Annotated in this window: 47 protein-coding genes and 2 pseudogenes; 18 read left to right on the top strand and 31 right to left on the bottom strand. The window is 63.0% G+C overall.

Features of this window, described 5'->3' with window-relative positions; translation table 11 throughout:
* Positions 1-647, bottom strand: a 647-nt coding sequence (locus tag P1K30_RS22205; RefSeq protein ID WP_275634967.1) for a relaxase/mobilization nuclease domain-containing protein, incomplete at its 3' end; no start/stop codon positions are given.
* Positions 634-1,185, bottom strand: coding sequence for a plasmid mobilization relaxosome protein MobC (gene mobC / locus P1K30_RS22200; RefSeq protein WP_236016797.1), 552 nt, complete (start codon positions 1,183-1,185; stop codon positions 634-636). The genes P1K30_RS22205 and mobC, both read right to left, overlap by 14 nt.
* 588 nt (positions 1,186-1,773) lie before the next feature.
* On the opposite strand from mobC, the gene P1K30_RS22195 reads away from it, so the two are divergent.
* From P1K30_RS22195 to P1K30_RS22165, 7 genes are all read left to right on the top strand, one after another.
* A complete protein-coding gene (locus P1K30_RS22195; protein ID WP_066707426.1) occupies positions 1,774-2,493 on the top strand; it encodes a nucleotide-binding protein in 720 nt (239 codons plus the stop codon).
* 10 nt (positions 2,494-2,503) lie between these two features.
* Complete coding sequence (locus P1K30_RS22190) at positions 2,504-3,145, top strand: hypothetical protein (RefSeq protein WP_040545943.1); 642 nt, start codon at positions 2,504-2,506, stop codon at positions 3,143-3,145.
* A gap of 161 nt (positions 3,146-3,306) precedes the next feature.
* Positions 3,307-3,546: a hypothetical protein gene (locus tag P1K30_RS22185; RefSeq protein WP_074646433.1), complete on the top strand. Its 240-nt coding sequence runs from the start codon at positions 3,307-3,309 to the stop codon at positions 3,544-3,546.
* A gap of 120 nt (positions 3,547-3,666) precedes the next feature.
* Positions 3,667-4,779 carry a Fic family protein gene (locus P1K30_RS22180; protein ID WP_275634966.1) on the top strand — a complete coding sequence of 371 codons (1,113 nt, stop codon included), beginning with the start codon at positions 3,667-3,669 and terminating at the stop codon, positions 4,777-4,779.
* Positions 4,780-5,307: 528 nt separating this feature from the next.
* Positions 5,308-5,493 (top strand): hypothetical protein, encoded by a 186-nt coding sequence (locus P1K30_RS22175; RefSeq protein ID WP_207020689.1) that lies wholly within the window; start codon positions 5,308-5,310, stop codon positions 5,491-5,493.
* A 49-nt stretch (positions 5,494-5,542) separates the two neighbouring features.
* The gene (locus P1K30_RS22170) at positions 5,543-8,416 is read left to right on the top strand and encodes an HsdM family class I SAM-dependent methyltransferase (protein ID WP_207020688.1); all 2,874 of its coding nucleotides are present in this window, start codon (positions 5,543-5,545) and stop codon (positions 8,414-8,416) included.
* A 1-nt stretch (position 8,417) separates the two neighbouring features.
* Positions 8,418-9,134 carry a hypothetical protein gene (locus P1K30_RS22165; protein ID WP_207020687.1) on the top strand — a complete coding sequence of 239 codons (717 nt, stop codon included), beginning with the start codon at positions 8,418-8,420 and terminating at the stop codon, positions 9,132-9,134.
* Positions 9,135-9,198: 64 nt separating this feature from the next.
* On the opposite strand, the gene P1K30_RS22160 is transcribed toward P1K30_RS22165, so the two are convergent.
* The 4 genes from P1K30_RS22160 to P1K30_RS22145 form a co-directional block, all read right to left on the bottom strand.
* Positions 9,199-9,474 (bottom strand): WGR domain-containing protein, encoded by a 276-nt coding sequence (locus P1K30_RS22160; protein ID WP_207020686.1) that lies wholly within the window; start codon positions 9,472-9,474, stop codon positions 9,199-9,201.
* 82 nt (positions 9,475-9,556) lie between these two features.
* Positions 9,557-10,489, bottom strand: coding sequence for a DUF2493 domain-containing protein (locus tag P1K30_RS22155; protein WP_275634965.1), 933 nt, complete (start codon positions 10,487-10,489; stop codon positions 9,557-9,559).
* A 362-nt stretch (positions 10,490-10,851) separates the two neighbouring features.
* Positions 10,852-11,883, bottom strand: coding sequence for a DUF7146 domain-containing protein (locus P1K30_RS22150; RefSeq protein WP_275634964.1), 1,032 nt, complete (start codon positions 11,881-11,883; stop codon positions 10,852-10,854).
* 3 nt (positions 11,884-11,886) lie between these two features.
* Positions 11,887-16,263, bottom strand: coding sequence for a strawberry notch family protein (locus P1K30_RS22145; RefSeq protein WP_275634963.1), 4,377 nt, complete (start codon positions 16,261-16,263; stop codon positions 11,887-11,889).
* Between the two features lie 176 nt (positions 16,264-16,439).
* Between P1K30_RS22145 and P1K30_RS22140 the strand changes: the two genes are divergently transcribed.
* Positions 16,440-16,736 carry a hypothetical protein gene (locus P1K30_RS22140; RefSeq protein WP_275634962.1) on the top strand — a complete coding sequence of 99 codons (297 nt, stop codon included), beginning with the start codon at positions 16,440-16,442 and terminating at the stop codon, positions 16,734-16,736.
* Between the two features lie 22 nt (positions 16,737-16,758).
* Here the strand turns inward: P1K30_RS22140 and P1K30_RS22135 are convergent, their stop codons facing one another.
* From P1K30_RS22135 to P1K30_RS22090, 10 genes are all read right to left on the bottom strand, one after another.
* On the bottom strand, positions 16,759-17,781 hold the full coding sequence (locus P1K30_RS22135) for a nucleotidyl transferase AbiEii/AbiGii toxin family protein (RefSeq protein ID WP_275634961.1): 1,023 nt from the start codon (positions 17,779-17,781) through the stop codon (positions 16,759-16,761).
* Positions 17,774-18,367, bottom strand: a complete 594-nt coding sequence (locus tag P1K30_RS22130) for a DUF6088 family protein (protein ID WP_275634960.1) — start codon at positions 18,365-18,367, stop codon at positions 17,774-17,776. Before P1K30_RS22130 ends, P1K30_RS22135 begins: the two co-directional genes overlap by 8 nt.
* A gap of 57 nt (positions 18,368-18,424) precedes the next feature.
* On the bottom strand, positions 18,425-19,069 hold the full coding sequence (locus P1K30_RS22125) for an antitoxin of toxin-antitoxin stability system (RefSeq protein ID WP_275634959.1): 645 nt from the start codon (positions 19,067-19,069) through the stop codon (positions 18,425-18,427).
* The gene (locus tag P1K30_RS22120) at positions 19,062-19,481 is read right to left on the bottom strand and encodes a hypothetical protein (protein WP_275634958.1); all 420 of its coding nucleotides are present in this window, start codon (positions 19,479-19,481) and stop codon (positions 19,062-19,064) included. Before P1K30_RS22120 ends, P1K30_RS22125 begins: the two co-directional genes overlap by 8 nt.
* Before the next feature lie 74 nt (positions 19,482-19,555).
* Positions 19,556-19,753 (bottom strand): hypothetical protein, encoded by a 198-nt coding sequence (locus P1K30_RS22115; protein WP_275634957.1) that lies wholly within the window; start codon positions 19,751-19,753, stop codon positions 19,556-19,558.
* A 1-nt stretch (position 19,754) separates the two neighbouring features.
* Positions 19,755-20,132, bottom strand: a complete 378-nt coding sequence (locus P1K30_RS22110) for a DUF6915 family protein (protein ID WP_275634956.1) — start codon at positions 20,130-20,132, stop codon at positions 19,755-19,757.
* A 10-nt stretch (positions 20,133-20,142) separates the two neighbouring features.
* Positions 20,143-20,634 (bottom strand): DUF6878 family protein, encoded by a 492-nt coding sequence (locus tag P1K30_RS22105; protein ID WP_275634955.1) that lies wholly within the window; start codon positions 20,632-20,634, stop codon positions 20,143-20,145.
* A gap of 103 nt (positions 20,635-20,737) precedes the next feature.
* A complete protein-coding gene (locus P1K30_RS22100) occupies positions 20,738-21,256 on the bottom strand; it encodes a DNA repair protein RadC (RefSeq protein ID WP_275634954.1) in 519 nt (172 codons plus the stop codon).
* A gap of 109 nt (positions 21,257-21,365) precedes the next feature.
* Positions 21,366-21,806 (bottom strand): JAB domain-containing protein, encoded by a 441-nt coding sequence (locus P1K30_RS22095; protein WP_275634953.1) that lies wholly within the window; start codon positions 21,804-21,806, stop codon positions 21,366-21,368.
* Between the two features lie 125 nt (positions 21,807-21,931).
* A complete protein-coding gene (locus P1K30_RS22090; protein WP_275634952.1) occupies positions 21,932-23,131 on the bottom strand; it encodes a DUF932 domain-containing protein in 1,200 nt (399 codons plus the stop codon).
* Between the two features lie 301 nt (positions 23,132-23,432).
* On the opposite strand from P1K30_RS22090, the gene P1K30_RS22085 reads away from it, so the two are divergent.
* Both P1K30_RS22085 and acmB read left to right on the top strand, forming a co-directional pair.
* Positions 23,433-24,419 carry an AraC family transcriptional regulator gene (locus tag P1K30_RS22085; protein WP_275634951.1) on the top strand — a complete coding sequence of 329 codons (987 nt, stop codon included), beginning with the start codon at positions 23,433-23,435 and terminating at the stop codon, positions 24,417-24,419.
* A gap of 174 nt (positions 24,420-24,593) precedes the next feature.
* The gene (acmB, locus tag P1K30_RS22080) at positions 24,594-25,787 is read left to right on the top strand and encodes a methyl acetate hydrolase AcmB (protein ID WP_275634950.1); all 1,194 of its coding nucleotides are present in this window, start codon (positions 24,594-24,596) and stop codon (positions 25,785-25,787) included.
* A gap of 53 nt (positions 25,788-25,840) precedes the next feature.
* Here the strand turns inward: acmB and P1K30_RS22075 are convergent, their stop codons facing one another.
* Positions 25,841-26,245, bottom strand: a complete 405-nt coding sequence (locus P1K30_RS22075; protein WP_275634949.1) for a single-stranded DNA-binding protein — start codon at positions 26,243-26,245, stop codon at positions 25,841-25,843.
* A gap of 423 nt (positions 26,246-26,668) precedes the next feature.
* On the opposite strand from P1K30_RS22075, the gene P1K30_RS22070 reads away from it, so the two are divergent.
* Positions 26,669-26,986, top strand: coding sequence for an H-NS histone family protein (locus P1K30_RS22070; protein WP_275634948.1), 318 nt, complete (start codon positions 26,669-26,671; stop codon positions 26,984-26,986).
* A 29-nt stretch (positions 26,987-27,015) separates the two neighbouring features.
* Here the strand turns inward: P1K30_RS22070 and P1K30_RS22065 are convergent, their stop codons facing one another.
* The 7 genes from P1K30_RS22065 to repA all read right to left on the bottom strand — a co-directional run bounded on the left by P1K30_RS22065 (position 27,016) and on the right by repA (position 35,299).
* Positions 27,016-28,062: a hypothetical protein gene (locus P1K30_RS22065; RefSeq protein WP_275634947.1), complete on the bottom strand. Its 1,047-nt coding sequence runs from the start codon at positions 28,060-28,062 to the stop codon at positions 27,016-27,018.
* A gap of 185 nt (positions 28,063-28,247) precedes the next feature.
* Positions 28,248-28,412 (bottom strand): hypothetical protein, encoded by a 165-nt coding sequence (locus P1K30_RS22060; protein ID WP_167384016.1) that lies wholly within the window; start codon positions 28,410-28,412, stop codon positions 28,248-28,250.
* A gap of 389 nt (positions 28,413-28,801) precedes the next feature.
* Positions 28,802-29,275, bottom strand: a complete 474-nt coding sequence (locus P1K30_RS22055) for a hypothetical protein (protein ID WP_275634946.1) — start codon at positions 29,273-29,275, stop codon at positions 28,802-28,804.
* A 102-nt stretch (positions 29,276-29,377) separates the two neighbouring features.
* On the bottom strand, positions 29,378-31,549 hold the full coding sequence (locus P1K30_RS22050) for a ParB/RepB/Spo0J family partition protein (protein ID WP_275634945.1): 2,172 nt from the start codon (positions 31,547-31,549) through the stop codon (positions 29,378-29,380).
* 178 nt (positions 31,550-31,727) lie between these two features.
* Positions 31,728-32,939 carry a plasmid replication protein RepC gene (repC, locus tag P1K30_RS22045; protein WP_275634944.1) on the bottom strand — a complete coding sequence of 404 codons (1,212 nt, stop codon included), beginning with the start codon at positions 32,937-32,939 and terminating at the stop codon, positions 31,728-31,730.
* 183 nt (positions 32,940-33,122) lie between these two features.
* Positions 33,123-34,115, bottom strand: a complete 993-nt coding sequence (gene repB / locus P1K30_RS22040) for a plasmid partitioning protein RepB (RefSeq protein WP_275634943.1) — start codon at positions 34,113-34,115, stop codon at positions 33,123-33,125.
* Positions 34,115-35,299 carry a plasmid partitioning protein RepA gene (repA, locus tag P1K30_RS22035; RefSeq protein ID WP_275634942.1) on the bottom strand — a complete coding sequence of 395 codons (1,185 nt, stop codon included), beginning with the start codon at positions 35,297-35,299 and terminating at the stop codon, positions 34,115-34,117. Before repA ends, repB begins: the two co-directional genes overlap by 1 nt.
* Before the next feature lie 215 nt (positions 35,300-35,514).
* Here repA and P1K30_RS22030 point away from each other — a divergent pair, with 215 nt between their 5' ends.
* Positions 35,515-35,742 carry an AbrB/MazE/SpoVT family DNA-binding domain-containing protein gene (locus P1K30_RS22030; RefSeq protein WP_275634941.1) on the top strand — a complete coding sequence of 76 codons (228 nt, stop codon included), beginning with the start codon at positions 35,515-35,517 and terminating at the stop codon, positions 35,740-35,742.
* Between the two features lie 91 nt (positions 35,743-35,833).
* Here the strand turns inward: P1K30_RS22030 and P1K30_RS22025 are convergent, their stop codons facing one another.
* A complete protein-coding gene (locus tag P1K30_RS22025; RefSeq protein WP_275634940.1) occupies positions 35,834-36,997 on the bottom strand; it encodes an ATP-binding protein in 1,164 nt (387 codons plus the stop codon).
* A gap of 47 nt (positions 36,998-37,044) precedes the next feature.
* Positions 37,045-37,929: a recombinase family protein gene (locus P1K30_RS22020; protein WP_275634939.1), complete on the bottom strand. Its 885-nt coding sequence runs from the start codon at positions 37,927-37,929 to the stop codon at positions 37,045-37,047.
* 226 nt (positions 37,930-38,155) lie between these two features.
* On the opposite strand from P1K30_RS22020, the gene P1K30_RS22015 reads away from it, so the two are divergent.
* The 3 genes from P1K30_RS22015 to P1K30_RS22005 all read left to right on the top strand — a co-directional run bounded on the left by P1K30_RS22015 (position 38,156) and on the right by P1K30_RS22005 (position 40,403).
* Entirely contained in the window at positions 38,156-39,223 is a 1,068-nt protein-coding gene (locus tag P1K30_RS22015; RefSeq protein WP_007803223.1) for a helix-turn-helix domain-containing protein, read from the top strand.
* 149 nt (positions 39,224-39,372) lie between these two features.
* Positions 39,373-39,837: an excisionase family DNA-binding protein gene (locus P1K30_RS22010; RefSeq protein WP_007803221.1), complete on the top strand. Its 465-nt coding sequence runs from the start codon at positions 39,373-39,375 to the stop codon at positions 39,835-39,837.
* Positions 39,834-40,403, top strand: a complete 570-nt coding sequence (locus tag P1K30_RS22005; protein ID WP_007803220.1) for a PIN domain-containing protein — start codon at positions 39,834-39,836, stop codon at positions 40,401-40,403. The genes P1K30_RS22010 and P1K30_RS22005 overlap by 4 nt, the downstream gene beginning before the upstream one ends.
* A 58-nt stretch (positions 40,404-40,461) precedes the next feature.
* Here P1K30_RS22005 and P1K30_RS22000 read toward each other — a convergent pair whose 3' ends face one another.
* Together P1K30_RS22000 and P1K30_RS21995 are read right to left on the bottom strand one after the other, a co-directional pair.
* On the bottom strand, positions 40,462-41,304 hold the full coding sequence (locus P1K30_RS22000; protein ID WP_018065890.1) for a hypothetical protein: 843 nt from the start codon (positions 41,302-41,304) through the stop codon (positions 40,462-40,464).
* Between the two features lie 237 nt (positions 41,305-41,541).
* Positions 41,542-41,862, bottom strand: coding sequence for a hypothetical protein (locus P1K30_RS21995; protein WP_275634938.1), 321 nt, complete (start codon positions 41,860-41,862; stop codon positions 41,542-41,544).
* Between the two features lie 109 nt (positions 41,863-41,971).
* Between P1K30_RS21995 and P1K30_RS21990 the strand changes: the two genes are divergently transcribed.
* Positions 41,972-42,904, top strand: coding sequence for an IS5-like element ISRhba5 family transposase (locus tag P1K30_RS21990; RefSeq protein ID WP_007803217.1), 933 nt, complete (start codon positions 41,972-41,974; stop codon positions 42,902-42,904).
* Positions 42,905-43,334: 430 nt separating this feature from the next.
* Here P1K30_RS21990 and P1K30_RS21985 read toward each other — a convergent pair whose 3' ends face one another.
* From P1K30_RS21985 to P1K30_RS21975, 3 genes and pseudogenes are all read right to left on the bottom strand, one after another.
* The gene (locus P1K30_RS21985) at positions 43,335-44,846 is read right to left on the bottom strand and encodes a hypothetical protein (protein ID WP_235940238.1); all 1,512 of its coding nucleotides are present in this window, start codon (positions 44,844-44,846) and stop codon (positions 43,335-43,337) included.
* 78 nt (positions 44,847-44,924) lie between these two features.
* A pseudogene (locus P1K30_RS21980) lies at positions 44,925-45,856 on the bottom strand (IS5 family transposase).
* Positions 45,857-46,168: 312 nt separating this feature from the next.
* A pseudogene (locus P1K30_RS21975) lies at positions 46,169-47,196 on the bottom strand (IS110 family RNA-guided transposase).
* 433 nt (positions 47,197-47,629) lie between these two features.
* On the opposite strand from P1K30_RS21975, the gene P1K30_RS21970 reads away from it, so the two are divergent.
* Entirely contained in the window at positions 47,630-48,613 is a 984-nt protein-coding gene (locus P1K30_RS21970) for a TAXI family TRAP transporter solute-binding subunit (protein WP_018065884.1), read from the top strand.
* Positions 48,610-50,517: a TRAP transporter permease gene (locus P1K30_RS21965; protein WP_089849673.1), complete on the top strand. Its 1,908-nt coding sequence runs from the start codon at positions 48,610-48,612 to the stop codon at positions 50,515-50,517. The genes P1K30_RS21970 and P1K30_RS21965 overlap by 4 nt, the downstream gene beginning before the upstream one ends.
* Positions 50,518-50,841: the final 324 nt, after the last annotated feature.

Raw genomic sequence — 50,841 nt, 5'->3', positions numbered from 1 at the left:
CACCACCGCGTTTCAGACTTTCGCGGAGCTCGCGGCATAATTGTGTCCTCAGCTCGGGCTACTCCGCCATCCGGAAAAGTTTGCGACGGAACCTGATCCTTCCCGAGAAAGAACATTTCGCCATCCTTGCTGCGGCGGTTCAGAACGATATGCGCATGTGGATGCGCGCGATCTTGGTGTATTGCAGCAATATAGTCGAATTGCGAGCCATCACCTTGAAAGAACTTCTCGCAGACGGCCTGGGTGATATCGCGCACCTCTTCACCACTGGTCCCAACCGGGAATGCCATCAGTAGATGCGACGTATGGCCAAGCGTGGGGCTGTAGCGCTCGTTCCACTGGTTCTCGAACCGCCGCGCCACTCGGTTGATCTCGGCTTCCGAGAGCTGCTTCTTCCCGTCATGGGTGCCGCGGCTGTCGAGGATATGGGTCGACTTCGTCGTGAGATATGTGAGCTGCGCCCGTAGCTGCGCCCCGGTGTGGCAGCCCCCTTTCGAGATAGCCTTGAAGATCGCGGGCGAATAGCCGCGCGCGGCCCGAACCATCTGCGCGCCCTTGGAAAGCCCCTGCCAGGATCCCGAAACCCGGCTCCAGCCGCGGTCGAAGAGCGCCGGGTCGATGCCCCGGACCCGGTCACTCCGCACCATTCGCATCCCCCACGGCGAGGCCCGCCAGGGCGGAGCTGATCTCAAGGTCCAGCACGCTGCGCCGAGCACGCGACATCTCCTGGACCTGGTCGGCCAGATCGAAGACCAGACCGGCAAGTGCGCGGACGTCACGGTGACTTGAGGCCGGGTAGGACAGTCTTTCGCCCCGCACCTTGGCCTCGTTCAGACGTCGCGCGATCTGGTTCACGTTGTTGCCGACCCGGTTGAGCGCGGCGCCGAGGCTGCGCAACTCGTCACACATCTCGTCGTCGGGCAGGAAGACACCTTCGGCCGCCAGCATCAGGCGGCGCATGGCATCCGAGCGGTGCGCAATCCCACGCCGCGACAGCGCCGCGTCGAACCGGCGCAGGTCGTCGTCCGAGACCCGGATCCCCACAACCCGCGATCGGCTGCCGTTCGCTGTCTGACGCTCATCCCGGTGGTTCACCACGTTGTAGATCGTCTTCAGGCTGACATCGTAGCGCGCGGCCAATGACGCCGCGGAGACGCCGTTCCGGCGCTCCTGGGCGATGGTCAATCGCTCGATCTCTGACAGTCTGCGGCGGCGGGGCATTTTGAAGTTAACGTTCCTATTTCTTGCCAACTTCGTACAAGCCCGCCGACTCCCAACGCAAGTGAAGTCGGCCATAAGGGCTTGTACTCAATGTAGAAAATCGCCCTGTAGGGGCGATTTCCCGTCCTTAGTCAAATGGATCGCGCTTCGCGCTCATTGCACCACGCGATGCGGTCCCCGCATCGCGCATCGCGTCTTTTGCACCCCGTCTCTTGCACCCCGCAAGACGGGTTTTGCTGCGTGCTGACCGTCTCGCGTCACCCGCAGAACGACATACGCGAGACTGCCTCCCGTCGTCTGGCGCGCGCTATCCGTCACCTGCATTCCGTCCGCAGTACATCGCCGAGCGCATCCCGACATTTGGAGGGTGTGCGGTGCCCCGCGACGAATGCTGAAGGCGCCACGGCAGACGTCGCACGGTCATCGCACAACGCCGCCCGCTGCATGCCAAACGCGGGTCGCATCCCGACTTCTGCTTGACCCCTCCGCCTCATGCGTTTAGCGACATTTTGGTATTATCGTTGCGATTCACTATTTTTGCGGAGGATCAGAATGCCGAACGAAAATCTTGTGGTGGTCGCAGCGATGGCCCGGAAAGGGGGCAGTGGAAAAACGACGCTTTCGCGCGCCTTGATCAGTGCCGCGATCGCCGCCAGACGCAGAGTGATGTTGATCGACACGGACAGCACGAGGGTACTCGGGGCCTGGCATGCTCGGGCGGAAGCCGGTGGGCTGAGTTCGCCGCTTCTCTGCTCGGCCACCGTCGAAAGCGTGGCGGGTGTCGAGGATCAGATCGATCAGGTCTACATGGCAGGCACGGCAGACTTCATCTTCATCGATACCGCAGGGGTCGGTGCCGAATGGTCAGACGGCATCGCGGTGCTTGCGGACCACATCGTGACGCCCGTCATGCTGTCGACGTCTGATTTCGATGTCGGAGCGCAGACAGCTGATTGGTTTGAGAAACTGAAATCCCGTGTTGACGACCCCTCCAGCCTTCCGCGCCACCACGTCGTCCTCAACATGGTCGACCCGAAAACGACCCGTGCTGACGCCGCCCTGATTGAAGAAGCGCTCACCCGTTTTCCGGTGATTGAGACCGTCATGATGCGACGAAACACTTACAAGGAGATGGATCAGAAGGGGCTTCTCCACGCCTTGGCGCTGGAAAAGCAATCCGATCCGAACCCCCTTATGCGTCCACATGTACGTCATGTCGTCGAGGCGCTTGAGGAGGCGACGGACATTCTCAACAACATTCTTGCTGCGTGAGGACAGTCGATTGCGCAAGAAGATCCCGACCATCACTAGGCCCGACCCAGCCTACGCCGCCACCCTGCAACAGGGTGACCGCGAGGTTCCCGAGAAGGAGGAAGAGGTACAGGTCACAGCAACAAAGACAGGCACCCCAGTCGCTGACGTTGGCGCTGATCGGCACGAGTCAGAGCGTGCGCCGAAAAGTGCCGTGGCGCCGCACCAAGTCACCGCGGAAAGCTCTGACCCGCATACCAGCCTGAGAGCTCCCGTTTCGGCACGAGCTTTGAGCCCGACCCGGAAGATCGACATCAGGGTCAACGCACTCGAACGACAGGAAGCAGCGCTGGAAACTTGTGGTGTTGAGCCGGCACATGTGGTGCGTGCCGCCCTGCGCCGTGCAGTCAAAGGCTGGCAACTGTCGCCGGTCTTCGCGCCAATTGCTGAGGAGCGGCGCACTCGAAACACGCAGTGGCAGGCCCGGACATCACTGGCAGTCGATGCGGCCAGCCTGGGTATGCTCCTTCGGGACCACGACCCCCTCGACGTCTTGAGTAAATGGGCTCTGATCCGCGGCCAAGTGGAACCACGCATATGGGGCGAGATCGACAAAATCTTGGAAGAAATTGCCGTTCGCGCTGCATCGCCGCATGAGCAGCACACACCGTAAGAGACCTATCTGAAAAGATAACTTGCATTTCGCCGGTGGATTTTCGCCCAACGGCAGAAGCTCGCCTTGCAGTTGCGGAAAACGTGGCGCTAATGAGCGTCATATAGATTTTCAGACCTCAGTGGTGACGAGTTACGAGGTCCATTTAGGAGGAACGCATTATGAACACGAAGCCCCGCCTGACTGGCGAACCGATCATGCGCATCCTCTGCAAGACATCTGAAAATCTGGTTGGCTACCTTTACCAATGGAACAATGGTGACGTGCAGCCTGCCTGGTTCGACGGCGCCATGGCGGACGTTCGCTATGAACCATTCTTTCAAGCGCCGGAACAAAACCCCGCCGATCCGAAGGCCCCCAGACCGCGTCAGCAAGGTCTGACGCACCTTGAAAAGGCCTAGCTCAAGACCTCGCGTCGGTTTGTGGGTCGTCCCATCCCGCAGGTCCTTTGAGCGATAGAGTTGACCTCTATGCCTCAGAAGTGATCTAGATATGAGCTATAGAAAGGATGTCTATAACTCATGGCTTGGAACTGGACGCTGCCCGATTGGCCGGATTTCCGGTATGACGCCTCCGCTCTGGAGCCGTTTGAGCAGACGTTCCTGCTGTCGTCCGGAGAAATCCTCGGCGCGGTCCATCATGTCAGCCAGCCGGAACGCGAGCAACTCCGCATCGAACTGCTCAGCGAGGAAGCGATGCAGACGAGCGCCATCGAGGGTGAAATCCTCGATCGGCTCAGTGTGCAATCTTCGCTGCGCCGCCATCTGGGCCTCGATCCGGACAGCTACCCTGCCAAACCGCGCGAACAGGGCGTCGCGGAAATGATGGTCGACGTCTATTCCAGTTTTGCAGAGCCGCTGACCCATGAGACACTGTACCGCTGGCATCGAATGCTCCTGTCCCATGACCGCCGGTTGGAAACCATCGGGGCCTACCGACAACACGCCGAGGCGATGCAAATCGTGTCCGGCCGCCTTGACCGGCCCACGATCCATTTCGAAGCGCCGCCCTCGGAGCGGGTCATGCCTGAGATGGAGCGATACGCGGATTGGTTCAACAAGACCGGGCCGGGGGGAGCAGAGCTGCTTCCAGCGCTGACGCGCGCAGGGCTAAGCCACCTCTATTTCGAGAGCATCCACCCGTTCGAAGACGGTAACGGCCGCCTGGGTCGCGCCCTCGCTGAAAAGTCGCTGGCGCAGAACATTGGCCAGCCGACCCTCATCTCGCTCGCCTTCACCATCGAGAAGGAGCGCAGGGCCTACTACGACCAGCTCGAGCAGCATCAAAAAACGCTCGACGTGACCGATTGGCTCGTCTGGTTCGCAGAAGTTGTCTTGAAGGCCCAACAGGCAACACTCGACCGCGTAGGCCTCTTCATCAGCAAGGCACACTTCTACGATCGTCACAGAGACCACTTGAACGAACGCCAGGCCAAGGCCATCGCTCGAATGTTTCGGGAAGGCCTTGGCGGTTTCAAAGGCGGCCTCAGCGCCGACAACTATCTCAAGATCACCGGAACTTCACGCGCGACCGCGACCCGCGATCTGCAGGATCTGGTCGAGAAGGGCGTGCTCGCTCGAACCGGCGAGCGGCGGCACACGCGATACTGGTTGAAACTCGACTGGATTGAATAAAAATTGCACGAAAACAACAACTTATCAAAAATCCGATAATCCGTTTTATGTAAAATGTATTGGAAGCGGCCTTTCGCCGCGTAGCTGGCGAACATCCGGATTAAGGCCAGCTTAGGTCAGACTGCTTCGGAGAAGCCCATACTTGATGGCGTCGTTAACCAAGTGGTCTCCTTCCAGACCCAAACGTTCATTCACCAGCCGAGACTGAACGCAAGTCGCTCGACCGCAAAGATCACATCCTCTAAATGCATCGACGTATGCGCAGATAACGCGCTTGCCATACCTTGGCGCGCTATGAAACAGACTGACAGCGAGGGCATTTGTTCGATATTTGTTCTCGATGGAGTGCTCATCGGTGAACGTACTCTGCCGCCATAAGTCAGGAGAAGTCACGATCCAGAATTCATTATTTCTGGCTTTCCCAAAAGCTGCTACTCTGGCTTTCGGGCTTGCCAGAGAGTCGGAAATCTGTATTTCTGCCCTTGACTTTGCGACACGAGAGGTGGTCGCCATGCGAGGAAGTGTCCGATGGCCAGCCGGCAAACCAACGCGACCGAGCCAGAACCCGAAAGCGGAAAGGGCAAGACGCTCAACTTCAAGGTCGCTGAAGAATTTAAGCGCGAGTTCAAGGGCTTCGCGGCATCGCAAGGCCTCAGCATGACGGACCTCCTCAAGGAGGGCTTCGCGCTTTCGAAAAAGAAGCGGCAGAAATGATGCTTGTCCACTCTTGTCGACCGGTTGCATCCTCATTGAGGAGAAGGCGATGACGCTTCAAGGACCGAGCGATGGTTTCGATGGCGCGGAATGGCTTTTCGCGATTGGGGAGGGAGGCGATCTTCCGAGTGTAGATGGTCTCGTTGCCATCGCGGACTATGCTCGCAATGGGCGCCCGCCCGAGGAGGTCGCGCTCGTCGAGAAGGCGGCAGCTTACGGTGCCCGTGCGGTGTTCTTCGAGGCCGCGCGACATGGGCGAGCGCCTGTGGCGCAGGCGCTGGTCTTCGACATGGCGGAGCACGGCGATGATCGGCAGTTTGCCAACCTACACAAACGCCTATGGAGCTGGGGCGGTGTTCCAATCGTGTATCGTGTCGGGCCCGGTCGGATCCAACTATTCCGTTGCGCGCACGAGCCCGATTTTGTTGGCTCAAATGGCACCAACGTTTGCCGCCCCATCCGGACCCTGACGGTCGGCGCCGAGATCGCGGCGCAGGACGCATGGTGGGACGCGGACCGCATCCGCAACGGCGCAATCTGGGACGATCCGGACGCCTGCAGGCTTATGCTATCAGCGAAGAAATCAGCCCATCGCACACTCGTGGATGCGGTTCATGCGCTCTCCAATCAACTGAGCGAGCGGCGGCTGCTCGATTCAGGGTTACAGCGGCGGCTGCTCATTCTTTCGCTGCTGATCGCATATCTCGAAGAACGCTCGGTGCTTTTGCCGGACGATTTCGACCAGGCACTGCCAGGCGCTACACGATTCTTCCAAGTGCTGGGCAATGGTCCAGCGCTGGTCTCACTGCTGGAGTCGCTTGAAGAGCGATTCAACGGTCACGTCTTCAGGTTGAAGGATGCAGAGCGGTCCGCTCTCGCCGAAAGCGAAGCACTCGCCAGCTACGCTAGGCTGGTCGAGGGGTTCGAGGATGCGTCAGGGCAACTTAGCCTCTGGCGGCTCTACTCTTTCCGCGACCTACCGGTCGAGCTGATCAGCAACATATACCAGCTGTTTGTGAAGGACACGGCGAGCTCGATTTACACGCCACCGGCCTTGGTCCGTCTGATCCTAGAGGAAGTGCTCAGTTGGAAACGTATCGACGCGCTGATGGAGGGCGACGGAGTCATTCTCGATCCGGCTTGCGGTTCAGGTGTTTTCTTGGTCGAGGCATACAAGCGATTGGTGCTCCACTGGCGCTGGCGCAATGGCTGGGCGCGTCCTGGTGTCGAGGAGCTGCGACCGCTTCTTCAGCGGGTACATGGCATCGATCTCGAGGACGGCGCGGTAGAGCTTGCAGCGTTCAGCCTGTGCCTCAGCTTGTGCGACGCACTGGAGCCCGAGGACATCAGATCCAGTGTCAAGCTGTTCCCCCCACTCGGCAATCATACGCTTCACGGCAGTTGCTTCTTCGAGGCTAAAGAACGAGGCTTGGTGCAGGCACCGGTCGCGGTTGTCGTAGGCAATCCGCCTTTTGAGTCAGCACTGACAACTGACGGTGCCAAGCGAAGCTACACCGCCTACACCAAAATGCATGGCAGCTTGGCGGACAACCAGCTTGCCTATCTGTTCCTCCATGAGGCGATGGAACTGCTCGCGCCTGGAGGCGTCCTTGCGATGATTGAGCCTTCGGGCTTCCTCTACAACCAGAATGCGCTGGCCTTTCGGAGATCTTTTTTCACGCGCTGGAACGTGCGCGAGGTCTTGGACTTCGTCTCCGTGCGCGGCCTGTTCAAAAAGGGCAATGCCGACCCCAAGGTGGTTGTCGTCCTTGCGGAGTCGTCTAAGGGCAATGCCGAAAGCCGTCTGCTTCATGCCGTATTTCGACGTAGCGGTCGGGCTAGCGCCGAACAAGGTTTCGATATCGACTACTATGACATGCACTGGTTTCCCAACGCGGTCGCCGTCTCCTCGCGCGATATCTGGCGTGCGAACCTGCTTGGAGGCCACCGCGTCCTTGACCTGATCCAACGCCTGCGAACCTATCCCACGTTGCGCGACTTTGCACAGAAGCGGGAATGGGACTTCGGCGAAGGATATATCGCGGGTCAGAAGGGCATCTCGCGACCGGCCGATCATCTCATCGGCCAACCGTTGTTGCCGACGAGTTCCCTATCACACGATGGGCTCGACACGCGCTTTCTCGACATGGTCCCCGATAGGCCGATTAAGGATACCAAGACCGCGCGGCGCTTCACGCCACCGATGCTGCTGATCAAGGAGCATGAAGACCTTCCCCACGGTCTGTGGACGGACCACTATCTGACCTACAAACATGAAATCGTCGGCTTTGCAGCGCCGGCGCGCGATATGGAGCGGTTGGCGGCCATCGACGATTGGCTGCGGCGCGAAGCGACGGTGCTGCGGGCATATGTAGCTGGTATCAGCGCCCGCCTTTTCACCCAACGCGCGACGGCGATTTTGAACGCCGACGTCCTCTCCTTGCCATATCCCGAAGACGAAGATCTCGACCTGAGCGAGAACGAGCGAATTATCGCGGCGGATATCGTCGAGCATCAGCGAGAGTTCATCCGCCTCGGCGCTAGAGCAGCAGTAATGCGTCCGGCTCAGGGCGATGTCTTGACCGCGTTCGACACCGTTTTCGTGCGGCAGATCAACGCCATTTATACGCACAGCGCGTTGCGTCCTTTGCCCGCTCAGCGTTGGCCCGGAGCGATCTGTAAGGCCTATGTATTCGGCGAAGGTGAAGTTGACTGGTCGGGTGCCGATGAACTTCGTAAAAAGCTCGACGCTCTCCTTCACGAGCAACGTGGTTCGGGGCTAACGATCACTCGCATCACAAGGCTATATGACCAGGAGTTTATGTTTCTTTTAAAGCCGGACCGCCACCGCTTCTGGACTCGTTCGATTGCGCTGCGCGATGCTGACGACGTCCTTGCTGATTTGCGCGCGCAGGGCTTCTAAGATGCTGGCAGACGAAGGCGAAGGCTCAGGTCAGGCGGGCGCGCTCCGCAGCGGAATCCATCAGCCGGCCGAATGGCTCTCAGCTCTCGTCGACTTCATCGGTGACGCTCTACCGGGCTGGCGCGACGACCCGGCGCGCGAAATCACTGCCGGTGAGACCAAGCTCACGGCCCAACTTTGCGCTCGTCTCAATAGTGCATCGCGGCACGCGCCAGGCTGGGACTTCCTCCAGTTTCGCCGAGAGGAGCCCGACGAAGCGGACGGACGTCGCGCGATCGACCTTGCCGTCGCCCCCAGCGGCGAAGTGATCTGGATCGAAGGTCGCGAATACACCGAATACCGCACTTTGCTCCCGATCGAGTGCAAGCGACTGCCGACCCCGTCAAGCAGCGTTCGGGACGAGCGCGAATATCTGATCAGCCGCTTTAGTTCGACCGGCGGCGTGCAGCGGTTCAAGGCAGGCCATCATGGCGCTGGCCATGAACGTGTGGCGATGATCGGTTACATTCAAGCTTACGATATTACGCACTGGCACAGCGAGCTCGATATTTGGATCGACGGGATCGTCAAAGATTCGACTGAGAATTGGTCCGAGGCCGACAAGCTCACGATGGTTACGCACGATGCCACGCAGCGCGTCGCAGGGTTACGTTCCCAGCATCTCCGTCGTGCTGACCTCGGACCTGTACAAATCGACCATCTCTGGATCGAGATGTAGAGCCCACCTGGTCGCATGCGGGCGGACAAAGCGACGCGCTGCCGTCGGCGTCGGGCGACCGCTTCTAACCTTTACTGACAGACGACAGATACCCACGCCGCTTCTTCGTCGCCGATAGCTTCATCAAAGCGTTGACCGCCCTGCCCTCGTCCTCATGTTGTTCAATCAGCATCTGACCGCGGAATCCGATCCGGCCCCATTCTCGCACCAGGCTTACTCCGCCAAAAAGATCGGGCTGAACGCTCATCCTGTAGAAGCGCCGCATGTGGAGGGACGGGTCGATCCGTTTCAGATCGACCACTGTGGGAAACACGTCCAGTTGCTGCGATTCATCGAACATCTTGCGGTCACCTTTCACTCCTTAACAATATCAGGTAGCGGGCGTCGTTTCCACTATCATCTATGCCGAGTAGGTTGGGGGCTCACGCCCCCTTCTCGAACTTCATGACCGGGATGCCAAGCTTCTTGGCCTTGTCGGCGAGGTTTTCCTGGATACCGGTTCCGGGGAAGACAAGGACCCCGACCGGGAGCACATCCAGCATCGCGTCGTTGCGCTTGAAGGGCGCGGCCTTGGCGTGCTTGGTCCAGTCGGGCTTGAAGGCCACCTGCGTCACACCCCGGGCTTCAGCCCATTTGGCGGCGATGAGCTCTGCGCCCTTCGGGCTGCCACCGTGCAGAAGGACCATGTCGGAATACTTGGTCCGGACCTGGTCGAGCTTGCCCCAGATCAGGCGGTGATCGTTGAAATCAGTCCCGCCGGTGAGGGCGACCTTGGGGCCTGCGGGAAGCATTACCTCGGTCTCGGCGCGGCGCTTGGCGGCCAGGAAGTCGCGGCTGTCGATCAGGGCGGCGGTCATGTGCTGGCGGTTCACCATCGAGCCGGTGCGGGGGCGCCAAGTGGATCCCGTGTGATGAACAAACTCCGTGGCGGCGTGATCGCGCAACATGTCCATGCAGTTCCGCCGTTCGACGAGGGTCAAGCCTTCTGCCGTCAGGCGCTCGAGTTCGACGGATTTCACCTCGGAGCCGTCCTGCTCGCGCTGGAGGCGGCGCTGCGCCTGCTCGTTCTCATCGAGTGACCGCTCGATCCGTGCCGTGGCGCGGTGGAAGAGGTTGACCTGGCCCCAGAGCACTTCTTCGAGATCGGGTTCCATGCGGGTGTCTTCCAGGGTCGCGACGAGGGCGTCGAAGATGTCGGCGACGGCGACGGCGAGGCGATGCCCATCGGGCATCGGGCGCGGATCGGGCTCGTCAAAGGGACGATAGCCGTAGAGCTGGAGCTCGTCGAGCGCATGGGCGGTCTGGGATGCGCTATGGGCGGGTTCATACGCGTCGTCGTAGGTGTGGATCGTCATCGGTTTCTTGCCTCCGGGCCTGTCTCGTCCGCGCGTCATCCCGCGCGGCCTTCATGGGCAGACCCGAGCCGTCGGGGCGGTTGCCCCTTCACCCCGGCTTCACCGGGGCCGGAACAGCGTGGAGGAGGTCGGCAGGGAAGCTATTTGTCTCGCGATGCAAAGGCGGCTTTGCCGCCGGCGGAAATAGGTTCCCTGCCGACCTTGCAGGGGCAACCGCTTTGACGGCCTGCCCATCTCTTGAAGGCCGCTCGGGTGACGGGTGGATGCGCAAGGCCCGGGATGGGGTGAGGACGACGATCCAGAGCCACGACTGGGATGCAGCCCCCTGCCCCGCACTCCCAGCCCCCCCTGCACGATGCAGCTCAGCTGGGCAGGCGATGCCGATCCTCTGGCCCGATCTGACCTGCCAGATGCTGGCGCAGCGCGTCCTTGCCGTTCGCCCGAAGATCATCGTTGAAATCCCCGAGCCGCGGTTCCAGCACATGGCAACCAATTCCGGCCTCGGTTGCTCTGGCGCTCAACCTATCTGCCGCGCGGTGCCCTGCCGGATCGCGATCGATCGCGATGTAGAGGCGCTTCAGCCCCTCTGGCAGCTGGACCGCCCCGAGGTGACCCGAAGAGAGTGCCGCCCAGACGGGCAGACCTGGGATTGCCTCGGACAGGGACAGCATGGTCTCGATGCCTTCGCCGATGACGAGGATGTCATCCTGCGAGGTCAGCCTGACAGCATTGCCGAGGAGGTGACCCATAGCCCGACGCTCTGGATTCACTGCCGCCTTCCCCTGTCCGTCAGGCGCCAGCCAGGTGCGATGCACGCCCTGCACTGCCCCTGCCCCATCGGTAACCGCCGCGATCATCGCAGGTCTGGGGATGCTCCGGGTCTGCCCCTCTTCCCGATGCCAGCACTTCGGGTGGAAGCGTAGGGCACCGTTCGCGCCAAATTGGGTGATGCCTCGGGAACGGAGGTAGGTCTCGGCAAGCGTGCCTGTGATCGGGTTCGAGGCAGCAAACAAGCGCGCCGCCGCCACAGGAGTGCCACCGGGCGCCTTGGCCTTCCTCGGCTCTTGCCTATCCGGAACGACCGGCTGCGGACGGCCAAGATGCGCTCGGGCCTCGGCGAGAAGGTCGGGGAAGCGCGTGATCCCCGTCCGGGCGCGGATGATGTCCAAGAGATCGCCATGCTCGCCTGTGGCCCCATCCGTAAACTTGCCCGCTGCCCCTGGCCCCGACGTGGGCCCGGTCAACCGCACGAAGAGCGAGCGGCCAGGATTGTTTTGCAGGTCACCCACGATCCAGTAGGATCCTTCCCGCCGTCCGGCGGGAAGGTAGGCACGACAAACGCTTTCGGCATTTTCTGCCAGATCGCGCACGAGGTCTTCGGTCTCGGAATACATGGGTTAACAACCTCCGCGATCATGTAGCCTTGCGACAGGACAACGTGCAAGCAGACGATCCAGTATCTCGACACCATCGGCGTCGGTCGGGCAGAACAGCCGAAGCTTCCAACTGATGATCTCCGAGAAGAAGCCATCGGCCTTGAGCCGATCCTTGGCTGCCTCCGAGAAGCCCGACAGTTCGATCCGGTTCGCGCCCATGACGCGCGAGCGGTGCAATTCCATCCCTTCCGACAGGCGCACCACGGTCTTGCCCTCCAGAACGAGGGCATGGACCTGTGCGGCCGAGAGCTTGGGCGCATCGGCGGCCAGCGTGGTCGCGACCCAGGCAGGCGAGACGCGGCGGCCGATGATGCGCTGCCCGTCATCGGTCTGCAGGCGGTAGACGCGGGTTTCATCCTGGGGAAGCTGCTTCCAGATCGGCAGCAGCAGACCTGCCACGATGTGCAGCGTGGAGTCCGAAAACTCCGGCACCTCGGCCAGTTCCGCAGTCCACGCCGCTGTGAAGGCCGCGCGGTCGGCCTCGAGCCAGTGGGTGTCCTCCATGACCTTGGCCGGGACCGTGCTGGCATCAAGCGGGCGGATCAGGCGCAGGCGCGGCTCGATGGTCCCATCGTCCAGCATGTGACTGGTGGCGGAAACCTGCACGGCAGGCCGGCCCGAGCGGCTGTTGACCAGAAGACGCGCCTGCGGATCATCCAGCCAGTCGAGTGCATCTGCCAGCGAGGTCGGCGTGTTGCGCCGCTTTTCCGCGATGGTCAGGAGCTGGGTTTCGGCGCCGGAGCCAGGATGGGTGTAGATGACGCGTGCGTCGGCCACCCGGAAGCTCTCGGCACGGAGTGTCTCGAGCCCGAGATCATAGACCCCGGCGGCGATGGCGCCCTCAATTCTCTGATCGAGCAGCTCCTCGAAACCCGCGAACAGCACGGCCTGCATGTCGATCGTCAGCGCCAGCAGACGATTGAGGAAGGTCGTGATCGGCGGCAGGTCATCCTTCAGCCCGTTGTCATCGGTCAGGCTGAGCCCGGTCGCATCCTCGAAAGCCCCGAGCGAACATCCGGCCAGATCGCCGCGATAGATGCGGCGGTAAAGCTGGCGCAGGGCGTCGCGGGCGTAGGGCGACTCGAGGTTATCCTCGGGGCGGAACAGCCCTTGCCCGCCGGTCTGGCGCTGACCGCGCGTGATCGCGCCAAGCGTGTCGAGACGTCGCGCAATGGTCGACAGGAACCGCTTCTCCGCCTTCACATCGGTGGCCACTGGCCGGAAGAGCGGCGGCTGCGCCTGATTGGTGCGGTTGGTGCGCCCGAGGCCCTGAATCGCCGCATCTGCCTTCCAGCCGGGTTCCAAGAGGTAGTGGACCCGCAGGCGCTGGTTCTTCGCCCCGAGATCGGCGTGATAGCTGCGCCCGGTGCCGCCGGCATCCGAGAAGATCAGGATACGCTTTTCGTCATCCATGAAGGCTTGGGTTTCCGCGAGGTTCGCGGCTCCAGCCCGGTTCTCCACCACGAGCCGTGCCGAATGCCCTTCGCCCTTCCGCACGATGCGCCGCGAGCGCCCTGTGACTTCGGCCACAAGATCGGTGCCGAAGCGCTGGACGATCTGGTCGAGTGCACCCGGCACGGGCGGAAGCGAAGCCAGTTTCTCGATCAGCGCGTCACGACGCCGGACGGCTTCGCGGCACTCCACCGGTTGGCCGTCGCGCGTGACGGGGCGCGACGAAAGATTACCTTCGCTGTCGGTGAAAGGCTCGTAGAGCTGCACCGGGAAGGAATGGGCGAGGTAATCCAGGACATATTCCCTTGGCGTGATGTCACAGCGGATGTCGTTCCATTCGTCGGTTGGGATCTCCGACAGGCGGCGTTCCATCAGTGCCTCACCCGTCGAGACGATCTGGATGACCGCCGCATGACCCGCAGCCAGATCTGCATCGATGGATGTGATCAGCGTGGGGGTCTTCATCGAGGTGAGCAAATGGCCGAAGAAGCGCTGCTTGGCGCTCTCGAAGGCTGACCGCGCAGCGGATTTCGCCTGGCGGTTCAGCGTGCCGCTCTCACCGGAAATGTTCGCGGCCTCCAGTGCCGCGGTCAGGTTGTTGTGAATGATGGCGAAGGCCCCGGCATAGGCATCGTAAATGCCGCGCTGCTCGAGGCTGAGCGCGTGTTCCAGCATCTCGTATTCGACACCATCATAGGACAGCGACCGCGCCGTGTAGAGGCCGAGCGCCCGAAGGTCGCGGGCCAGAACCTCCATCGCCGCGACCCCGCCAGCCTCAATGGCTTCCACGAATTCCGACCGGGTCTGAAAGGGGAAATCCTCCCCGCCCCAGAGCCCGAGACGCTGAGCATAGGCAAGGTTGTGGACCGTCGTCGCGCCCGTGGCCGAGACATAGACTACGCGGGCATTCGGAAGTTTGTGCTGCAGGCGCAGACCCGCCCTGCCCTGCTGCGAGGCCATGGTATCGCCCCGCTCGCCTTTGCCGCCGGCCGCATTCGCCATGGCATGGCTTTCGTCAAAGAGGATCACCCCATCGAAATCCGCCCCGAGCCAGTCGACGATCTGGTCGACGCGGGATTTCTTGGCACCCCGTTCTTCCGAGCGCAGCGTCGCATAGGTGGTGAAGAGGATGCCCTCGGTCAGAGGGATTTCGCGCCCTTGTGCGAAACGCGACAGCGGCGTCACCAGAAGCCGCTCCTGGCCAAGCGCCGACCAGTCGCGCTGCGCGTCCTCGAGGAGCTTGTCGCTTTTCGATATCCAGAGCGCCTTGCGGCGGCCTTGGCACCAGTTGTCGAGCAGGATCCCAGCCGACTGGCGGCCCTTGCCCGCGCCGGTGCCATCACCGAGGAAGAAACCCCGGCGGAAGCGGACGGCGTCAGCGGCATCGTCGGGCGCGGCCGAGACCATGTCGCCGGTCTCATCGACGATCCAAGACCCTGCGAGATATGCGCCATGCGCCTCCCCCGCGTAGATGACGGTCTCGAGCTGCGCGTCGGACAGCAGGCCGTCGCGCAGGATGGTCGCCGGAAGCTTGGGGCGATAGGAGGTTTTCGGAGGTGCGACAGAGGCCATGGCCGCCGATTGCACAAGCTTGGTCGGGTGCGATGCGGCGTCTGGGATGTCGATAGCCTGCAGACGGAAGGTCTCGTAGATCGCGTCGGACAGCCGTGCGGCATCTTCGTCCTCGGCGGCGTCGCGGAGAGCGTAGTCCAGTTCCTCGGCCTCAATCTGGGTTTCAGGCTTCGCCGGATTGGCTGCAGAGATCGCGTGCGATCGGCTGGCGGGTTTGCGGGTGGTGAGGTGAGAATTTCCCGGAAAGGGGGAAGAATGGCCCTGCCCCGCAGCAGGAGCTGGATCCAGTTCGAGGCGCGGCGGAACCTCGGCAGTGACCCGGGACATCAGATGTGCCACGTCCGGGGATGTGGGTTGGCGCAGGTCTGCGGTGATGCCTCCCGGCTCGCCGCCGCGGCATTTATCGAAGACAGAAATCCGCGTCTCGAAGCTGGTGCCGTGCTTGGCGAAAGCTGCGCCCGACACCGCGCCGGTGAAGATGAGATGGGCCGTCTCGGTCAGACGGCCGAAGGTCTCGGCCCAGGCCGGCGCATCCGGCGCGAAACCGGCTCCGGTGATGGCGACGAGCCGTCCGCCGGGGGCCAGACGCGCGAGGGCCGAGCGCAGATGCCGCGCCGTCGCCTCGGTCGTCCGACCATCGACATGTGCAACCGCCGAGAAGGGCGGGTTCATCAGGATGACGCTCGGGCTTGAGCAGGCATCGAGATGATCGTCGATCTGCGCGGCATCGAACCGGGTGACCGGTCGGGCCGGGTACAGCAGGCGCAGAAGATCGGCGCGGGTGTCCGCCAACTCGTTCAGAGCCAGAGTGCCGCCGGCGATCTCGGCGAGGATCGCCAGAAGCCCGGTCCCGGCAGACGGCTCTAGGACAAGATCACGGGGCGTGATCTGTGCTGCCGCCACAGCCGCGAGCCCCATGGGCAGCGGCGTCGAGAATTGCTGAAAGCGCTCCATCTCTTCCGACCGCCGGGTGTGCGTGGGCAAGAGGCCTGCCACCTTGGCGAGGATCGGCAAGAGCGCCGCAGGCGAGCCGGCACGCGCAAGCAGCGCCCGACCGAACTTTCGCAGAAAGAGGATCAGCGCCACCTCGCCCGCCTCATAGGCGAGCTTCCAGTCCCAGGTACCGGTCGCATCGGAACCGCCAAAGGCATGTTCCATCTCGCGGCGCAGGCGCAGCGCGTCGATCTGAAGCCCTTGCGCCAGATCGGGCTGCAGCGCTTCGGCAACAGCAACGATCGCAGGGGCAGGATTTGCTGCCAACGGGACAATGGGCGCAGGCAAGGACGCCTGCGCAACAGGGGCAAGATGGGTCATCGGGAAACTCCGGAATGAAGGACAGGATCAGGCCCGTACACCCTCTCTCGGGCAGCCTCGGACCTGATCTTTCCCGGCCCCTCTCTCCCTCTCGCACCAAGTTGTTCCCGACGCTTGGCTTGATTATGTTCTTGTTATGTTCTATTTTCAGAACCAGCCAGAAAGGGAGTTTCCCAATGGAAAGCACCACGCACGCCCTGCCCGCGACGCCCAAGCAGATCGCCTATGCGCGGTCGCTCGCCCTGCGTAACCGGACGCTCCTGCCCTGGGAAGTTCAGCAAGACCGGCGATCTTTGAGCACGTGGATCGAGGCTCAGGCCCGGCTGAAGCCGGTATCGGACATGGACCGGCTGCCCACCTCCAAGCAGGTGGCCTTCGCTGAGAAACTCGCCCGGATCAAAAGGCGCGCCGTTCCGGACGAATGCTTCCGCGACAGGGGGCTGATGTCGAAATGGATCGACGGAAATAAGTAGCGGGAATCTTCCGAAAAGATGGTCAGTCAGGCTTGAACGCTGCATTGGCCCTACGCGCGATGCCCGCGCAACGGTCCATCAAGTCGCCAAAAGGCTCTGGTGTTGATGCAAGCAGGCCGTCCTCGACCATCCGGCCATAATCGTCAGCGAGAGCCTTGAGAGCATCGCCGCCTGGGACCAGTTGTAGATGCCCAGAGGTTGCGGTGCCGTAATCGATCCACGTGGCATCCGCCGCCTTCTCTGCAAAGAACATCGTCTTGTGCCGGGCGACAGCGGTCGCAAGCGCGCGATCTTCGATGGCCGCAGCGGCGATGCCTGCATCGTCCAACCGGGCGACATCATGCCAGTGGCGAGAAAAGCGATCCCCTCGCATACGGTTTTGCAAACAGAAGACGTGGATCGCTGTCGCCTTTTCCCAGAACGTCCGTTCCGCATGCATCACGCGCGGGCGGGCAGTGGGAAACTCCACGCCTTCGATCACCGACGCGGCATCGCAAACGATATCGCGTGGAGATGCGGGCTCTCCTGTAGAACGCGCGCCGAATTCCAGCATCACGCTCGGAGAAACGTATCCAGTGCCTTGGGCGAGGTGCGGGTAGTCGATGAACAGCTTGTCACCATCAATCCGAAGGCCGGCATCGATCCCTTCCCGATCCATCGCCTGCTGCAGGATCGGCTGGACGGTCCCGGCCACCCACTCAGGCAAGGCCTGTCGGACACGTTTCGACCAGCGCCGCTCTTCACTGGATGTGGCGGGCATCGCGTCTTCACGGCCCCCAAGCAGATCAGGGATCAGCGCCCGGATATCGAATGTCAGATCCACATCCTCGGAAAACCGGTCAATGACCTGGTAGGCCTTCGACAGCGAGGTGCCGCCCTTGAAGACGAGGTTTGTGCCGATGGGCGATCCAAACAATTGCTGGATCGCCCAGACCACCCAGACGTCCTTTTCGAGGAGATGGGCTGGTCGGCCGAGCCGATCGGCCGCGACACCAAGAGCATCCAGTCGGTCCTTACCGCTGAGGCGCAGGAATGCCTCAGCCATGGACCATCTCTCCGACTAATCGTGCCAGCCAAGTCGGAAACTGCGGCGCGGCGGACACGAGTTCGGTCTTTGCCGTCTCCGTGAGCTTGGATCGCAGGATTTGCAGAGCCTTGGGAGCCTCATCTGGCCCAAGCCATGCCAGAGCGCGGACAACCTGGCCGGATGTCTTGCTCCCAAGGGCCAACTGCCAACGCGGCGCATGACGCAGTTCGACCGCTTGCCGGCCAAGGTTCAGCACGCGGCTTCGCCCCGAGGTGAGGTAAACCGACTTGACCGGCACCTGCGTGGTCAGGCCCAAAGCGTTTGCCGCGGCAGCACCGCTCGGCACAATCGTCTCGCCCCGCTGCACTGCGAGCGCTTCAATCGCCTGTTCAGCGGACGGACTGCGCGGGCCAAAGCGTGTCTGGACGGGGCGCAGGTAGATGCCGCGTCCCGCACGGATCAACTCGCCGCGCGCGGCCAGACGCGACAGTGTCTGATCGACCGCCGCGCGCGAGCCAAGGTGCAAGAGCCCCTTCGCTGCCAAGGGCACCCCCTCCGGCAACGTCGTCGCGACATTCATAATGCTCTCGGCAATGCGCTCCATGATCGCTCCTTTGTCAGAAAAATACGCGGTTTTCTGACAGTTTTCAACCGTGCGCTCTCACCCGAAGCGACGCCCGGCTTCCGTGAAGGTGTACTCGTTCACGATGATCCCCTCCTCGATGGCCTCATCCGAGGTGAGGTGGTCGTATTCAGCCTCAAGCTGGCGGTAGAGCCAGCGGGCCAGATCGCGGAGCGCCTCGATCACGGTCTCCTCGGCGTCCTCGGTGGGCGGCTGCCAGGTCGGACTGTCGCGCGTGACGTCAACGGACATCGTGTATTCATGGTAGTAGCGCCCGCGGTGGTTGACCTCGGCGGCGAGCTGGTAGAAGTTGCGCCGCTGGATGGCCTGCAACCGCTCGGCGATGCCATGCAGCGTCGCGTCCGTGGGCGCATAGTCCCGGATGCGCGCTGCCACACCCTTGGCGTGGGACCAGTAGCCTTCGAAGCACGCCCCGTCACCCTGGCTCCAGAACCCTGAAAACCAGATGCAGGGCTTGGCCCGCGTCCCACCGCCCATCAGGCGGACGGGCGTGCTCTTCAGGCGGATGCCGAGGATTTCGCAGACCCGCTCGAAATCCTCATAGACCGCGTCCCACCAGTCGTCGTGTGGGCCGAGCTCGCGATACCAGCTGCGCGCCTTTTCCTTGGCCGCATCCGAGAGTTCGGGGAACTGGTAGACCGTGGTGCAGATGATCTCAGGCATGTGCGTCCTCCCCGTTCAGCGCGGCGGCCAACCATACCTGGCTGCTGGTCCAGCCGATGGATTTGCGTGAGCCGAGATCGATGACATGCGCGCCTCCACCGAAGGCATCGAGGCGCGGTCGGGAGCAGGTCAGGGCGTGCTGGAAGCCCCAGAGGCCGGTGAGGTCGAGCTCTTCCGCAAGGCGCAGGACGAAGCGGATGACGGCCTCGACATCGCCGTGGTCGTCGTCATGGATCCAGAGAGTGCTGCTCTCGGGCGCGTCCTGGTGCACGAGGTCGAAGCCTGCGACCTCCGGGTCATCGGCGTCCTGATCCGCAGCGCGCAAGCTCTGGAACAGCGCGAGCGCGCGGGCAGCCTTGTCGGGGGTGCCGACGTCGAGCAGGCACGAGAAATGGGTAAAGTAATCCGCCATGGGGACCTCCTGAATGGGGAAGACCCGGCCAAGAGGCCGGGTGCTGGATTGGGATGAGTGGCTGGATGGGGCAATCAGCCGGATGGCTCGTCGCCCGCCGCCTGTCGCGCGGCATGCGCGCAGAGCATCTGCTGGTAGAAGCGCTTGCGTGCGGCCCGGAAGCCGCGCACGGCGCGCGTGTCGGGGTGGAGCGCCCGGACCGCCGCGCGCAAGACAGTGAAGGGCGACGCCGTCACGGGCAGGCCGAGGCGCTGATAGGCCGGATCGGTCATGTCAGGTGACCTCGACCACGGCCGAAGCAAGATCTGGATCGACCAGCGCCTCGATCCGCGTGGTCCGGCCCATCCAGGGCTCGGGCCGGATGGCCTTCACCCAGTCGGCGAAACTCGGGATGAAGCCGAGATCTTCCTTCACATGCTGTTCGCCGACCCAGCGGGTCGGGATGACACGTCCGGTCGAGAGCGTGAGGGTCGGGCCGAAAATCCTCTCGGCCATGAAGATGCCCTCGGCATGGTGGCGCAAGGCCCGGTGCCGAAAATCTGCAGTGATCTCCTTGCTCTGGTCGAACCAGGCATGTACCGCCATGAAATCTTCGACCGAGCCGCCCCATTTCTTCACCGAGGACAGGGCGTGGTGATACGGATGTGCCATCGCCGCCCCCTCAGAAATCGTGCGTGTAAAGTTCGGACGAGGTGTACCGCTCGTTGAACTCGAGATGGATGCAGCGGGCCGCGGCGTCGAAGCAGAATTCGCCCCAGGCGCCGTCGTTGTTCTCCCAGCCGCCATGGGTGTCGGAGAGGAAGTCATAGGCCAGCTGCTCGACGACATCTTCCAGCGAGAGCTGCCGCATCTCGACCTCGGGGTCGTCCCAGGTGAGCGCGGCGTAGTCGATTTCGGTGGCGGGGAAATCGACGGCGGTTTCACCGGACCATGCGCCGATGCTTTCGATCTGGCCGCTGTCCCCAGCACCGTCGAAGGTCACGGTGACATGGGTGATGCCGGCGGCCGTGAGGCCGTCGAAGAGGCGATCCTTGTTGCCGGGGCGCAGCGCTTCGATCCGAGCGGCACGCTCGGCATGGGCCGCGAAGATGTGCGCCATGTCGACGGTCGAGGGCGCCATCGGGGGCGCGAGGGTGGGTTCACTCAGGGTCATCGGGTGTCTCCGGTAGAGGGAAGGGATCGGAGCCTAGCCGGGCGATCTCTCTCTCCCCCGGACGAGCTCCAAATCCCCCCTGCCCGCCTCCGCCTCTCGGGTCTCACGCGGCGACTTGTAGCGCCCGGGCGGCGAAGGCGCGCCAGAGCGGGTCGACGAGCCGCGCATCGAGAAGATCGGCGCGGTGGCGCAGCCGCTGCGCGAGATCGGGCTCACCCCAGGTTGCCGCGCGGCCCGCTTGCGCGCGCAGCTGGCTTGCCTCGGTCACCACGCCCCTTGCCTCGACCGCGCTTGTCACCGGGTGGCACCAGGCGACGGCGTGGTCGCTGGCGGCCCCGGCCAGAACAAGGCGCTCGTCGCGGTCGAGGATTGCCAGGAGCTGGGGCGCGGCATACGGGGTGATCCCCTCGGAATGGTCGATCGCGCCCTGCATGGCCTCGGCCAGCGTCGCGAAGCGGGCTAGCACTAGGGGCGCGGCGCGGCCCGACATCAGATCGGCCGGCGCGCGGCGCGACAGGGTCAGGGCGAAGGGATGATTGGAGTCGGTGTCGCCACTCGGAAAATGCGGCGGGATGCCACGCGCGTCGAGGGTCGCGTGGATCGGCAAGGGCAAGTCGAACATGGGAGTATCTCCGACGGCGCGGGAAGCCTCTCTCCCTGCCTCATCCGTCAATGGCCGAACCGCCGCTCTCTTCCTCGGAGTAGCGGCGGCGGCAGGTCTGCAGAGGCCGTCAGAGCTTGCCGAGCCCCCGCAGGCTCAGCTCCGTCCCGGCGCCGACGATGATGTGGTCGTGCAGCGTCAGCCCGAGGTACTTGCAGCCCTTCTGGATCTCCTTGGTCATGCTGAGATCGGCCTCCGAAGGCGTCGGATCGCCGGACGGGTGGTTGTGGATCAGGATCAGCGCGCTGGCGTTCAGCATCAGCGCCCGCTTGATCACCTCGCGCGGATAGACCGGGACATGGTCGACTGTGCCGGTCGAAAGAAGCTCATCGGAGATGATGCGGTTCTTTCGGTCGAGGTAGAGCACGTGGAAGCGCTCGATGGGACCGCGGACGGTGAGCGCACAATAGTCCATCAGCGCCTGCCAACTGCCAATCACCGGGTTCTGACTGAGGTAGCGGCCGAGGATGTCACGGGCGTCGAGGACGATGGTTTCTTCCTGGGGGGTCATGGGGGTCTCGCTGAAATGCGCAGGCCGAAGCCCCCTGCCCTCTCGGGACGGGGCCAGTGGCATGCATGTGGAAGGGGAAAGCGCGACCGCCGCGCGCGAGGGCGGTCGCGATGTCGAGCCCGGCGTCAGCCGACCCGGTCGAGAAGCTTCTTCGCGCGCCCTTCCATGTCGAGGCGGGCATCCTGCTGGGTCTTGTCGCGGGCAAGCCGCGTGATGCCCTGCACGAAGTCGAAGATGCTCTCGGGCGGGCGGCCCTCTTCCATCAGCACCTTCTCGATGATCTTGCCGGACTCGGCTTTCGAGAAGCCCCGCTTGCGCAGGAAGTCATCCCGGTCCTCGTCCGTCCGCGCGACGATCTGCTGCCGCGCGGCCTTGATGCCGTTTACGAACCCCTGCGGCGAGGAATTGGCAAACCGCGTCAGCGCCGGGGCCGCCTCATGGGCGAAGCGCGAAGCCGCGTATTTCGAGTGGCGGATCTTGATCTCCTGAAAATCCTCGACGCCCCAAAGGTTGCGGTTCTGGCAGACGGCCCGCAGGTAGAAGCTCGCCATGCCGAGGGTCTTGGCCCCGACCTCGGAGTTCCAGCAGTAGAAGCCCCGGAAGTAGAGATCGGGGGAGCCATCCGGCAGCTTTCCCGCCTCGATCGGGTTGTGATCGTCGACCAGGAACAGGAGGACATCGCGGTCCGAGGCATAGAGCGTGGTCGTGTCGCGGCTGATCTCGACATCGGGGTTGTAGACCCCGGTTGACCAGTCGAGCACGCCCGGCACCTTCCAGCGCGTGTCGCCGGTGCCGTTCCCCGCGATGCGCTGCACGGCCTCGACCAGCTCGTAGTCATGGATGCGGCCGTAGTCCGGCCCGGTGACCGCGCGCAGTTCGATGCGACCGTCTTCGGTCTCGAAGGTCTTCACCTGCTCGGCGCGGTGGTTGGTCAGGCCGTATTGCAGGTTGATCCCCGCCAGCGGCGCGGGCAGCTGCCGCAGGTAGGAGGCCGGTGCGCCGACGATGCTGGCAAGCTGGCCGAAAGCCCAGTGCGTGGGCGCGACCGGCTCGTGCGCTTTCGGCAGCATCAGGTGCAACCGCTCGGGGTTGTCGCGCGCCGCCTCGACGCGGATGTCCGCAGTCTGCACCACGCGACTGCGGCTGCGCTCGGACCGACCCTTCACATTGGCCCAGAGGTCATCGAGCGACAGATACCGCTCGTCATCCGGCCGGTTGAACCATTCGGACGACACTCGCCCGTTCCGCTCACCCCGGCTCACATCCACCTTCCAGCCACCAGCCCGCGCCGGCTGAACCGGATCCAGAACTTCCACAACGCCCATCGGCTATCTCCCGTGACAGGCGCCGGAAGCCACTCTCCCAGCCCTCAACCCGTCACCGGGAAACCGGCCAAACTCGGACTCTCAGACACAGGAAGCATATGTTTGTTTCATGGCCAAAATGGAAAACTCCTGTGCTTGCTGTCCAGCGTCAACCTTCACAGTGCGCGACTTGATGCTTTCGTCGCAACTGCCCATCGGCGGTCCCTAATCATAGACTTTCGGAGCCAATTGGACGAAAATTGAAGTTGAGGGGACGGTTTGGGTCTGAGGCAAAATGGGGAAGAGTATGCTCAGGAACGCTTTGCTGCTGGACGCCAAGGGAAACCCGATCCACCAGGATCACAAGGTGTTTTCCGACGACTGGGATGAGATCAAGGATTGGTCGAGCAAGGTCTACATGCCTTATGACGTTTCACCGACGGGGAAATTCGACCGGCCTGTTTCCACGATGCACTCAGCGATGATCGGCCGGATCACCGTCACACGCTTTGCCTATGGCATCCCGGTCAACATCCGCGACTGGTCGCAGGATGCCGGAAACGCCGTGGTGCTTACGACGATCGGGGGCACCGCGCGGCACTGGGTTGATACCGACAACGCGGTGGAAACACCGGTCGGCGGGTCGTTCGTAGTGGATTGCAGCCGCACCGACTACAACGTCGATTTCGATCCCGACCACCTGCAACTGAACCTGACGATCCCTCACCGGGTGCTGGAACAGGTCTGCAAAGACTGGTTCGGCTTTGTGCCCGGCGATGCACTCTGGCAGCACAAGTGCCGGATCGGCGGCGAGAATTCCAGTTGGCTGGCGCTGATGCACTATGTCGTGGCCTGCCTTGCCGAAGCGCCGGACCGCCTGGCGCATGACCGGGCCGGGCGGCATTTGGAACAGACGATCTGCATCCATCTGCTGAACGAATGGGCCGCGAGGGCCGGGCTTGGTCTGGACGATCCGGCCCAGACCCTGGCACCGAAGACTGTGCGTTTGGCCGAGCAATACATGACCGATCACGCGGCCAGCCTGCCGACCATGGGCGAGGTCGCCGCAGTGGCCGGCACGTCAATTCGCAGCCTGACGGCGGCCTTTCGCAAATTTCGTAACTATGCACCGTCAGACTTTCTGCGCGAACAGCGACTGCAAGGCGTGCGGCGCGACCTAATTTCGTCCGAGGCAGGGAAAACCGTCTCGATGGTTGCGTATCGCTGGGGCTACATTTCGCTCGGTGAATTCGCCAAAGCCTACAAGGCGCGGTTCGGGGAACGTCCTTCCGAAACCCTGCGTCGCTGAATATCTGCCGATGGCAGATAGGGCTTTCCGATGGCAGACAGACGGGCTGCCGTTCCCTTCCTAATTTTGGTGCATCCCGTCGAGGAGGACGGGCAAGCGCACTCTGCCATCTCGGCAGCCGACCAAAGCGTGGCGGCGAACATGATGGCTGAGTGGTCATTTGGGAGGATGAACATGAACACATCGCTGAAATCAGCCGCTGACGCGGTTCTGGCGCGGGCGGTTTCCGGCATACCCGGCGTTCCCGGCGTGGTTGCCGTTGCGACAGACGCAAAGGGCAACATCTATGAAGGTGCCGCCGGAAAACGGCACCTCGGCGGATCGGTTGACATGACGACTGACTCGGTCTGCGCCATCTTTTCCACCACCAAGGCCATCACCGGCACCGTCTGCCTGCAACTGGTCGAAGAGGGCAAGCTGGACCTTGACGCGCCGGCCAGCACCTATGCCCCCGAAATCGCCAAATGCCAGGTCATCACCGGGTTCGACGCGTCGGGCAATCCGACCTTCCGCCCGCCCAAGCGCGAAATCACCACGCGCATGTTGCTATTGCACACGGCCGGGTTTGCCTATGACTTCTTCAACGAAACCTATAACCGGTTGGCCACCGACCACGGGCAGCCGTCGGTCGTGACGGCATCGCGCGCGGCGATCACCACGCCCATCCTGTTCGATCCCGGCGAAGACTGGGAATATGGATCGAACATCGACTGGGCGGGACAGGTCGTCGAAGGTATCCTCGGCCAACGTCTGGGTGTCGCTATGCAAGACCGCGTGTTCGACAGGCTGGGCATGACCGACAGCGCCTTTGCGATGCGTCCCGACATGCGGGCGCGTATGGCAACCATGCACCAGCGCGATGCCGCAGGGGTGCTTTCGCCGCTGGTGGACTGGACCCTGCCGCAGCCGCCCGAGATCGACATGGGCGGGCACGGCTTGTATTCGACGGCGCTCGACTACGCCAAGTTCATCCGCATGTGGCTGAACGACGGCAATGGCCCAAACGGCCGCGTCCTGAAACCTGAAACCGTTGCGATGGCTGAAAAGAACGGCCTTGGCGAGTTGAAGATCAAGGGCTTGCCCGGCGTCATCCCTAGCCTGTCGAACTATGCCGAGTTCTTCCCCGGCATGCCGAAATCCTGGGCGCTGACCTTTATGGTGAACGAGGAAGACGCCCCGACCGGCCGCCCCGCAGGCGCGCTGGCGTGGGCGGGGCTGGCCAATCTCTACTACTGGATCGACCGCAAGAATGGCATTGGCGGCTTCTGGGCCACGCAGATCCTGCCCTTTGCCGACCCGGCGTCGGTCGGGGGCTATGTGGACTTCGAAACGGCCGTCTACCGCAACGCGATCAAGGCCGCAGCTTAATGAAATGAACCCGGCGGGTTTCCCCGCCGGGCCCAAGGGGGAGACCCCGTTCCTCAGAACGGGATCTCGTCGTCGCGATCGACCAGCTCGGGGCTTTCACCCTCGGCCGATTTCGGGCGGCTGAGGAAGTCGACCTTCTCGGCGATGATCTCGCAACCGTAGCGGTCAACGCCCGCCGCGTCGGTCCACTTCGTGTAGTGGATGCGACCGTGGACGAGGACCTTCATGCCCTTGTCGCAGTGCTCTGCGACGGTCTTGCCGAGACCGTTGAAGCAGGTGATGCGGTGCCATTCGGTGTCCATGACCCGGTAGCCGTTGTCGTCGCGCAGGACGCGACCTTCCGAGAGGCGCGGCCGCGAGGTGGCCAGGGTGAAGTTGGTGATCTTGGTACCGCTTTGGGTCGAGCGCACTTCGGGCTTTTGACCGATGTTGCCGGCGAGGATGACGATGTTCTGCATTTTGTAGCTCCTGTGTTTCCTGTCGCTGGGACCGTCCCTTCGACAAGACCCGGAAAAAGCCTGTCGGCTGAGGTGTGCACGGGAGACGGAACGTCGACCGGAAACCCCCAGAGGACCGGGGTGGAGCGGGCAGTCCCGAAGGGGCAACACGGCCCGGACTGACGCGGGGTTGCGCGCCAGAGGACGAACAGGCTTAGGGGATTGTCAGTCGAAGGGATGGCACCGGGGATAGGGGCGACCTGGGGCTCTCGCAGAACTCGACCTTCCTGGCCAAGGTAACGGGGTTGAAGCCCTTTCGAGAGCATCGACCCGGCGACTCAAGCCAACCTCATCCCCCTGCCCTATTGCGGTGACCTCCACGGGAGTTGCGATGCTGCAACCTGACGGCTATCCCGGACGCATCATTCAGGACACGAGGGCCCAATGGCTGATTTCAATCTCGAGGCACTGTCGCTCAAGGATCTGCGGCAAATGCAGAAAGACCTCGCCAAGGCGATTTCCACCTATGAGGACCGGCACAAGGCAGAAGCCCGTGCCAAGCTGGAAGCCATCGCCAAGGAGATGGGCTATTCCCTCGCCGAACTGATCGGTGTCGAGGTGAAAACAACCCGTGCGCCAGCCGTGGCGAAGTATCGTCACCCTGAGAACGCGGCTCTCACCTGGTCTGGCCGTGGCCGGAAACCGCAGTGGTTCGCGGATCACATCAATGCGGGCAGAGACCCAAGCGAGCTCGCGGTCTGAAATCGAACCCGAAAATCGCTGAGCCCATCTTACTTTGGTGACTCGGCAGGGGGAAACTCAAAAATGGCCGCATCCGACTTCGGCCCCATCACCCGTGTCGGCAGGTTGGGGTCAGGTGCTTGGCCCCGATGATGCCCCTTGACCAGAACGACTTTGCCGCTTCGGTAGTGCCGCTCATGCTCGGACACCCAATGACGGACAGGGCCGTTCCGCTCCTCAACTGTCTGCCGCTCGAATTCAAGGCGAGCGGTTCTCTCCGCCATATGCGCAGCAGCCTGCGGGCCGATCCGGATCGTCAGATGTGATTTCTGTGCCCCGAGAACCCACGACTTGCCAAACTTGCGGGCAGTCTTCGTGTCCTTGGCGGTGAAGGTTTCAGTTTCTGTCGGGATGATCCCGCCAAGATCCGGTGAGACCAGCATTGCGAACAGAACGTAGGGAATGAACAGGTCATAGCCGGTCTCAACCTGGTGCACCGTGCGGCGACCTTGGATCATTTCCATCGTATCGCCGCTCCGCACGCGGAAATCGACAACGGATCGGCTCAGCTCGACCTCGACGTCGTCATAGTTCAGCTGTCCGGTCGGTGTCCGCTTGACGAGCAGTGCGCAGATCGGATCGACGACACGCGAGTTCTCGTGGCGGTGGAACATCGTAATGCGCAGATGACCCTCGTTGCGGTCGTCCAGAAGGTAGCCGCGCAGGCCCGTGCCCAAAGGCTTTTCATCGTGCCTGGTCACAAGTGAAGCGCGCTCAAATCGCGCAACGCCCAGCTCGCGATCGTCGAACTCTACCCAAACGACGGGAGCGGGAAGCTTCACCTCACCGAGGATCGCCATGGCAGGCACCCCAGCTTCCTCAGCCTGTTTCGAGACGGCATCGTGAAGCGTGTCAGTGTAGGCGGCTGCCAGGTGATCGAGCAGGAATACCTTGGCCTGCTGTAGCGCATCGAGCGCGTAAACTCGGAACTGCCGCAGGTCGTCGGACGGTGTGAAGTGCCAGATCAAATCGTCTTTGGGAACCGACTTACCCGCGAGCGACGAACCGTATAATGAAATCAATGATTTATAGAGCATTCCATCGGCCCTCGAACCGTCCTGATCAGCTTCCGACGAACACCTTCGATGATCAAGCGACTTTCATGGACGCTGCGCCGACCACTTGTCGGCTCCTCCGATCGGTCGACCGGAACGGTTTACCGGCGAAAGGCCCAGATCGGGGCCACCGCCCCGATGCCGAGCCCTCGTCGGGGCCGTGGGCGTCATGCCCACGGATCGACCTCAGCGATCACTTGCACCTCGTCGCCGTCGATTTCATCGGCGGGGACGGCGCCGAAGGTTCCATCCCCGGCCTGGAAGACGACGATCGAGACCATGAGCGTGGCGGCGAGGGAGGCGGCGAAGGCGTGAGCATCTTTGCGGGACATCTGTTTGGCTCCTGTCTTGGCGGCGGGGGACCATCCCCCGCGCGACAGGACCCCGCAGGCCCGAAGACTGGCTGACATCACCGGGTGCGTTCGGCTTGCCCGAATCCGCCCGGCGGCACGGGCTCGCCCGTAGTCCGACCCCTCGCGGGTTGATCTCGAAGACGGGATTCGGGGCAAGGAAGGGAATGGCGAGCGGGGGATGGTGCCCCAACGTAAGGAGCCGATTGTCCCGTTGATGCTTGGAACGCCGCCAGCCTCCCGGGCAGGCTCTTGGTTCAAGACCTCCGTCTTTGGGGGATGGATCCTTTGGCGCCCCGCGATTTCGCGGGACGAGGGTCTGGTCGGTGAGAGGCCCGCCTTTCGGAAGGCCCCTCACGCATTGTCAGGGCTCAGGCGGCCAGGTCCGCGCCCCCTGCCCTGTCGCCGTCCTCGGCACCGACGATCTCGAGCCGCGCGTTTCGGTAGCCCTCCCGTGCGATCCAGAGCTCGGCCGCGGTGATCGATTCCGCCAGATGCAAGAGTTCGGTGTTGCCGCCGAAGTCCAGCAGCACGCGGACCTGCCCCAGGTGTGGTTCCTCGGCGACCTCGAAGACCAACCGGCTATCCGCCGAATGGCTGCGCATGATCGTGACGAGGATGACCCCGTCCGAAGAGAAGTTGCCCTCATGCAGCGTGAAGGAGGCCGGTGCCGTCCAGGTCGGATAGACCCGCGGCGGTTCCTTCTTCACAAGGCGGCCGACGCCGTTCGAACGCTCCCAGGCTGCCAGCTTCTTGGCGAAACGTGCCGGCGGTTTGGGACTGCCGTCGGTATAGCGGATCAGCGCCCCGAGTGAGGCTGTGTCGATGATGGTTGTTGCAGACATGATTCCTCATCCTGAATGCGAGCGGTCGCATTCATCATATTGATATTGCTGTATTTTGTGAGAAATAGGGGGCGGGTTACCCCGCCCCCCGGATGGCTCAGATCACTCCGCGGCCATCATCGACGCGTCGCCGTTCGGCAGATCGGCCGTCAGGAAGGCCGGGAGATCGATGTCTTCGGGCTCACCCACATCGTCCCCCTGCCCTTCGGCGAGACCCTCGCCGTCGTGCGCTGCCAGATCGGCCCGGCGCAGGACCTCGGGCAACCAACCGCTGCCCTTGAGGAGCCGTTCGGCTTCGCTCGCCATCTCGCCCTTCTTCAGGTGGTCGAGAAGCTGCGCAGTCCCCTCCCCCTTCGCCTCACGCACGGCCTCGAGGATCCGGGCCTTGGGCACGCGGTTGAGATAGCCATCGACCGTCGGCTCCCAGCCTGCCTCGACCATGTCGAGATCCACTGCGCGGGCCACGAGATCGGCATGGGCCATGCGACGAGTCAGGCCACTGGCGGAGATGCCCGCCCCATAGGGGTTCACCTTCTCATGGAGTGCGTTGATCCCGAAGCTGAGGCAATGCGCCAGCAGAGACAGACGGCTGCCCTGGTCGAGGACCGTCAGATACTCCCAGAGCGCCGCATCGTCGCCTAGGGGCAGATCGGCCTCCCAGGCCGCATGGCGCTCATCCACCAGCTTCGCCACGATGCTGTCCTTCAGATCGGGCGCCTGTGCCGACATGTAGACGTGGCGCACCGAGGCTTCGAGGCAGCTGCCCGAGGCCGAGGAGGTGCGGAAGGTGTCCGTCACCAGCTTCAGGAGCAGAAGCGTCAGCGCCACGTCAGGAGAACGCCCGACAGCCTCGCGCAGCGCGAGGGTCCGGTGGGCCGTCAGTTCCATGACCAGCCGCTCGGGCAACGGCTTGAGTGCGCCGTCGTCCTCATCGTCGGTCTGTTCAGAACCGATCGGCTGACCACCCGAAGTGATGACGGTGCCCCCAGCGGAGGTCGCCGACGGGTTCCAACTGGAAACACCGACCTCATCCCCCTGCCCCATGGCATCCGCGCCACCACCATCCTCAACCGTGGGCTCCTCGCGCGGCTCGTCCTCGGGTCGGACATAGCCGCGATAGACAGCCAGGCTGCCATCCCGATCAAGCGTGACGAAGACGCCCGCGCGCCCGACTTCGGCTGGATCGTAGATCAGCGGTCGCTGTTCGAGCGCTACCATCGCCATCTCGAGCTGACCGAGCCGGGCATCGATCTCTTCGGGGTATTCGTCCTGGCCGGAGTATTCCTCTTCCAGCGCACGATACTCGGCGAGGAGTAAAGCGTGGGCCGCGCTTTCCTCCTCGGTCATCGGCGCGGGATCACCGGCCAGACGCCGTAGACCGTGGCTGTAGCCATAGGGCAGGTCCGTCGCGACCTCTATCCACTTCCAGCCCTCGGTGGCCAGCGCCTCGGCTTCTGCCCGAAGCTTCTCGGCCACCAACCGGTCAAGAAGGGCAGGGTCCTCGAGCCAGCCACCGTCATCGCCCTGGAAGAGATCGCGCAGCACAGCACCGCCCGCCGCCTCATAGGCATCGACGCCGACGAAAACCGCGCGACGATCCGAGGCCCGGACAGAGGTCTCGGTCAGCATACGCCGGATGGCATAGGGCTCCTTATTCCAGGAGTTCTTCACCGCATCCCAGACCTGCACCTGACGCGCGTGATCCGGGTTCACCGTGAACGCCATCAGCTGTTCGAGCGTCATGCCATCCTCGGCATAGACCTCGAGCAGGGCAGGGGCCACGGAGGCGAGCTTCAGGCGCTGCTTGACGATCTGCGGCGTGACGAAGAAGGCCGCTGCGATCGCTTCCTCGCCCTGACCCTTTTCGCGCAGGGCCTGAAACGCGCGGAACTGGTCCAGCGGGTGCAGGGCGACGCGCTGCATGTTCTCCGCCAGCGAGTCGTCCTCGGCGAGGATCTCCGACGTCGCATCTCGCACGATGCAAGGGATCGGCGCGGTCTTGGTCAGCCGCTTCTGCTTCACCAGCAGCGACAGCGCCTGGAAACGACGGCCGCCGGCCGGGATCTCGAACATGCCGGTTTCGACACCATCGGCATCGAGCACCGGCCGGACGTTCAGACCCTGCAGCAGGCCGCGCCGCGCGATGTCTTCGGCCAGTTCCTCGATCGAGACGCCTGCCTTGATGCGCCGTACGTTGGACTGGCTCAGCACGAGCTTGTCGAAGGGGATGTCCCGCGAGGGGGACAGGATGACTTTCTGGGCTGCTTTTGACATCAGATCTTCTCCGCGACGGTCGCCGGAAGCCACTCTTCCGATCTCACTTCCCGTCACCCCTCAACCCACCAACCTTTTCCTCTATCTGCTGGTTGCTCATCAGACGGCGCAGAGAGTTCACAGCTGTGAACTTCATCGATTGGGGCGCCGACGGGGAGAATGTTCACAGCTGTGAACATCACGCCGCGCTTCGCCGGGACATCAGTGCCATGACCATCGGCCCGCAAGAGAACTCGCCCGCTGCAGCTTTGGAAGTGAGCGCGCGCAGGTACCCCCCGGGCGATCGGATGTTGGCAAAGCGTTCCAACATGGCGACGACGACGATCGACGCCTGCTCTGGGCCCATGAACCGCTGCGCTTCTTCCCAGGCGGATGCACTGATCCCCATGGCAGGCCGGACGTGGCACGCCGCGTCGAAAAGCTGGTGCCAGTGCCGGATATCGCCTTGGTAGAAAGTTTTGAGGGAAGGGCAGGCGGCAAGTACCAAGTGAAGCGGGATTTTTGGGACTGGTCGTGTGTCGGATTCTTCAACGTCAGCAACAGGTGCGTCCGTTTCATCATCTGGCACGCCGGCCGCCGCCCCGCCTTTTTCTAAGGCAGGTTCAAGATCTATAGATTCTTCATTTGAATTATGATGGTGACGCTCAAAACGGGCATCCTTGGTGTTCATTTCTTCTGTTTCAGGGCCGTCAATGACGTTGCGTGCATGATCGAGAAGAGCTTCGAGGTCGGCCTGATATGCGGAGAGCTCCTCTAGCGTAAGTTTGCGGCGAAGGGCGCGAGCCGTGAGGGCGGCCTTGTTGCGAAGCTGGTCCCAGAGGCCAAGGCCTGGCTGGATCTCCTCCCCGAACTCCGCCAGGGCGGCGAGGTCGCGCCGCATGAGGCTGACGACCTCCCTCAACCGCCTGACACGCTCCTCGGCCTCACGCACGGCCTCTGCGGCCCGCGCGATCTCCTCGGACCGGCAGTAGAGTGGCGAGAGGTCGAAGCCGAAAGCCACACGTTCTTCGCCGTGTTTGCGGACATAGCGCTTCCCGTTGGGACTGTCGCGTCGCATCAGCAAACCGGCGTCAACGAGGCGGGCCAGGTGACGGCGCATCGTGGAGCAGGGCATGCCATTCAGCCGCTCGCAGATCGCCTTGTTGGAGGGGAAGACGACCATCTCGGCGTTCCCGCCAAGCGCATCATCGGGAAAGAAGCTGAGCAACCCCTGCAGAACTGTCAGATCGCGCTCGGAAACCCCAAAGGCAGCTTGCGCCTTGGACAACTCACGCAAGAGCTCCCACTTGTTGACGGGCTTGCCCGGAACGGATGCCTCGGGCCGCTCGATCACGCGCAGATGGGCGTGAGAGATCGGCCGCATAAACGGCGAAATCGGTGTGTACTCCATGATGTCAGTTCACGAAGGCACAGAAAAACCGCTCCGCGAATCACATATGACTTGCGGTTTGCGCGCTGGCCCACTACCTTGAAGGTGCTAAGATCAAAGTTGGGGTCTCGTGGAGCGCAAGCTTTGCGGGACCTTTTCTTTAGCCTGTATCGTGCCTCCTTCTTGTTGCTGCTCTACCTCTCTTCATGTCTCGCGTTTCCAGCGGTCATGAAGCTCTTCGAGGACGTCCTGCGCACGGGCGTCGAGCCACTGCGCAAAGGCATCGTCCACATCCGTAAGATCCAGCCTTAACGCCCGGCCTGACCTCTTGATCGCTCCCACAGGCGCGCCATCGATAAGAAGCGCCGTCGCTTTTGGTCTAGGCTTCCGGCCAGGAGAAGAACCAGTGTTCCTCTTCAAATGACGGACAACGGCCTCAAATGCCGCGACCGAAGGATCAACCCGGGGCGCGTCGTCGGCCTGCTCGCTAGCAGCCGCTTTGCCACGGGCATCAATCGCAACCTGGCACAGCGCGTCCATGCCCATGCCTACGTTAGACAGGTCTTTCGCCAAGGACTCCCATCTGGGACGCCCGATGCCATGCGCCGGTCCGATCGCATGGGCCAAGGCAGTGCCGACCGCCTTGGCAACCGAGATCGACATCGAAACCGCAGAACGGGTCACGTTCAGCACTTCGGCAATCTGAGCCTGCGAACCAAAGCCGTTGTCGAGCAGTTCCTGCGCAAAGAGGGAGCGTTCGATATAGCTGAGGTCGCGCCTGCCGGTGTTTTCGGAAACTTGGGCGCGCAATGCGGCCGTATCGTCAAGGTTCGCGATGAGCGCTCGAACCTTCTTGACCTTGTCGGAGGCACGAATGGCCTCAAGACGTCGGCGTCCATAGACGAGGAGATAGCGATTGGCCTCGGTCGGGTGGCGCCTTACGAGGATGGGGACGGTCTGGCCGTTCTGCTCTATCGATGCGCGAAGGTCATGCACATCCTTGGGGTCGAGGCGATCCGAGTACCTTTCGTCCTCGATCTCAACCGGATCGAGTTCCCAGACATGGTGAGCATCCACGGCATCACGCGCAGAGCGGAGCGCCCGATTACTTGACATCATGCTGCCCGGGGCAGGGGGCGTGCCCGCCGCCGCCAAACTGTCGAGCATGGACATGCGCTTTTTCTTGCTGTCGGTCATTAGCGCCCCCACGTCTTCTGGATGAGCTGGGCGATCTCATCGTTGACGGCGTTCAGGCTTTCGATTGCCCGGTCATAGGTCGTCCGGGTGAAGGCGCTCCTTTCGACCTCGTACAGGGTCTGCTTGGTCAGGCCGGCATCCGAGATGGCCGTGGACTTAAGCATCGGAGCGTTCAATACCTTGTCTCCGTACATCGTCCGCAGGAATGCGACGATACGGTTCTGTGGCGCATCCGTCGGTTCGTAGCGGGTCAACAGATAGCGCATCCAGTCATGCGACATGTCGGCTCCGCTATCGGCGATGACATCCATGAGGTCGGCCGTCATTCTGAGGAACTGGCTCATCGACATCACGTCGAGCATCTCGGGATGGATCGTCACAAGAACGCCTGTCGCGGCCGATAGCGCGGACATCGTCAAGAACCCGAGTTGCGGAGGACAATCGATGACGACGACGTCATACTGATCGTCGACCTGTGCAAGCGCTTCCTTCACGCGGAAGAAGAACAAGCCTGCGTTGCCGCGAGAAAGTGCCCGGGGCGTTTCGTGCTCGAACTCCATGAGTTCGAGGTTTCCGGGAATCAAATCCAGGTTCGGTATGTAGGTCTTGCGGATGACCTCTGCGATCGGGACCGGATCTTCATACCGGATCGCATCGTAGAGTGTGCCACCATCAAGCAGGTCGAACTCTGGCTGAACCCCATGCAAGGCCGTAAGCGATGCCTGCGGATCAAGGTCGATTGCCAGGACACGGTACCCCTTCAGGGCCAACCGTTGAGCGAGATGCGCCGAGGAGGTCGTCTTGCCGGACCCACCCTTGAAGTTCATCACGCCAATGATCTGAAGATGGTCTCCAGCGCGGCGACCAGGCAAGTAATCGCCCGGCTTGCGAGCCGTTTTCTCCAACAGGATCCGCAAGTTATGGATGTCTTCTGCAGAGTAGTGCCGCCGGTTCCCTGATGAGACCTCTGGCGACGGTCCCTTGCCATCGAGGTGAAGTTTTCTGAGGTATGAGTCATTGACGCCCAGGAGTGCAGCAGCTTCACCCGAGGTGAATTTGCGCATAGTCTTGGAAGCGTCGGGCGGGAACAGGCTCTCACGCTGCGAATGCAGTTGGGCCGCCAATAACTCGGAATGCTGCCGGATGACGGCGTTCAAGTCTTCTGGTGTATCGACTTTGCTCATCTGCCCTCGCGCGTCCGTGGCGTGTTCACGGATTTCGGCGTTTAGCCGCCCTTTTCCGTGACTATTGCCGGAGGAGACAGATTCGCGCAAGCCTTTTCCACATCTAGTGTCTGAGCGTACAGAAAGCACAAGCACAGTGGGCCTCGCTGTCCAAGCTTTCTCTAGCGTTCACGGGGATGTAGCCTTCTCGACGTCAGGGGTCGCGGGAGGTCAGGATGAAGGTCGTGAGATGGGGCAACTCCCTGGCGGTGCGCCTGCCCGTGAAGCTGGTCAGAGAGCTCGGCCTCGTGGAAGGTGACCGCATCGCCTTGATCCGTGAGCATGATGTTCTGCGGGTTCATCGCTTGCCGCGCACCCACGAGGTGATGGACAGTTTGCGAAAGTTCCGCGGCCGACTTCCCGCCAACCAGCGCCTTGGCCGCGATGATGCTCAAAGCCGGTAAGGGCCACTTTCTGCAAGGGTGGGTGGGTTGTCCTTGGCTGAGTGAGACGCGGCGCAGCGTGGTAACGGGTCTTCAACGCACGTTGCGAACCCTAAAGATTGCGCAACTGCTCCACGGCGGTGGCCAAAGGCATTGCTCTCAGCCCGTCACCTGCCGGCACCTCCCGTTCACCGGCATAGACCAAGATCTTCCGGTCGGCCTTGATGTCATCGACCGACAGGTGGAAACCACGCGACACCTTGGGTGTTGTGGTGCGCTTGATCTCGATGGCCCAGATCGTATCACTGGGAAACCGCAGAACAAGGTCAAGCTCGGCCCCCGCCGAAGTTCGGTAGAAGAAGGGTTCGGTCCCAATCGGCGCGGCGGCGATCAGCGTTTCGATGCAGAACCCTTCCCAGCTTCCGCCGATCACCGGATGCCCCAGCACGCTTTCCAGCGAACCAAGGCCAAGCAAGGCATGGACGAGACCGCTATCCCTGACAAAGACCTTTGGCGACTTGACGAGGCGCTTGCCGGCATTCTCGTGCCTAGGCTGCAGGCGCCGCACCAGCATGAGATCGACGAGCAGATCGAGGTACCGTCCTACCGTCTGACCCGAGACACCCAGACCCTCGGCCAGTGCGGCTGCATTCAGCAGTCCACCCTGCGCATGCGCCAGCATCGTCCAGAAGCGGCGCAGCGTGGCGGCCGGGATGCGCGGCCCAAGGGCAGGGATATCCCGTTCGAGGTAGGTGCGCAGGAAGTCCTCGCGCCAGGCCAGGCTGTTCTGGTCACTATCTGCCTGGAAGCTGTCAGGGAAACCGCCTCTCAGCCACAGGTCGTTCATTCTGTCCTCGCCGACTTCGTCCAGCAGCAGCGGCGGCATTTCGATGTAGCGAACACGCCCGGCGAGGGACTCGGCCGATTGGTGCAGAAGCACATTCGATGCAGATCCAAGCAGGAGGAACTGCCCTGTGCGGGCCCCCTTGCGGCGGCGCATGTCGATCTGTCCGCGGAGGGTCTTGAACAGGTCCGGCATCTGCTGGACCTCATCAATGATGACGAGCTTGCCGACCTGTTCGTCCAGATACAGATCGGGCTCCGTCAGGACCCGTCGATCTGCGTCGCGTTCCAGATCAAGGTACACGGATGGGCGTTGTCCAGCTATCTCGAGGGCGAGGGTGGTCTTGCCAACCTGCCGAGGCCCCAAGAGGACGACAGCCGATTGAGCGTCGAGGGCGGATTGAACGGTCTGAGTAGCATGACGGTGATACATACCTTGCAATTACTCTACGTCATGGAAGATTTACAAGGTTAATGTGCTCAACCCAGCAAGCCAAGCCTCTCGGCGCGCTCTAGGAGCATCTTCACCGATGAGGGTTGCCAGCTTGTCCGCCCACGGGGCGTGCGCTCCCGCATCGCTTCAAGCCGGGTACAGATCGCCTGAAGCGTGATGTCGGGGTCCGCGCCCCTGATGGCGGCGACGATTGCGGGTAGGCGGTCGTCGGTCTCGCGGCGGCCGGCGCGCGCGAGCACAGTCTCGGGCAGAAAGCCGTCGCGCACATAGGCTTTCACGGCACGAAGCAAGCGACTTTGCGTCCATTGGCGCTCGCGGGGCAGGGGGCCGTTGACGATGCGCAGCACGTCCTCCCAGGCCATGTCGGGCCGCAGGCGGCGGACATGGGGCACCCAGTCCTGCGCCGTCTCGTTCAGCCTCTCCATATAGCCGTCCTGCCGCGCCAGCCTCACCTTGCGCAGCGCCGCCGGATCCCGCGCGCGCAGGCCCGGGTTGCCGCCGACCCTGCCTTTGGTTCGTGCGCTGGCCAGGCCGGCCTTCGTGCGTTCGCGGATCAGGGCGCGCTCAAACTCAGCTGCGGCGCCGAGGACCTGGAGGGTGAACTTACCCTGCGGGGAGGACGTGTCGATCGGATCGGTGAGCGATCGGAAGAAGGCGCCCTTCGCCTCCAGCCGTTCGATCACCTCGAGGAGGTGGGAGAGCGACCGCGCCAGACGGTCGATGCGCACCACCACCAGCGTGTCTCCCTTGCCGATCCGCTCCAGCACCCGCGCCAGCACGGGCCGCGCGCGGTTTCCGCCCGAGGCCTGCTCCTCGTGGATCTCGACGCAGCCTGCGGATTTCAGGGCCTGCGACTGGGGCAGGGGGGTCTGATCCTCCGTCGAGACGCGCGCATAGCCGATCAGGGACATCAAAACAGGCCGTTTGCAGTTTCATATACCAGCAATAAACGACCGTTTGTAAATGAATGCAAGGGCGCGCTCTGTGGCGCTGTTCATCAGAAAGCCCTTGGTTTCCATACGCAGAGCGCGATCAGGGAGGTCTCGCGGACCATCGCGCGCGCGTGCTATGTAAGGTGTACAAACGCACTCTGATAAAACCCTTGGGTAAAGCTCAAAATAGCTGTATTTTGCGCATATGAGGCCTGGAACCCCCGCATTGTATGATGAATCCGACGCGCTCGGCATTTATGCTGAGGAGGTCGAACAGGCGTCTGAGGACGACCTGTGGTTTCTGCCCGGTCCGATGGACGACGAGCCGGACTATTTGCCGCCGGGACCACGGGCCGAACCGCGTGAAACCGAGGTCCTCGACGAATGGCGGAAGGCAGAGGGCGGGCAGGCCGCGCGTCTTGCCCGTGTGGCCGGTCGCGTCGGCGCGCTGGACGACCGGTTGAAGCGCGGACCGGAAGGATGGCGGCATCGGCTTGCGCTGATGGAGGCCGCAGATTTGAGCTGGCACACCGGTGACCGCATCAGCCAAGACCGGCTGGCGCTCTGGATCTCGCTGCGCCTGTCCGGTGTCCAGGACGACACGGCGGCGCTGGCGCGAGTCGGATGGGCGATTCGGCGACTGACGGGTGGACCGGGACCGGAGCAGGACCTTTCCGCCTTCCTCGACCGTCGCGACCCCGAGAACATCAGTGATGAGACCGAGCCGTTCGTGGATCGCGCGAGCGGTTGGCTGGATCTGATGGGGCAGGCCACGGACCTGCACCCGATCACTCGCGCTTGCGCGGGCTTTCACCTCTGGCGCCTCGCGGGGCTCGGGCAGCACGACGACCGTATGGAAGCGGCTGTCGCAGCTGCGCGGATCGCGGCCAGCGATGGAAGAGGCGCAGTCTTCACGCCTCTGGCCATGGGCGGGGCAGGGGGACTACGAGCCGGTGGTTCACCGTTCGAACGTCTGGAACGCTGGCTATACGGGATGGAAGCCGCGTGCCTGACCGCGGTGCGGCACCTTGACGATATCGAGGCATGGTCGGCGCGGGCGGAAGCCGAAATGACATTGCTCTCGGGCAGGACGCCGCCGGCCTTGCGCGCAGTGCTGACCGAATGGCCGCTCGTCTCTGCGCCAATGGCCCAGGCCCTGACGAGTGCCAGTCGCGCCGCTGTTCAGCGCAACCTTGCATGGATGCAAGAGCGGGGTCTGATCCGCGAGGTGACAGGACAGGGGCGGTTCAGGATGTGGAAGGCGACAAACTGAAGGTTAGCGTGGGTCTCACCCGCTCACTCGACAGCAGCGATAACCGCGAGCACGCGGCAGGGCGCGCAGAAACTCACCAACACTTAATGCATTTGTTGCACTTATTTCATATATGGTGGTAGAGAACAGAAACCGGAGAGGAGACCACCATGAACATGCTGGCACACCGACATCTTCCGCCCACGCCGCAGGACGCAGCGATTGCGCGCGTCTCTGGCCAGGCATTGTCACGCTTCGCCCAGGCGCGCGCGCCGTTGAAACTTCGTGTGACGGACTCCGAGCAGATGGAGCCGATCGAGCTTCCTGCGGGCGCCGTATCGCTGCTCATGGAGATCCTCGAGGCGATGGCAGCGGGGCGGGGGGTCACCATCATCCCCGAGAACGCCGAACTCTCGACCGTACAGGCCGCTGAGGTTCTGAACGTCTCGCGTCCGTTCCTGATCAAGCTGCTCGAGGATGGTGCCATACCGCATCGGAAGGTCGGCAAGCATCGCCGCGTCCGCATGGAAGACGTGATGTCCTACAAGGCCGCGATCGATACCGAGCGTGAAGCTGCGCTCGATCAACTGGCCGCCGACGCTCAAGAGCAGGACATGGGCTACCGCTCGAAATGAGCCAGTACACGGTCCTGTTCGATGCGAACGTCCTTTATCCCGCGCCGATGCGCGATGCACTGATGCAGTTGGCGGTCACAGACCTTTTCAAGGCCAAGTGGACGGCCGATATCCATCGGGAGTGGATTGATGCGCTTCTGCGCAATGAACCTCATCGGGAGCGCGCCGCGCTGGAACGAACTCGCGACTTGATGGACAGGGCCACACGCGACTGTCTGGTCACCGGCTACGAGGCATTGGTGCCGGCCCTAACACTGCCGGACCCTGACGATCGGCACGTTCTGGCGGCGGCAATCGTTGGGCGCTGTGACGCGATCGTCACGCAGAACCTGAAGGACTTCCCACCAGCGGCACTTGCGCCCTTTGGCATCGAGACCCAACACCCTGACGACTTTTTCCGGAACCAACTGTCTCTCGCGCCCGGTCTGGTCTGTTCCGCGCTGCGGAAAGTTCGCGCGCGCCTCAAGAATCCGCTCAAAAGCGTCGACGAGTATCTCGCGATCCTGACACAGCAGGGGTTGGTCGCCACGGTTGCCGACCTGGAGCAATTCGCCGACCTGCTTTGATCCCAGAACTGCCCTGACTGAATACGTTCTGGCCAGAGTTGTGGCACCCGATCCATCATCACCGCGAGATTTCGCCCGCCAGGACTGCACGCCCGTGGACTGCAAGCGTAGCAGTGAACCTCGGGCAACCGAACTGCCGGATCACGGCGACAATGCGCGCATCGTACGCCGCTTGCCCTATGACGCGACACAGGTCTGACGCGTGAAACTGGCGGTTCGAGCTTGGCGCAGCCTTGATCTGTTCGTGCAGCTCGCGCTCTCGTGGCTCTTGAACCGGCTGTGGTGCGGGGAGAGCCGGTGGGCGCGTCGCTTCTCCAAGCGAGGTGCGCCACCGGCGCATGAAGCCGAGCAGGAAACCGGCCGGAACCTTGCTGTTCCCACGGGCCCGGTTGAAGGCAAGGAAGCGTTCCCAGATCACTTGCGTATCGACGTTCCAGCAGGGTAGGGCGCTCTTCGCGGCCTTGATCAGCTCGGCCCAGCATGTTCGGAACACGTTCGAGCAACCGTCAATGTTGATCTGTCCTGTGAATATAGTTTTGTTAGATTCTTCTCTAGATAGTGATGTGTCGCCTCCGCCTGACACGAGATCGTGGGTCTGTTCGCCGTCGTCAAAGGCCGCGAAGCGGAAAAGCCAGGGGGCGAACTTGCCGTTCGATTTCTCGCGCTCAAGCTTCAGTTCAGAAGTTTCAAGCTCACTCAGCAGAACGCTCAGGTACTGGCGCGAGACGCCCATCTTCGCCGCCAGAGAGGACAGGGTGAAGGCAGCCGTGCCGCGGGGCAGGCCGTTATACCCATCCTTCCACGCAATTCCGTCGAGGATGAGCGTGGCCAGCTTGTGCGCCGAAACGGAGAGGTCTGTCTGCGTGATTCGCCTGAGGATCAGGCCGGTCGTTGGTTCCATGGTCGTATCTCCTAAGAGACGATGCCATGTCGAGAGCAAACAACATTCTTGCCAGCAAAAACACTTTGCTGGTTGCAGGGGTTCGGACACTGCGCTAAAAAGACCGTGTTCAGGGGTTTTTTTCTAGCGCGGCGTCAGGCTTCTCGGTCTGGCGTCGTTTCCCTTTTTTGGGGTGATGCACTGCCTCCGGTGCAAGTTGATCGGAGCGGGCCAGTGCTACGCTGGCCCGCATGGGGTTCAGTATCGAACCTCTTCGAAGCCGTAGTTTCCTTCATGGTCGCGCCAATCGACGAAGACCGAGCGATAACTCACCCAACCACAGTGCTCGGGACGGGGCAGAAGCGAGGCAGGTGGAACAGCTCCCACGCTCGATCTCTGCCAGCGATAATCGCCCTGCACACCGTAGGAGCCGAGCCTAGTCGAGTCGTAGCGGATGCAATCACCGTCACGATCCTGATGTTGGCTGAACTGGACATGGTAGACGCGGATGCTCCGAACGAAGTCGAAGGCGCTGCCAGAGATGTCGATATCGGCGCGTTCATCGGCCTGCGCCAACACGAACGGACCTGTCGCATCCGGGAGGCTGATCTCAGGCCGGACGGGCGTTGTTGCAGAACTCAGTCGGTGAAGGATTCACATCGGGAATCCATGCGGTTAGACGATCTGCATGAGCAAGCCCAAGCCCGCCCGCTACCGCACGACGAACTGGTCCAGCTACAACGATGCGCTCAGGAAGCGCGGATCGCTGCTGATCTGGCTGGACAAGGAGATGACCTGGCACGCGCCGCATGAGGGACGCCCAGGGCGCCCGCCGGTCTTTTCGAATGCCGCGATCCAGTTTTGCCTGTCGCTCAAGGTTCTGTTCAAGCTACCGCTCAGGCAGACAGCCGGAATGGTCGCGAGCCTCCTGCGCCTGGCAGGGCTAGACTGGCCCGTTCCGGACTACTCGACGCTGTGCCGCAGACAGAAGACCCTCAAGGTGCAGATCCCCTATCGCCGTGCCGAAGGGCCGCTGAATCTTCTGGTGGACAGCACCGGCATCAAGTTTCTTGGCGACGGCGAATGGCAGGCCCGCAAGCATGGCGTTCAGGGCCGCCGCCAATGGCGCAAGGTGCATCTGGCGATGGATATCGCCACCTCGGATATCCGGGCCGTCGAGTTCACCCCTAGCCGGGAAGGCGACAGCCCAGTCCTGCCGGACCTGTTGGGCCAGATCCCCGAGGACGAGGACATCGGCACCGTGACCGCGGATGGTGCCTACGATACCCGCCGCTGCCACGGCGCCGTCATCGCACGCGGTGGCACGGCAATCATACCGACCCGAAGGAACGGTCGAGCTTGGAAAGAGGACTGCCCGGCTGCCAAGGCGCGCAACGAAACCCTGCGCGCCACGCGTCACTACGGTCGGGCATTCTGGAAGCGGTGGACCGGATACCACGCCCGTAGCCGAGTGGAGGCCAAGATGCGATGCCTGAAGGCCTTCGGTGAGCGCATCGCCGCGCGGGATCCAGATCGCCAAACCGCCGAAATCCACATCCGGGTCGCCCTTGTCAATCGCTTCAACGCGCTCGGCACCGCCCACGTCGTCCGCGTGGCATGAAACTGAATGGGAAAGGGGCACTCACAACTCAGGCCGACTTTCTGCAACAACGCCAACGAGATCTACGCGGCCCCTGTCTCCTGAGCGCGGAACCGCTGACGGAATGCGTGAAGCTGAGAAGAGATGACAAACCGGTCGAACCGGGGATCGGGACACCCCAGGGGGTCAAGGCGCAGAAAGCGCGCAATTTTGATTGGGACCCGATCCGCGGACTTCATCTGGGCCAGCGGCTAGACCGCACCACAAAGGCCGTAGACATGACTGCTTTCGGCATAGGCGCGTCAATTCCCAGCTTGCGCAGCAGGGGTCGTCCAGACATGGGAACACTTGCCCTCGCCAGAGATGCCCACTGCGCGTTGGCGACGGTCCACCAATGACTTGCGCCACCGGACCTGTGGGGGAACCGGCGCAGCGCCAGTTCCCCATCGGCTCATTCTGCCGGAACCCAGGGCCGGTTATAGGCTGCCACGCGCCAATCACCGTGTTCGATGAACCGGGGGGCGCTCCCGGTTTCCAGCGCCTCGGCTGCGGCGTTCAGCGCCTCGGGCGATGTCTCGGGCCAGGCGCCCGTTTCGATCCGTTCGACCAGGGTCTCGACGATGGCCGTGCTTTCGGCAGCCGTGAACTCGCAATGGCCCGTGCCCTGGACCAGCGACTGCCGATACAGATCGCCGGTACCCTGCTCCTGCACCAGCGCGCCGTAGCCTTCCATCAGCGTGTAGGGAATGGCCCAGTCGCCCAGCATGTGGATGCGGATCGCCGGAACCTGCAGATCGCCGGTCGTCGTGCGCCCGTCTGCGGCCCAGAAATCGCGCGCATAATCCGAGGCCGCGATGCGGGGGGCGGCGTCGATCCTGGCAATGTCGGCCTGAAGGTCCAAACCGGCCTGTTCGTAGAGCGCCTCAACCGTCCGCGCCATCGCGGGTGCGGCATTCTGGTAGAAGGCGGCATAGTCGACCCCCTCGTTCCCGGAAAGTTGCTGCCCCGATGCGGCGTTTTCGAACAGAAGCCGCGAGGACCCGCCAACATTACCGCCGATGCGCAGCGCCGAGGCCACGATCATGTCGGCCATGGCGCCGGCATCCGCGGTGTCGGGTAGTTCGGTCCCCTCGACCATCCACGGCGACCACTGTCCGATGGCGAAGGCAAGCGCCAGCCGCGCGCGGCCCTCCGGGCTTTCGCCCGCCGTTTCGATGGCGGCCATCCAGGACGCACGGATCGCGTCAAGGCTGCGCTCGCCACCCGCTCCGGCATTGGGCAGGCCGACGATGGCGAGATCGCTGGCCGGACCGTGCCCAGCGGCCTCATAGCTTTCGCCCAGCAGGGTCTGCATGGCGAACCAGCCATCCAGGAAACTGCTCATGATCCAGACCGGCGTATGGGCGGCAAGCACGGCGGCACCGTCGATCCTGTCCGGGTAATCCTCGGCCGAAGCGAGGCTGTCGAGCCCTCCGCCAGAACAGCCGTATTGCAGCACCATGTCAGGAGCGCGCTCCAGGTCCGTGAAAATGTCCTGAACAGCTTGTAGATTCAGGATTTCACGCTGCGGATCGTATTGCCACAGGCGCAGCGGGTGCCGGGCGAGCCCGGCGAAGGCATAGCCACGACCGAGCAGGTCGTCATACCGCTGGACCGCTGACGCGACCGAAACGTTGCTGGCGAAATCCAGATCCCTGAGTAGTCGACCATTCCAGTTCTCGGGCACGCGGATCAGCCATGCCGTCCCGTCCGGCAGGGTTCCCGCATGTTCGTTGAAGGCGGGCTGCTCCTGCGCCGACGCGAGCGGGGCGAAGCCCGCGGTCAGAGCGAGGCAAAGCACCACCATTCCGGTCCGCGAACGCGGGCCGGCCAAATTGGCTGTCCGTGACATGAATTTCCTCCAGTTTGATGCAGCGATGAAATCCGGCTCCTCTTCCGGGGAACCATCGCCGGGAAAAAACATAGATAGCTAATTATTAGTGTCAAGGGCTCTGATGCACAAATCGGCTTAAGGCCGAGGTTCCCCTTTCCCCGGACGGACTTATCCCACAGCTTCCGTGACGGGTATTCCGAGCGCGGTGTAGCCGTTCAGGACGGCGATGCGGACCTGGAGTTCGGCGACCTGTCGGTCGAAGTCCCGTGCCATGAGCCGCTGGCCCAGCAACTTGATACAATGCATCTTTGTCTCGACGCGGCTTCGGCGGTGGTATCCACTCCATCGTCGCCAGAGCGCGCGGCCCAGGTATTTCGCCGCGCGCAGGGCCTCATTTCGCGCCACGGCTCCGGCGGTGATCGTCTTCCAGGGCTTCGCGTTCTTGCGGGGCGGGATGACGGCATGGGCACCGCGATCTGCAATCGCATCGTGGCATTTGCGCGTGTCGTAGGCGCCATCAGCCGTAACGCTACCGATTTCCTGGTCCTGCGGGATTTGGTCGAGAAGGTGGGTAGGATGGGCGCATCACCGATGTGGCTCCCGGTGACTTCGACGGCCCGGATCTCCAACGTTTCTTCATCGATCCCAAGGTGGAGCTTGCGCCAGACGCGCCGTTTCGGGCCGCCATGCTTGCGTGCGTGCCACTCGCCTTCACCTTCGACCTTGATCCCGGTGCTGTCGATCAGCAGGTGCAACGGCCCCTTGGAGCCGCGGTAGGGGATGTTCACGGCCAAGGTCTTCTGGCGGCGAGATAGCGTGCTGAAGTCGGGCACCGTCCAGTTCAGGCCGACCAGCCGTAGCAGGCTCTCGACGAACCCGGTCGTCTGCCGGAGCGCCATGCCGAACAGCACTTTCATCGAGAGGCACGTCTGGATAGCGGCATCGCTGTAGGTCTGCTGGCGGCCACGCCTGCCTGTCGGCGCGGCATCCCAGCTCATCTCGGGGTCAAACCAGATCGTCAGCGAGCCCCGGCGCTTGACTGCTTCATTGTAGGCTGGCCAGTTCCTGGTCTTGTAGGTCGGGGGTATGGGTCTGCTCATGCAGCCTGACTAACAGACTGGATTCGCAAGGTGAAACCTTCACAGCATTTGCGCAACATGTATAACCGCCCCTTGCGCAAGAGGGTTTCTGGATCAGTTTCGCGCGGTGTCGGGTGCTGACATGTATCCGGCCTCTGTTGCGGCCATCATCACGCCGCGGGCCCGTATGGTGTTCGCAGGTCGGGTCCAGATCAAAGCCGCGTGCTCGATGGCACTCTGTTGCGCTCTGGTCCTCCCGATCCCGTCTCACGACCGTGCGCCAAACGTCTCCTTGCCCTCTTCCGCTCCGACGTCCTCGCGACCAGTGACGGCTTACGCCGCAGCGGTCGGAGACTGGTAGGCGCCGCCTCGGGCCATCAGCGCCCAGACGATCCGCGCCATTTTGTTCGCCAGCGCGACCCGCACCAGCATCGGCGGCTTGCGCGTCAGCATCTCGCCAAGCCATGTGCCCGGCCGGGCAGCGGCATGAACATGCCGCTTGATGATGACGCTGTTGGCCCCGATGATCAGCAATCGCCGCAACGACCGTTCGCCCATCTTCGTGTTGGCCCCGAGACGCTGCTTGCCTCCTGTGGAATGCTGACGGGGCGTGAGCCCGAGCCAGGCCGCGAAGTCGCGCGCTTTGCGGAACGTCTCGGGGGGCGGAGCCAGAACCGCTATGGCCGTGGCAATCAGAGGACCTATCCCCGGGACTGTCATCAGGCGCCGCGCCACCTCATTCTCCTTGGCACACCGGGCGATCTCGGCATCGAGCTTGCCGATTTCCGCTCCGAGATGGGCGAGTGACGCCACCAACACCTTGAGCGTGGGGATGGCATCGGCAGGCAGACCGCTTTCCGGGTCTTCCACAATGGCAATCAGCTTCGACATGTTGGCCGCGCGCTGCGGAACGATCATTCCGAACTCGCCCAGATGCCCGCGCAGGGCATTGATGGTCTGGGTTCGCTGCCGGATAAGCAACTCGCGGATGCGAAAGACCATCGCCGCGCCTTGGGTCTCCTCGCTCTTCACCGGCACGAAGCGCATCGTCGGGCGCGTCGCCGCCTCGCAGATCGCCTCGGCATCAGCCATATCATTCTTCTGGCGCTTCACGAATGGCTTCACGTAGGCGGGTGGGACCAACCGCACGTCATGCCCGATCTTCCCGATCTCGCGCCCCCAGAAATGGGCGCCACCGCAGGCTTCCATCGCGACGACGCAGGCCGGCAGCTGTCCAAAGAATGCCAGACCTGATCTCTTCGCAGCTTCTTGCGCAGCACCGCCCGGCCCGTAGCGTCGGCACCGTGGACCTGAAACACATTCTTCGCCAGATCGAGCCCGACCGTGATAATCTCCGACATGACCGCTCTCCTTTGTGGATCCTTGCAGACCCACCTTGGCACATCGATGCCGTCGGGGGGGCACACCATCAAAGCCGCAAATCCTCATGAAATGCGCGGCCCGCCTCGGCGTCGTAGCACCGGTAGGCGCAATAGTGCTGCTGCAGGATGGGCGAGGGCGCCCGCCCGCACAGGGTCTTCGTCATGATGTATGTTGCCTTCGTGAGTGTCGGCATTACCCGGTTTCCAGCGCCGCGGGGGACCGTAACGCCTTCCGCGTCGAGCTTGAGTGGGGGGATAGCAAGCTTTGGTATCTAATCGTTGACAATCTCCTAGCGAGGGCTTTAAAGATAGATGTCTAAGCTATGTTTCGCAAACCACCGATCCGGCCCCCGTGTTCCGGATGTCGGACGGGAGAGGGGCGCGACGCAGGGCCAAACGGGAGGACATGATTATGCGTTTCACTGCAATCGCGATGGCTGCCGGCCTCGCCGTCTCGGCGACGGCTGGTCACGGCCAATCGCTCAACCTCACTCTTTCAGGCGGGAACCCGGGCGGCCTTTGGTCGCTGCTGGGCGCCGGCATCGACCGCGCCGCGCAGGTGGCGGACACCTCGGCCGTGGTGACCTATCAGGCTACGGGCGGCGGGTTCGCCAACATCGGCCTGCTGGGCGCCGGGCGCACGGATCTGGGCCTGGTGCACGACGCCGAGGCGCAGCTCGCGCTGGGAGGCGAAGAGCCCTTCCGCGGGCCGATCACGAACATGCGGGCCATCGGCTACATGTACAACTGGGCGCCGATGCACTTCTTCCTCGACCGCTCGATGGCCGAGCAATACGGCATCGACAGCCTGGACGACATCGCCGGCAGCGGCGCGCCGATCCGCATCGGCATCAATCGCTCGGGGAACATCACCTCGAACATCGCGCTGATGATGTTCGAGCTGGTGGGGGTGACCGACGAATCCCTGGCCGAAGCTGGCGGCCAGTTCGTGCGCGCCGGCGCCAATGAGCAGGGCGAGCTGCTGCAGGACGGACGGCTCGACATGATTACCAACGGCATCTTCATCAACCACTCGTCGTTTCGCGCGGTGGACACGAATGCTGACGTTGTGCTGCTGTCGGTCCCGCAGGAGGTCATCGACGCCACCAACGAGCGCTTCGGCACCGGCCAGATGGTCATTCCCGCTGGCAGCTATTCGAACCAGCAGGCGGACGTGAACACCGTGACGCTGGGGGCGCTGCTGGCCGCGACCGACGCGATGAGCGACGACGACGCCTATGCCTTGACCAACGCCCTAATCACCAACATCGACGAGGTGCGCGCGGTTCACAGCGCGATGCAATCCCTGACGCCCGAGTTGCTCGCCACGCCCAGCGTGCTCGAGTTCCACCCCGGCGCCGCCCGTGCCTACAGTGAGGCAGGGCTGTCGCAATGATCGGGACACTCGTCTCCACTGGCCGCAGGAGGGATCTTGCGGCCGGCCAGCAACGGGCCATCGTCGTGGTGGCCGCGATCTTCTCGGCCTGGGTGATCTACGCCAACCTCTTCACCATCTCGGATCCGCTAGTTCTGGGCATCCTCTTCGTTTCGGGGATCTACGCGATCATGTTCGCGGCGATCGGTGCCACGCCGAACGCTCCCGACCGCATCCCGTTCTATGATATCGCCCTGTCGCTGCTCAGCCTGGCAGCGGGCATCTTCTTCTTCGTGAACGCCACCGCCATTGCGGACCGCATCAGCCTGCTGGATCCGTTCACGCCCGCGCAGCTCTTCTTCGGCATCTCGCTACTGCTCCTGACCCTCGAAGCGACGCGCCGGACCACGGGCATGGGACTTACCATCGTGGTCGTGGCCTTCCTGGCGTACAACTGGTTCGGCTACCTGCTGCCGCCGCCCTTCGGGCATGGCGTCGACGATTTCACCTACCTGCTCGATATCTTGGTCTTCACCACGGATGGCGTGTTCGGGGTGCCGATCCAGGTGGTCGCCAGCTACGTCTTCCTGTTCGTGATGTTCGGCACTTTTCTGTCGAAAGCGGGTGGGGGCGAGTTCTTCTTCAACCTCGCGGCGCTTCTGACCGGGCGCACCCGCGGCGGTCCGGCGAAGATCGCGGTGATTTCCTCAGGGCTCTACGGCACGATGTCGGGCAGCCCGACCTCGGACGTGGTGGCGACGGGCTCGATCACCATCCCGGTGATGAAGCGACTGGGCTACAGCGCGCGCTTCGCCGGCGCGGTCGAGGTCGCGGCCTCGACGGGGGGCAGCGCGATGCCTCCGGTGATGGGGTCGGCCGCTTTCATTCTCGCCGAATATACCGGCGTGGATTACAAGGCGGTGGTCGTCGCCGCCGTGGTGCCCGCACTGCTCTACTACCTCGGCGTCTTTAGTCAGGTCCACCTGCGCGCCGTGCGCGAAGACCTGCGCCCGTCCGAGGACGAGATGCCGACCGTAGCGCAGACGTTCCGCACGGGCTGGGTCTTCCTGCTGCCGATCATCGGCATCGTGGTGGCGCTGCTCTCGGGCTATTCTCCGACCTTCACCGCCGGGATCGGCGTGATGGGTGTCATCATCGCCTCGACGCTGCTGAAGGCGACGCGCCTGTCGCCGTGGCAGGTGATCGAGGGCTTGGGCGAGACCACGCTGCGCATCCTGCCGGTGGCTGGCGCCTGTGCCGCCGCGGGTCTGGTGATCGGGGGCCTGTCGATGACGGGGCTGGGTATGAAGGCCGCGAACCTGATCCTGGTGATTAGCAACTCGCAGCCGATCCTGACGCTGGTTATCGCCGCTGTCGTGACGATCATCCTGGGTCTCGGCATGCCGACCCCGAGCGCCTACATCCTGGCTGCCGTGCTGGTCGGTCCGGCGCTGGCGCAACTGGGCTATCCGGTGCTGCAGAGCCACATGTTCCTGCTGTACTTTGCCGTTCTCTCGGCGCTGACCCCGCCGATTGCGGTGGCGGCCCTGTCGGCGGCGGCGATTGCGCATGAAGACCCGTTCAAGATCGCCTTCACCTCGGTGAAACTGGCCTCGATCGGCTTCATGCTGCCCTTCGCCTTCGTCTGGAACCCGGCACTGATGCTGCTGGCCGACCCGCTGTCGAATACTTTGGCCGTGGTTGGGGGCGTGATTGCCACGCTGTCCGTGGCCACCGCGGTCGAGGCCTTCGCCAGCAAGCCGGTATCGCCGGCGGAGCGGGTACTTCTGCTAGGCAGTGCGGTTGCGGCGGTCGCGCCCTTCCAGCTGCTCGCGGTCGCGGGCATCGCGCTCGGGGCAGCCATGTTGGCACGGCACCTGGTGGCGGGGCGCCGGGCCAGCGTGCAACAGAACGCCGCCGGCTGATGCCACCCTGGCGCAGCCTAACAGATCGCGCGGCCCGGACCCCTCCGGGCCGCGCGTCCTTTTGCAAGAGAGACCGACGTGACCCATCCGACCCAGACCGCAGAGCGACTCACGACGCAGAGCCCCTCCGCCGTGCCGCCGCAACAACCGAAGTTCTGGAAGCGCTGGGCGGTCAGCATGCTGGCCGTCTATCCCGCGCTTATCGTCCTGGTGCTGGCCACGCGGCCCTGGGAGTGGACAAAACATGGGGGTCATCTTCGTCGTTGCGGCCCGTGCTAAGGTGAGTTCTTTGCGTGTGGGGCTGCCATGGACGTACGGATTACA

Origin of the sequence: Psychromarinibacter halotolerans (genome assembly GCF_029168315.1) — a bacterium.
GTDB lineage: Bacteria > Pseudomonadota > Alphaproteobacteria > Rhodobacterales > Rhodobacteraceae > Psychromarinibacter > Psychromarinibacter halotolerans.
This window is presented reverse-complemented; position numbering and strand designations above follow the sequence as displayed.

Excerpts from the sequence above, each read along its gene's own strand:
- P1K30_RS22195 (WP_066707426.1), top strand. The coding sequence starts at position 1,774 with ATGCCGAACGAAAATCTTGTGGTGGTCGCAGCGATGGCCCGGAAAGGG.
- P1K30_RS22185 (WP_074646433.1), top strand. The coding sequence starts at position 3,307 with ATGAACACGAAGCCCCGCCTGACTGGCGAACCGATCATGCGCATCCTC.
- P1K30_RS22180 (WP_275634966.1), top strand. The coding sequence starts at position 3,667 with ATGGCTTGGAACTGGACGCTGCCCGATTGGCCGGATTTCCGGTATGAC.
- P1K30_RS22175 (WP_207020689.1), top strand. The coding sequence starts at position 5,308 with ATGGCCAGCCGGCAAACCAACGCGACCGAGCCAGAACCCGAAAGCGGA.
- P1K30_RS22170 (WP_207020688.1), top strand. The coding sequence starts at position 5,543 with ATGACGCTTCAAGGACCGAGCGATGGTTTCGATGGCGCGGAATGGCTT.
- P1K30_RS22165 (WP_207020687.1), top strand. The coding sequence starts at position 8,418 with ATGCTGGCAGACGAAGGCGAAGGCTCAGGTCAGGCGGGCGCGCTCCGC.
- P1K30_RS22160 (WP_207020686.1), bottom strand. The coding sequence starts at position 9,474 with ATGTTCGATGAATCGCAGCAACTGGACGTGTTTCCCACAGTGGTCGAT.
- P1K30_RS22155 (WP_275634965.1), bottom strand. The coding sequence starts at position 10,489 with ATGACGATCCACACCTACGACGACGCGTATGAACCCGCCCATAGCGCA.
- P1K30_RS22150 (WP_275634964.1), bottom strand. The coding sequence starts at position 11,883 with ATGTATTCCGAGACCGAAGACCTCGTGCGCGATCTGGCAGAAAATGCC.
- P1K30_RS22145 (WP_275634963.1), bottom strand. The coding sequence starts at position 16,263 with ATGACCCATCTTGCCCCTGTTGCGCAGGCGTCCTTGCCTGCGCCCATT.
- P1K30_RS22140 (WP_275634962.1), top strand. The coding sequence starts at position 16,440 with ATGGAAAGCACCACGCACGCCCTGCCCGCGACGCCCAAGCAGATCGCC.
- P1K30_RS22135 (WP_275634961.1), bottom strand. The coding sequence starts at position 17,781 with ATGGCTGAGGCATTCCTGCGCCTCAGCGGTAAGGACCGACTGGATGCT.
- P1K30_RS22130 (WP_275634960.1), bottom strand. The coding sequence starts at position 18,367 with ATGGAGCGCATTGCCGAGAGCATTATGAATGTCGCGACGACGTTGCCG.
- P1K30_RS22125 (WP_275634959.1), bottom strand. The coding sequence starts at position 19,069 with ATGCCTGAGATCATCTGCACCACGGTCTACCAGTTCCCCGAACTCTCG.
- P1K30_RS22120 (WP_275634958.1), bottom strand. The coding sequence starts at position 19,481 with ATGGCGGATTACTTTACCCATTTCTCGTGCCTGCTCGACGTCGGCACC.
- P1K30_RS22115 (WP_275634957.1), bottom strand. The coding sequence starts at position 19,753 with ATGACCGATCCGGCCTATCAGCGCCTCGGCCTGCCCGTGACGGCGTCG.
- P1K30_RS22110 (WP_275634956.1), bottom strand. The coding sequence starts at position 20,132 with ATGGCACATCCGTATCACCACGCCCTGTCCTCGGTGAAGAAATGGGGC.
- P1K30_RS22105 (WP_275634955.1), bottom strand. The coding sequence starts at position 20,634 with ATGACCCTGAGTGAACCCACCCTCGCGCCCCCGATGGCGCCCTCGACC.
- P1K30_RS22100 (WP_275634954.1), bottom strand. The coding sequence starts at position 21,256 with ATGTTCGACTTGCCCTTGCCGATCCACGCGACCCTCGACGCGCGTGGC.
- P1K30_RS22095 (WP_275634953.1), bottom strand. The coding sequence starts at position 21,806 with ATGACCCCCCAGGAAGAAACCATCGTCCTCGACGCCCGTGACATCCTC.
- P1K30_RS22090 (WP_275634952.1), bottom strand. The coding sequence starts at position 23,131 with ATGGGCGTTGTGGAAGTTCTGGATCCGGTTCAGCCGGCGCGGGCTGGT.
- acmB (WP_275634950.1), top strand. The coding sequence starts at position 24,594 with ATGAACACATCGCTGAAATCAGCCGCTGACGCGGTTCTGGCGCGGGCG.
- P1K30_RS22075 (WP_275634949.1), bottom strand. The coding sequence starts at position 26,245 with ATGCAGAACATCGTCATCCTCGCCGGCAACATCGGTCAAAAGCCCGAA.
- P1K30_RS22070 (WP_275634948.1), top strand. The coding sequence starts at position 26,669 with ATGGCTGATTTCAATCTCGAGGCACTGTCGCTCAAGGATCTGCGGCAA.
- P1K30_RS22065 (WP_275634947.1), bottom strand. The coding sequence starts at position 28,062 with ATGCTCTATAAATCATTGATTTCATTATACGGTTCGTCGCTCGCGGGT.
- P1K30_RS22060 (WP_167384016.1), bottom strand. The coding sequence starts at position 28,412 with ATGTCCCGCAAAGATGCTCACGCCTTCGCCGCCTCCCTCGCCGCCACG.
- P1K30_RS22055 (WP_275634946.1), bottom strand. The coding sequence starts at position 29,275 with ATGTCTGCAACAACCATCATCGACACAGCCTCACTCGGGGCGCTGATC.
- P1K30_RS22050 (WP_275634945.1), bottom strand. The coding sequence starts at position 31,549 with ATGTCAAAAGCAGCCCAGAAAGTCATCCTGTCCCCCTCGCGGGACATC.
- repC (WP_275634944.1), bottom strand. The coding sequence starts at position 32,939 with ATGGAGTACACACCGATTTCGCCGTTTATGCGGCCGATCTCTCACGCC.
- repB (WP_275634943.1), bottom strand. The coding sequence starts at position 34,115 with ATGACCGACAGCAAGAAAAAGCGCATGTCCATGCTCGACAGTTTGGCG.
- repA (WP_275634942.1), bottom strand. The coding sequence starts at position 35,299 with ATGAGCAAAGTCGATACACCAGAAGACTTGAACGCCGTCATCCGGCAG.
- P1K30_RS22030 (WP_275634941.1), top strand. The coding sequence starts at position 35,515 with ATGAAGGTCGTGAGATGGGGCAACTCCCTGGCGGTGCGCCTGCCCGTG.
- P1K30_RS22025 (WP_275634940.1), bottom strand. The coding sequence starts at position 36,997 with ATGTATCACCGTCATGCTACTCAGACCGTTCAATCCGCCCTCGACGCT.
- P1K30_RS22020 (WP_275634939.1), bottom strand. The coding sequence starts at position 37,929 with ATGTCCCTGATCGGCTATGCGCGCGTCTCGACGGAGGATCAGACCCCC.
- P1K30_RS22015 (WP_007803223.1), top strand. The coding sequence starts at position 38,156 with ATGAGGCCTGGAACCCCCGCATTGTATGATGAATCCGACGCGCTCGGC.
- P1K30_RS22010 (WP_007803221.1), top strand. The coding sequence starts at position 39,373 with ATGAACATGCTGGCACACCGACATCTTCCGCCCACGCCGCAGGACGCA.
- P1K30_RS22005 (WP_007803220.1), top strand. The coding sequence starts at position 39,834 with ATGAGCCAGTACACGGTCCTGTTCGATGCGAACGTCCTTTATCCCGCG.
- P1K30_RS22000 (WP_018065890.1), bottom strand. The coding sequence starts at position 41,304 with ATGGAACCAACGACCGGCCTGATCCTCAGGCGAATCACGCAGACAGAC.
- P1K30_RS21990 (WP_007803217.1), top strand. The coding sequence starts at position 41,972 with ATGAGCAAGCCCAAGCCCGCCCGCTACCGCACGACGAACTGGTCCAGC.
- P1K30_RS21985 (WP_235940238.1), bottom strand. The coding sequence starts at position 44,846 with ATGTTTTTTCCCGGCGATGGTTCCCCGGAAGAGGAGCCGGATTTCATC.
- P1K30_RS21970 (WP_018065884.1), top strand. The coding sequence starts at position 47,630 with ATGCGTTTCACTGCAATCGCGATGGCTGCCGGCCTCGCCGTCTCGGCG.
- P1K30_RS21965 (WP_089849673.1), top strand. The coding sequence starts at position 48,610 with ATGATCGGGACACTCGTCTCCACTGGCCGCAGGAGGGATCTTGCGGCC.